The sequence below is a fragment of the Paraburkholderia sp. AV2 genome (genome assembly GCF_054968425.1).
In genome coordinates this window covers 17,508-64,802 of the sequence record NZ_JBANLK010000036.1, presented here as the reverse complement: position 1 = coordinate 64,802, position 47,295 = coordinate 17,508, and the positions used below count along the sequence as shown (strand labels likewise).

38 protein-coding genes are annotated in these 47,295 nt (G+C 63.9%); 6 read left to right on the top strand and 32 right to left on the bottom strand.

Annotated elements, in window-relative coordinates; translation table 11 throughout:
• Window positions 1-37: 37 nt before the first annotated feature.
• From V8683_RS22460 to V8683_RS22435, 6 genes are all read right to left on the bottom strand, one after another.
• Window positions 38-2,209 carry an AAA family ATPase gene (locus V8683_RS22460; protein ID WP_411189701.1) on the bottom strand — a complete coding sequence of 724 codons (2,172 nt, stop codon included), beginning with the start codon at window positions 2,207-2,209 and terminating at the stop codon, window positions 38-40.
• Window positions 2,210-2,324: 115 nt separating this feature from the next.
• The gene (locus V8683_RS22455; protein WP_411189702.1) at window positions 2,325-5,468 is read right to left on the bottom strand and encodes a sacsin N-terminal ATP-binding-like domain-containing protein; all 3,144 of its coding nucleotides are present in this window, start codon (window positions 5,466-5,468) and stop codon (window positions 2,325-2,327) included.
• Between the two features lie 12 nt (window positions 5,469-5,480).
• Window positions 5,481-8,204, bottom strand: coding sequence for a DEAD/DEAH box helicase (locus V8683_RS22450; protein ID WP_411189703.1), 2,724 nt, complete (start codon window positions 8,202-8,204; stop codon window positions 5,481-5,483).
• Window positions 8,201-9,886 (bottom strand): site-specific DNA-methyltransferase, encoded by a 1,686-nt coding sequence (locus tag V8683_RS22445; RefSeq protein WP_411189704.1) that lies wholly within the window; start codon window positions 9,884-9,886, stop codon window positions 8,201-8,203. The genes V8683_RS22450 and V8683_RS22445 overlap by 4 nt, the downstream gene beginning before the upstream one ends.
• Window positions 9,883-10,722 carry an abortive infection family protein gene (locus V8683_RS22440; protein ID WP_411189705.1) on the bottom strand — a complete coding sequence of 280 codons (840 nt, stop codon included), beginning with the start codon at window positions 10,720-10,722 and terminating at the stop codon, window positions 9,883-9,885. Before V8683_RS22440 ends, V8683_RS22445 begins: the two co-directional genes overlap by 4 nt.
• Window positions 10,719-13,793 carry an SNF2-related protein gene (locus V8683_RS22435; RefSeq protein WP_411189706.1) on the bottom strand — a complete coding sequence of 1,025 codons (3,075 nt, stop codon included), beginning with the start codon at window positions 13,791-13,793 and terminating at the stop codon, window positions 10,719-10,721. The genes V8683_RS22440 and V8683_RS22435 overlap by 4 nt, the downstream gene beginning before the upstream one ends.
• Window positions 13,794-13,989: 196 nt before the next feature.
• On the opposite strand from V8683_RS22435, the gene V8683_RS22430 reads away from it, so the two are divergent.
• Window positions 13,990-14,358, top strand: coding sequence for a helix-turn-helix transcriptional regulator (locus V8683_RS22430; protein WP_411190554.1), 369 nt, complete (start codon window positions 13,990-13,992; stop codon window positions 14,356-14,358).
• Window positions 14,359-14,374: 16 nt separating this feature from the next.
• Here the strand turns inward: V8683_RS22430 and V8683_RS22425 are convergent, their stop codons facing one another.
• From V8683_RS22425 to guaB, 6 genes are all read right to left on the bottom strand, one after another.
• The gene (locus V8683_RS22425) at window positions 14,375-14,899 is read right to left on the bottom strand and encodes a helix-turn-helix transcriptional regulator (protein ID WP_411189707.1); all 525 of its coding nucleotides are present in this window, start codon (window positions 14,897-14,899) and stop codon (window positions 14,375-14,377) included.
• 4 nt (window positions 14,900-14,903) lie between these two features.
• Complete coding sequence (locus V8683_RS22420) at window positions 14,904-15,215, bottom strand: hypothetical protein (RefSeq protein ID WP_411189708.1); 312 nt, start codon at window positions 15,213-15,215, stop codon at window positions 14,904-14,906.
• A gap of 21 nt (window positions 15,216-15,236) precedes the next feature.
• Entirely contained in the window at window positions 15,237-16,493 is a 1,257-nt protein-coding gene (locus tag V8683_RS22415) for a tyrosine-type recombinase/integrase (RefSeq protein ID WP_411189709.1), read from the bottom strand.
• Window positions 16,494-16,803: 310 nt separating this feature from the next.
• The gene (guaA, locus tag V8683_RS22410; RefSeq protein WP_411189710.1) at window positions 16,804-18,387 is read right to left on the bottom strand and encodes a glutamine-hydrolyzing GMP synthase; all 1,584 of its coding nucleotides are present in this window, start codon (window positions 18,385-18,387) and stop codon (window positions 16,804-16,806) included.
• Between the two features lie 121 nt (window positions 18,388-18,508).
• A complete protein-coding gene (locus V8683_RS22405) occupies window positions 18,509-19,180 on the bottom strand; it encodes a hypothetical protein (protein ID WP_411189711.1) in 672 nt (223 codons plus the stop codon).
• 6 nt (window positions 19,181-19,186) lie between these two features.
• Entirely contained in the window at window positions 19,187-20,647 is a 1,461-nt protein-coding gene (guaB, locus tag V8683_RS22400) for an IMP dehydrogenase (RefSeq protein WP_411189712.1), read from the bottom strand.
• Between the two features lie 286 nt (window positions 20,648-20,933).
• Here guaB and V8683_RS22395 point away from each other — a divergent pair, with 286 nt between their 5' ends.
• Window positions 20,934-21,971: a DMT family transporter gene (locus V8683_RS22395; RefSeq protein ID WP_411189713.1), complete on the top strand. Its 1,038-nt coding sequence runs from the start codon at window positions 20,934-20,936 to the stop codon at window positions 21,969-21,971.
• Window positions 21,972-21,986: 15 nt separating this feature from the next.
• On the opposite strand, the gene V8683_RS22390 is transcribed toward V8683_RS22395, so the two are convergent.
• A complete protein-coding gene (locus tag V8683_RS22390; protein WP_411190555.1) occupies window positions 21,987-22,319 on the bottom strand; it encodes an RnfH family protein in 333 nt (110 codons plus the stop codon).
• Window positions 22,319-22,756 carry a type II toxin-antitoxin system RatA family toxin gene (locus V8683_RS22385; protein WP_411189714.1) on the bottom strand — a complete coding sequence of 146 codons (438 nt, stop codon included), beginning with the start codon at window positions 22,754-22,756 and terminating at the stop codon, window positions 22,319-22,321. Before V8683_RS22385 ends, V8683_RS22390 begins: the two co-directional genes overlap by 1 nt.
• A 116-nt stretch (window positions 22,757-22,872) precedes the next feature.
• On the opposite strand from V8683_RS22385, the gene smpB reads away from it, so the two are divergent.
• Window positions 22,873-23,319 carry an SsrA-binding protein SmpB gene (gene smpB, locus V8683_RS22380; protein ID WP_411189715.1) on the top strand — a complete coding sequence of 149 codons (447 nt, stop codon included), beginning with the start codon at window positions 22,873-22,875 and terminating at the stop codon, window positions 23,317-23,319.
• Window position 23,320: 1 nt separating this feature from the next.
• Here the strand turns inward: smpB and V8683_RS22375 are convergent, their stop codons facing one another.
• The 3 genes from V8683_RS22375 to ppsA form a co-directional block, all read right to left on the bottom strand.
• Window positions 23,321-24,262 carry an SPFH domain-containing protein gene (locus V8683_RS22375; RefSeq protein ID WP_411189716.1) on the bottom strand — a complete coding sequence of 314 codons (942 nt, stop codon included), beginning with the start codon at window positions 24,260-24,262 and terminating at the stop codon, window positions 23,321-23,323.
• A gap of 84 nt (window positions 24,263-24,346) precedes the next feature.
• Complete coding sequence (locus V8683_RS22370) at window positions 24,347-24,808, bottom strand: NfeD family protein (RefSeq protein ID WP_411189717.1); 462 nt, start codon at window positions 24,806-24,808, stop codon at window positions 24,347-24,349.
• Between the two features lie 141 nt (window positions 24,809-24,949).
• The gene (gene ppsA / locus V8683_RS22365; protein ID WP_411189718.1) at window positions 24,950-27,349 is read right to left on the bottom strand and encodes a phosphoenolpyruvate synthase; all 2,400 of its coding nucleotides are present in this window, start codon (window positions 27,347-27,349) and stop codon (window positions 24,950-24,952) included.
• A gap of 423 nt (window positions 27,350-27,772) precedes the next feature.
• Between ppsA and ppsR the strand changes: the two genes are divergently transcribed.
• A complete protein-coding gene (gene ppsR / locus V8683_RS22360) occupies window positions 27,773-28,588 on the top strand; it encodes a posphoenolpyruvate synthetase regulatory kinase/phosphorylase PpsR (RefSeq protein ID WP_411189719.1) in 816 nt (271 codons plus the stop codon).
• Window positions 28,589-28,677: 89 nt separating this feature from the next.
• On the opposite strand, the gene V8683_RS22355 is transcribed toward ppsR, so the two are convergent.
• The 15 genes from V8683_RS22355 to rpsB all read right to left on the bottom strand — a co-directional run bounded on the left by V8683_RS22355 (window position 28,678) and on the right by rpsB (window position 42,552).
• Complete coding sequence (locus tag V8683_RS22355; RefSeq protein ID WP_411189720.1) at window positions 28,678-29,463, bottom strand: TrmH family RNA methyltransferase; 786 nt, start codon at window positions 29,461-29,463, stop codon at window positions 28,678-28,680.
• Between the two features lie 2 nt (window positions 29,464-29,465).
• Entirely contained in the window at window positions 29,466-30,218 is a 753-nt protein-coding gene (gene rnhB, locus V8683_RS22350) for a ribonuclease HII (RefSeq protein ID WP_411189721.1), read from the bottom strand.
• Window positions 30,215-31,384: a lipid-A-disaccharide synthase gene (gene lpxB, locus V8683_RS22345; RefSeq protein ID WP_411189722.1), complete on the bottom strand. Its 1,170-nt coding sequence runs from the start codon at window positions 31,382-31,384 to the stop codon at window positions 30,215-30,217. Before lpxB ends, rnhB begins: the two co-directional genes overlap by 4 nt.
• 3 nt (window positions 31,385-31,387) lie before the next feature.
• Complete coding sequence (lpxA, locus tag V8683_RS22340) at window positions 31,388-32,176, bottom strand: acyl-ACP--UDP-N-acetylglucosamine O-acyltransferase (RefSeq protein ID WP_411189723.1); 789 nt, start codon at window positions 32,174-32,176, stop codon at window positions 31,388-31,390.
• Window positions 32,177-32,247: 71 nt separating this feature from the next.
• Complete coding sequence (gene fabZ / locus V8683_RS22335; protein ID WP_027793623.1) at window positions 32,248-32,712, bottom strand: 3-hydroxyacyl-ACP dehydratase FabZ; 465 nt, start codon at window positions 32,710-32,712, stop codon at window positions 32,248-32,250.
• 175 nt (window positions 32,713-32,887) lie between these two features.
• Window positions 32,888-33,976 carry a UDP-3-O-(3-hydroxymyristoyl)glucosamine N-acyltransferase gene (gene lpxD, locus V8683_RS22330; protein ID WP_411189724.1) on the bottom strand — a complete coding sequence of 363 codons (1,089 nt, stop codon included), beginning with the start codon at window positions 33,974-33,976 and terminating at the stop codon, window positions 32,888-32,890.
• A 32-nt stretch (window positions 33,977-34,008) separates the two neighbouring features.
• On the bottom strand, window positions 34,009-34,590 hold the full coding sequence (locus tag V8683_RS22325) for an OmpH/Skp family outer membrane protein (RefSeq protein WP_411189725.1): 582 nt from the start codon (window positions 34,588-34,590) through the stop codon (window positions 34,009-34,011).
• Window positions 34,591-34,809: 219 nt separating this feature from the next.
• Window positions 34,810-36,198 (bottom strand): RIP metalloprotease RseP, encoded by a 1,389-nt coding sequence (gene rseP, locus V8683_RS22320; protein ID WP_411189726.1) that lies wholly within the window; start codon window positions 36,196-36,198, stop codon window positions 34,810-34,812.
• Window positions 36,199-36,250: 52 nt separating this feature from the next.
• Entirely contained in the window at window positions 36,251-37,432 is a 1,182-nt protein-coding gene (locus V8683_RS22315) for a 1-deoxy-D-xylulose-5-phosphate reductoisomerase (RefSeq protein ID WP_411189727.1), read from the bottom strand.
• A 10-nt stretch (window positions 37,433-37,442) separates the two neighbouring features.
• Window positions 37,443-38,252: a phosphatidate cytidylyltransferase gene (locus V8683_RS22310; protein ID WP_411189728.1), complete on the bottom strand. Its 810-nt coding sequence runs from the start codon at window positions 38,250-38,252 to the stop codon at window positions 37,443-37,445.
• Complete coding sequence (gene uppS, locus V8683_RS22305) at window positions 38,246-39,034, bottom strand: polyprenyl diphosphate synthase (protein WP_411189729.1); 789 nt, start codon at window positions 39,032-39,034, stop codon at window positions 38,246-38,248. The genes V8683_RS22310 and uppS overlap by 7 nt, the downstream gene beginning before the upstream one ends.
• 64 nt (window positions 39,035-39,098) lie before the next feature.
• Window positions 39,099-39,659 carry a ribosome recycling factor gene (gene frr, locus V8683_RS22300; protein WP_027793616.1) on the bottom strand — a complete coding sequence of 187 codons (561 nt, stop codon included), beginning with the start codon at window positions 39,657-39,659 and terminating at the stop codon, window positions 39,099-39,101.
• Window positions 39,660-39,755: 96 nt separating this feature from the next.
• Complete coding sequence (pyrH, locus tag V8683_RS22295; protein ID WP_233863188.1) at window positions 39,756-40,472, bottom strand: UMP kinase; 717 nt, start codon at window positions 40,470-40,472, stop codon at window positions 39,756-39,758.
• A gap of 231 nt (window positions 40,473-40,703) precedes the next feature.
• Entirely contained in the window at window positions 40,704-41,585 is an 882-nt protein-coding gene (gene tsf, locus V8683_RS22290) for a translation elongation factor Ts (protein WP_411189730.1), read from the bottom strand.
• 211 nt (window positions 41,586-41,796) lie between these two features.
• A complete protein-coding gene (rpsB, locus tag V8683_RS22285; protein WP_411189731.1) occupies window positions 41,797-42,552 on the bottom strand; it encodes a 30S ribosomal protein S2 in 756 nt (251 codons plus the stop codon).
• 405 nt (window positions 42,553-42,957) lie between these two features.
• Here rpsB and map point away from each other — a divergent pair, with 405 nt between their 5' ends.
• Together map and V8683_RS22275 are read left to right on the top strand one after the other, a co-directional pair.
• Entirely contained in the window at window positions 42,958-43,779 is an 822-nt protein-coding gene (map, locus tag V8683_RS22280) for a type I methionyl aminopeptidase (RefSeq protein WP_411189732.1), read from the top strand.
• Between the two features lie 132 nt (window positions 43,780-43,911).
• Entirely contained in the window at window positions 43,912-46,491 is a 2,580-nt protein-coding gene (locus V8683_RS22275) for a [protein-PII] uridylyltransferase (protein ID WP_411189733.1), read from the top strand.
• The last annotated feature ends 804 nt before the right edge of the window (window positions 46,492-47,295 follow it).

Below are 47,295 nucleotides of genomic sequence, written 5' to 3'. Positions count from 1 at the left end.
GTCTCAACGCCAAATATCTCGCACTACAGAATACCGTTTAGATCGCGACGGAACACTTGAGGAACCCAATCTTGTCCTTCACGCGCATCGCAAGCCAAGGCAATTCCTCGCGGCACACGCCTGCGCCGTTGACCTGTCTGCGGACGTGCTGGTCGAGAGGCTGAACGTCCGTCTGCGCGGCAAATTGCTTGAGTGCCAGCAGGAAGACGACATCGTGCGTAAAGACGATGACCTGTCTTCGCTTTGATTCCTCCACCAGCCGTCGCGCGACGGCGCTCCGCCACTGGAAGTCGAGCGAAGACACGGGGTCGTCGAACACGATGCCGGAGGGGTCGTCGGCGGTGCTAAGTTCGGCGAAGAAAGCCGCTATGGAAATGCACCGCTGTTCCCCCTCGCTCACGACCTTGGGAACGTCGATGGTCGGGTTTCTGGTGAGGACGAGCTTGTGATAGAATACGCCTTCCACGCCGCCTTGCTCTTTTAGCTCGACTTCGACGTGGTTGAATTCCAATGCCTTCAACTCGTCCTTGAAGCTCTTCTTGAGGCTTTCTGAGACGACCGCCTTCGTCACGGCGGAGCTTTTCTGCGTGATGGCGTTCGGCTTGGTCTCGTCGATGCATTGGGCGTAGGCGGCGATTTTCTTCTTGTTCTCAATTTCATCAAGAAGCGTCTTCTCGTGCTTGCCGAGCAAGACCCGCGCGCGCAATTCCTGCGCCTCGTCGGTCATCTTTTTCTTGGCGTCGGCGGCTCCGGCCTCGCGCAGCGACTTGAGGCGAGCGTCGATTTCATCGCCGATGGATTTGGCTTGGGTCGAAGATGCCGCGAGCGCTTGAAAGTCTTCGCCGAGGTCTTTGTTCTCGGCGAGCGCCGCAACGATAGCGGCGCGGCGCTTCTCGCTCTGGGATATGGCGGCGCTGATGGCTTCGGCCTTGGCCTCATGCTCCAGGCGCAGTTCCTTGAGGGTTTCTTCGACCGCATCCGTGGACGTCTTGAGATTGGCAAAAGCGTTGCGCCTGCGCGTGAATTCGTCGCGTATCTGCCGAAGCTCCTTCTCCGTCGTCGAGACCACGAATTCCTCGAAGTGCTTGAGCCGGTGGGCGGCGGCATGGTCGAGGTCTTGCTGGCAAAGGACGCATTTCGCGCCACCCTCCGTGACGGGAAAGCCTTGACCCTGATACGCCTGTTGCTCCGAGAACAGCCGCGCCGCCTCCCACATGGCCTTCCACTGCTCGCCGCCGGTTCCGGCAAGCAAACCTTGCGGAAACGTCGCTTCGCGCAACCGCTTCGCTTCCTCGCTTTTGCGGCGTCCTTCCTTCCGCGTGTCGAACACTGCGGTCACTTCCGCGTCCGCCAGCGCCGTTTCCACCCCGCGCAGATGGTCGGCAAGCGCGCGGACGCGGTTCGCGCGGAGGGTCAGTTGCGCGACGAGCTTCTGCGGATCGTTGGCTTGCAGGTCTTGGAGGGCCTTTTCCAGAAAGGCAAGCCGCTCCTGTTCCTCGGGCTTGAGGCGCGCAATGGTCTGCACGTCCTCCGGCTTGGTAAACAGGGTGATGCCGTTCACCAGCTTCGCCGCCGCCGTTCCCTGCGGAATCTGCGCGATGGCGCCCGCCAGGGCATTGGTGTTCAACGCGCGTTGCTCGGTTTCCAGTTTTGCGCGAACGGCCTTGCAGGCGCGGACGAGCTTATCGAAAAGGTCGAGGCCGAAGGGCAGAAAGGCCACGTCCGTCCGCTCATTCAAATAAACGGCGGCGCATTGCGTGTCGAAGATGCTCACGCGGGAGACGAACTCATCCGCGTCGCCGCCCGTCCACTCGCGGGCGGCGATATCGGTTCCGACCTTGTATTTGATGGCGACAGTCGGTTTGGGCGGAGCCGCGCCGGTTATCACGACGTTGCCGAGAATCGTCTCCTGCCCGCGCGCGCGGCAGGCTTGCTTGAGGATGCGAATGTATCCGGTCTTTCCCGCACCATTATCGCCGTAGACGATGGTGAGGCCGGAGGCGAACTTGAGGGTCTGGTTCTCGGCAAGGGCGTTGACGCCCTTGTGATGGAAGATGGAGTCCAGCGAAACCGCCTGCGCCGCTCCCCCGCGCTCCGGCACGTGTTCCTTGGCAAGCGGTTGCGCCGCAACCTTCTCCGTCAACCCATGTTCGCCCTTGCAAATCGCCGTCAGGGCGTCGATGTCCTCTGCGCCCAGATCGCCGTTCATGACAAGACGGCGGAGCGCGTCGCGTTGCCATGTCGGACGGTCTGCCGACCATGTTTGAATCTCTTGAAGGACGTTTGCCATTGTTCTTCTGTAGCTCCCGGAGTCTTGCCGTCCGCTATCGGACGCCCTGCGCCAGCGCGCCGTTTACGGCCCCTTCGGGTGCGGGCGGAAGACTTTCTTCCGCTTCCAGCACGGCCTTGAGGTCTACGATGTGCGTCTTGCTGAAATACACAGTCACGTCCTTCTCTGCCAGAACCACGGGCAACTCGTTCCCCTCGATGGCCTGAAATTCGTCTCGCGTCGTCTCTTTCGAGCCGTTCACGAACCGATACATGGCGGAATGGTTCGGGCAGAGCGCCAGATAGTTCTGGGGGTGACGTTTGCGTAGCTCCGGCAGGAATTCCACGACCTCGAAGTATTCGCGCCCGTCGTCGAGCTTGAAAGGCAAAGGCCCTTTGCATATCTGGCAGGTCATTTCGCCGTCGGCATTGCGGTAGTGCTCGCGCAGATACGTGTCGGCCTGTTCCTTGACTTCCTCCTTGTCGATGGAAACCGAACGCTCGCGGACTTCGGATTCCTTGTCGGGGGCCTTCAATGCCTGTTCGCGCACGTTCTTCGAGCGCCGCTCGGGATTGGCGAGCGGGCGGTCGGGGATGGGAGCCTTATTGCTGGCGTCGAGCGCGGCAAGAATCCTCTCCTGCTCGGACTCGGGCAATTCATTGAAGCGCTTGGCGCGTTCGGCAGCGGCGGCGTCGCTGAATCCGAGGCTCTTTGCGGCGGCTTCCTTTTGAAGCGCCTGGGCCGACGCCCGTATCGCCGTTTCGCCGAACTGGACGGCCTTGAGCCACGCATAGCCGGAATCGAAGGGGAAGCCCTTCGGAAGCAATTCGCGCGAGGCGTCGGCTGGGCGAACAAAAACGCCGTCGCCCTGCGGAATCCAGCTTGCCGCGCGAAGCGCATGGACGAGACGAGATGCGGCGGCGCGGGCACCGTTCGACTTGTTCATCTGATAGGTCGCTTGCAGATAGCTGGGATAGGACGGGAAGTTCGTCAGCGTCCGCCAGACGAGGCGCGAAAGACCGAGCGACGGCGTCTTCAACAATTCCACGAGGTGCGGAATGAAGTAATCCCGATTGATGTAGGTCGAGGCGCGGCTTCCGGCGACCATCAAGAGGTAATTCCATTCGGGATTCTTCTCGCAGGTGGTCTCGTTCACCCGCAGTACGCCCCTGGCACCTGCGGCGCGCGCGAATTTTCCAAGCCGCTCCACTTCCACACCGCAGTTGCGGTAGCTGCCGTGGAGGGCTTCCAGGCGCACCTCCGGCGAAAGCGCCCCGTAGTACGAGGACAGGTTGGTATCCGCATACGGCTGGTCGAGGTAGATGTCCTCAGGCCGATACCACTTCTCGTCCTCGCCTTGGAAGATGTAGAACGCGCCGAACAGCTTTGCCTTATCAGGTTGCTTCTCGACAAGCGCCACGAAGCGCTTGAGGTCTTCCGCGTAGGTGGCATCGTCCGGCAGTTCCGCTTCCTTGGTGTAACGGCTCTTGAGGATGATTTCGACTTCCTCGGCCTCGCCGATTTCACGAACGCCGACGAGCGTCAGAAGATTCTTCGCGTTCTCCTGCTGGTTCTTGCTGGTGCCCGACGTGTAGACGGCCTTATCGGCAACAGCGACACTCTTGCCGGCGCCGTCGCCGGAGAAGAAGGCACGGTTGCCCTTGCTAAGCGTCCCGTCGGCAAGGCGCACGATGCGAAGAGACTTGAGCCGATGGGCTTCGTCTTTCGCCTCGGCGTGAAGCAAGGCGTAAAACTCCTGCATCCAGAGAGGCGGCTTTTCCTGCAACCACGACAAGAATCCCTCGTCCGGCTCGGTACGGAAGAAGGCATCTTCGTTCACCTTGTCGCAAAGGGCTTCAACGAATTCTTCGAGGCCCCACTCGCGGATGCCCAGCCCCGAGAGGAAATTGTCGATGCGGCTGCTTCTCTGCGTCGCGCCGACCGCCCAAAGCGGCGGATCGTCGTCGTAGTCCACAAGGAATTCGATGTCCTCTTCCGAGAGCAAGGACTTGAGGGAAGCTCTTGCCTGAATGAGACGGTTCGCGGGCGCGTGTCCGCGCGCGTGGGTCGGTGTCAGCGGATGCGCCTTCATTTCGTCCACGATGGCGGCGCGGATGCCCTGATAGCGCGGTGGAATCTGGTCTTGCGGATTCGGGAGCACCGAAAGGAAGTCCGGCGTCAGGAGGCCAAGCTCCTTGATACGGTGCAGGGATTGACCGGCAAGCGCGGCAAGTTGCTCGAAGAGCGGAAGATTGGCCTTCGTCTCCTTGATGCTGGCACGGCTCAACTCGGGCACGAAAGGCCCATGCAGATGAAAGCGCAAGCCGGATGATTCCTTCACAGCCGGAAAGAACACGGCGACGCTCCCCGGCTCGGCGGGAATAATCTTCACTTGTCCGGCAAGCGGCCTTCCCTGCTGGAAGCGTGGAACGCCAGGAAGGAAGTCCAAAGGAAAAGCGACGGCGACGCGCTGCTTCTCAAGGCCGAGAACGGCCTCGTCGAACTTGAGGAAGTGTGAACTGGCGGCGGTCTTGCCGCCAAGCTCTTTCAGGACTTCAAAGTGAAAGTCCGAATGCTTGTAACGGCGCACCGCGCCCGTCGTCTCCGCGTCGATGCGCCAGTTGACCGATTGGAGGCTGGACAGGAAGAGAAGAGTCTTCTCGTCCAGTTCCTTCAAACCGGCGGCGATTTCCGCATGGGCGTCAGCCTTCGGCTTCTTGGCATTGTCGAAAGGAAACTCGAACCGCGTCCGTTGAGCAAGCGACGCGGCGGGAGCAATCGGCTCGGGAAGAATCAACTGGACGATGCGGAAGGCGAAGTCGCCGGAGTAAATCGACGGGGCTGCCGTATAGACGAAGACGGACTTGAAGCCGACGCCGAACTTGCCGATTTTGTCCTGGGCCTGCGCCTTCGTGCTGTCGTGGAGGCCGGTAATCGACTTCACGTCCTCAAGCGTGAACACGCGCCCGTCATGCTCGCAGACGAGGCGGTCGGGCGTAAGCGTGAAGGACACTTCCGTAGCGCCCGCGTCCTCGGCGTTTTGCAGAAGCTCGTAGACGAAGTGCGCGCGGTCGGGATAGAAGTCCTCGAAGATATCGAGGTTGATTTCCCCGCGATTGGCGTCGAGGCCGTCGATGAACTTGCGGCGGCGCTCAATCAGTCGCTGAAAGTCTGCGCTGTGCTTTTGTCCACCCGTCATCGTGGGCCTCCCTCATGAAGTGGCGTACTTGGCCACGAGTCCGTCGAGCGTGGAATTGGCGCGTATCTGGTCGTCGGGAATGAGGAGGTAGACCCAAGGCTTCGTGCCGCCGCCAGGCGCGTGTTCCGTCGCGGTCTTGCACCACTTGGTCGCGGCGGCGGCTTTGGCCTTGACGGTCGCGTCGTCGAGTTCGTTCTGCGCCTTCACTTCGCAGATGAGCATGTTCGTCTTGGTCTCGACGACGAAGTCCGGCTCGTAGGCTTCGCCCGAGCGATAGTCGATGCGGAACTGGTTACGCCCCGGCTTTATCCACTTCTCCGTGCTCGGGTCGGCCTCGACGACGACGGCAAGGCGGCGTTCGGGGTCGGTATCGAACTTTTGAAGCGTGTAACAACACTTCGAGAAGCCGCCGAAGACGTGCTTGCGGGTGTCGGAGAGCGGTGCTACGGCCTGCTTGAAGTCGCGGACGCGCTGTCCGGCGGGCACGTTCATCGGCTGGGCTTGGAGAAGCATGAAACCCCGCGTGACGGTGACTTCGTAGTCGTCCTCGCCAAGCGGCGTCTCGCGATAGTGGTTCATCATTTGCGCAAAGATGAAATCCGCAAGGTGGCGTCCGTGCCGGAGCAGGACGTTTTCCACCTCGGCGTCGTTCGCGAGATAGGACTTCACGCGCGCGACGACTTGCCCCGCCAGCTTGTAGAGCAAGCCAGCGTGGGCGTCGTAGTCAATCTCGTTGCGCTCGATGAGGTAGCGCAAGAGATAGTCTTCCGCGCGGCCCTCGCGCGGATCGTCGATGGCGCGGGCGAGATAGACCCGCGCCTGGGTGCGCAGGTCTTCGATGACAATGCCGTCCTCAATCGGGCGCAGATTGACGGACGCGAGGTTGTCGAGGTCAAAGTCCTCGAAGGTGAACGTCACCTGCTTCTTGGGCAGGACGACGATTTGCGGGATGGAAATGGTGCGGTCGGCAACAGTGACGGCGACGGTCTGCACGATTTGGTCGATGCGCGGCGCTTCGATGATGCCTTCGAGCGTGCCCTGAACGGGTCGAACCAACTCGCGCACTTCGTCGGCAATCTGCTTCTGCACCTCCGCGCCGCGCAACGCCTCGGCGCTTCCGAGTTTGCGCTCGTAGCGTTTGATGACTTCGAGCGTGATTTCGGCGGCCTTCGCCTCCGTCGGCGACTTGAATACGAAGGCGTCGCACTCTTCCTTGGCAAAGCCGGGGATTTCCGGTTGCACACCCGTCACAATCATTTCGACGACGGAAGGCGCTGTCACAAGGGTCGCGCCCGTTACGGAAATATCCCCGCCTTCCCCGATTTCGACAGTCTTCATGACGATGGAGCCGGGCTCGCGGGCCTTGGCGATGATGTCGTCGAAACGCTCGTGGGCGATGACGGTGAGCCGGTCAACGGCGGCAAACTCCTCGTTGCCGCCCTTGGACACGCGCTTTCCGAAGGGCAGACGGAGGCCGCGCCCCAGGGTCTGCTCGGTCAGGATTTCGGACGCGGAGGCGCGGAGCGGAACGATGGTATAGAGGTTCGTCACGTCCCAGCCTTCCTTGAGCTTGTTGACGTGGATGACGACGTCCGTACGTGCGTCCTTTTCGAGCGCCACCAGACGCGCGGTCGCGTCTTCGCTCTCTTCGCCGCGGAGGGCGGAATGCACTTCCGCCACCTTGTCCTTGAAGCGGCCCTTGAAGAAGTCCTCGGATTCGATGAAGTCGCGCAAGCGCTTGGCTTCGGTCGTATCCGCCGCAACGACGAGGATGAATGGATGCACCTTGGGCGCTCCGGTCGTGCGGTGATAGCGGTCGAGTTCCACGGCGACGTGGTCGTGGTGGTGGACGGCGTCTTCGAGCTTGATGCGCTCAAGTTCCTTGTCGCCCACGGATTTCGGGTCGAAGTCCTTGCGGGTAGCGACGGCGGGTTCCTTGACGAAGCCGTCCGCCATAGCCTGCCCGAGCGTGTAGCTGTAGATGACGTTCTTGAACGGCACGGGCCGCGCGCCCACGGTCTTCGGCGTCGCCGTCAGTTCCAGACCGAGAATGGGCTTGAGGCCGTCGATGGCGGCGGCACCCGCGCTCGCGCGGTAGCGGTGCGCTTCATCCATCAGCAAGACGAGGTCGTCGAGCTTGGAGAGGTAGGCGTAATAGCTCTCGCCGATCGTCTCTTGAAGCCGCTTCATCTTCGGCTTGCCGCGCGGGCTTTCTTCCTTGTTGATTTTATCGACGTTGAAGATGTTGATATGAACGTCGGAGCCGAAGATGTCGGTCGAGCGTCCGGTCTCGTACCGCACGCCGACGCCGCTTTCATAGTTGTCGCCGGTGATGATGAGCGGCAGATTCGCCGCGAATTCGGCAATGCCCTTGAAGACGTACTTCGGGCTGTCGGGCGAGAAGTCGGCAATCAGCTTTTCGTAGATGGTCGTGTTCGGCGCGAGCACGAAGAAATGGCGGCTCTTGCCCGTGAGGTACAGATAGGAAATGAACGCGCCCATGAGGCGGGTCTTGCCCACGCCCGTCGCAAGGGCGAAGCAGAGCGACGGAAACTCGTGCTCGAAGTCCGTGACGGAGGGATAGAGGTCGCGGATGGCGGCGAGCGCGGCGGCGGGGTCGCCACCCTTTTCGAGCGCAATCCTGCTGGCAACGTCGGCGAGGATTTCCAGCGAGTCCACCTGCGGCTTGCGAAGCGAAAGCCGCTGGCTGATGGTGCGGACGGTACGGTCAGTCACTTCCCGCCCTCCTGGCTGAACAGGTCATCCTGCGAAGTGCCATTGCGCTTCTTGCGCGTCTTGGGAGGTTGGGCGGGGTCGTCGGCTCCCTGCGCTTCGCGCGGGGCTTCGGGCAGGTTAGCCACGTTGAGGCTGTAATCGTCGTGACCCCACTCGCACTTGCGAAGCACGGCTTGGGGGATTTTCCTGATAGTGAGATTTGGAAAGGAGTCCGCATTGGCGCGGAATGCCTTACAGCACACCAGCAAGGTGCGCTCGTCGCCGACGGCCTCGGAAATCGCTGAAAGCTGGTCGTGCGTTAGGCTCTGCGTGGTGACGTAGATAAAGTCCGTCTCCGAAGACCGGCCCTGCATCCAATAGTGCGTCTCGTCGGGCTGATAGACAAAGCCCATCAGCTTGCACACGGCCTGCGAGAGCTTCGCCGCGTCGAACTCCTTGGAGATTACCCAATTCCCCCACGAGTCTTTCTCAAGGAGCGAGGGTGCCAGGCGGTAGTAACGGAACCCACCGCCGCCTTTCCATTCGACGGCCTCTGTGACGCCGCCGGCGTCCGTGCCGTCGATGACCTTTTTCAAACGGGGAGCAATGTGCGTTCCGCAGTGCTCTCCGAGTTCCACCATGACCCACCGCCGCCCCATCTTGTGCGCAACGGCTCCTGTTGTGCCGGAACCGGCAAAGGAGTCGAGAACGAGGTCGCCAGGGTCGGTTGCAATGTGAATGATTCGACGAAGCAACCGTTCGGGCTTCGGCGTAGGGAAAGGATCATCCTTCCCGAAGAGGTAGTGCATTTCCTTCTTGGCTTCGTCCGTATGACCGACTTCATCATGAGGCCACCATGTCCACGGCACGAACCCTTCGACCTCATCGAGATAACGGATGACATTGGGCTGGCTGTTGTTGTCTTTGCCGAAATAGATACGGCCTTCGGCTCGGAGCTTAAGAAATTCCGGCTCAATCATTGACCAGCATCGGCCTTCAGGCGGCTCGTGAACCGCGCCGCCAGGGGCGACAATCTTGTACATCTGATTCGGCCGATACCCCTGCGCGGTCATCGGAATGGGCCGCCAACGACCGCGCTTGTCATCATTTACGTTCTTGTAGACCTTTGCCTGCTCTTCGGTGATTGGCACAAGATTGCGGACGGCCTTGAACAGATTGGGATTTTTGGCATACACGAGGACGTAGTCATGGGCGTCGCCAATCGCCTCGCGATTCTCCCTTGAGTAGCGTTTCTGCCAAACATTGGATGCGATGAAAGAGCCGCGGCCTAGAATCTCATCTAGCAGCACCTTGAGGTAATGCGCTTCATTGTCGTCAATGGTTATCCAGAGCGAGCCGTCTTCGGTGAGAAGCTTGGCGAGAATTTCGAGTCGGTCACGCATGAGCGACAGCCAGATCGAATGTTCGACGCCGTCGTCGTAGTGCTGGAAGGCGCTTCCGGTGTTATACGGCGGGTCGATGAATACGCACTTCACCTTCCCCGTGTACTCCTGCTCAAGCGCCTTGAGCGCGAGCAGGTTGTCGCCTTGGATGAGGACGTTGTCGAAGATGTCGTGGTCAGTGAAGAGCACCTTGGCGTGATGAGACTTCTCCGCGTCTTCCAGAAGGATGCGCGGCTCAAGGCGCAGACGCTCGTCCTTGCCAATCCATGTCAGTTCCAGACGTTGCTTTCGGTTGCTCATGATGCGGGTCGCTGATTCTTCTTCTGTTGATATTCAAACGATTCCAAAAGGAATTCGCAGAGGGTGAAAGCCGCATTGACCGCGAGCTTCGCGTGGTGGGGGGCCGGGTTGTAGCGGCGAGCGTGGCGGTCGCTGGCCTTGTTGGCAACCTCGAACAATCCGGCAACTTGCCGTTGGAGACCCTCCAGAATTGTCTTGATGTAGTTCTCAAGGGAGTCGCCCTTGGGGTCGAGGTGCAAGGGCGCAGCGACGGCTTTGTAGAGGGCGCGGATATCGCCCTCGCTTTCGTTGAAGGCGATGGCGGTCTTGCGCAAAAGCTGTTTCAGGAACTCTTCGACGAGCGTATAGGCGTTGGCGATCGCGCCCGCCGCGTCGCCGTTGGCGATTTTGTGTCGCGCCTTCTCGACGTGCTCCTGTATGGATTCTTCCGTGAGGCGAACAAGCGTCGGGGCATGGACGATTGCGGCGGTGAGCGAGTCGGACGTGAAGTGCCCGTTCTCGTAGCGGAAGCCGTCGCGCTCCATGCGGCGCAACAGGCTGTTGACGGTCGCTCGCAGCTTGTCGTTCGGCGCGGCATCCTGGGCGCGTCGTAAGTCCTCGATAATTTCTTCGTAGGTGACGAGGAGCTTGCGCGTGTCGGCGGGCGACGAGAAGTCGATGTTGGCGTAATAGGTCTCGACCGAGCTTCGGCGCTGGCCCCCGACCGACGGTTCGTAGCCGGCCTTAGGTGACAGGCCGCCCGCCTCGAAGAACATATCTATCTCGCGCAAGGTGGAGCCGACGAGCACTTCGCGGAACTCATTGCGCGTCGCCTTACTGATGAACTCCCTGCTCATGTCACCTCCCACCGGATGGTGAACAGCGGCGCGAGAGACGGGTCGAGCAGCAGGCTCGCCTGAATCTTGTCGAGCATGGCTTCGACTTCCTCGCGGATTTTCTCGCGGCGGTCGAAGAACTCGCGTTTCAGCTTGTCGCGCTTGGCTTCAAGCCCGTTGATGCGCTTCTTCTCGGCGAGCTTTTCCGCCATAGGCAGGATCGAGCCGCGCATGGCCTTCTTGGCTTCCTTGACTTCCGCTTCGACGGTCTTGATTTCCGTCTCGAAGGCGCGTTCCAAGTCTTCGGCGTAGTGGTCGAGGTTTTCGCTTTCCACGTCGAGCCATTCGGCGTTCTGCTTTTCCGCCTCGTCCAGAAGCTCCTTGCGGCGTACGGCTTCACAGCCCTGCAAGGCGTCCTCGGGCGGGGTGCCGACGGGCGGCTCGTTCTGCGCGGGTACGCGGAACAGGCGCTCGAAGGTTTCGGGGTGGACGGCCTCGCCGTCGTCGGTGACGGCAGCCATGACCAGATGCTCGCGCGTGATGGCCTTGGTCACGATGCTGAACTTGCCGATGCGCGCCCATCCGGCCTTGCCGCGCAGAGGCTCCACATCGGTCAGGCGACCGCCGCGATAGCTTGAAAGGTCGAAACGCAGGCACGAGGCCGCGTCGAAGCGGCGCTCCTTCGCCTTCTTCACCACGTCGGTCGCCAAGGTGCCTTCCATCAGGCGGAAGAACCGCCAGCCCTTTTCGTCGGCGAGTGGCCATTCGGTCGTATAGGTTTCGCCGCGATAGTCGAAGCGGCGCTCGTCGTTCGCGTGGAAGCGCGCCTCGGGAATCTCCGCCCGCGCGACGTAGAGAAGCTGCTTCTCGAAGTCGGAAAGCTGGTTGCGGATTTCGTCCTTGCGGGTCTTGAGACGGTCGATGACCCTCTCGTCCACGGATTCCAAAAGCCGCTTGCGCGCGTCGAGTATCTGCTCGTCGATTTGCGCTTTCAGGTCGTCTTGCAACTTGTCGAAGGCGGCGTCGATTTCGGTTTCGGTGCGCGCGCTCTGCACGATTTGGAAGATGCGGCGCTCGATGTCCACGCCGCGCTCGATGACGCCCAGCACTTCGTCGCTCGCGCCGAAGACGCCCTTGAACAAATTGAACTTCTGGTCGAGAAGCTGGTGGATGCGCTGTTCGGCGTGGTTCTTGAGGTTGAGGAAGTTGACAACGGTGACGTCAATCTTCTGCCCGTAGCGGTGACAGCGCCCGATGCGCTGTTCCACCCGTTGCGGATTCCAAGGCAGGTCGAAGTTGACCAGGAGAGAGCAAAATTGAAGGTTGATACCCTCCGCGCCGGATTCCGTGGCAATCAGGATGGTCTTGCAGTCGCGGAAGGCTTCGACGATGGCGGCCTTCATGTCTGCCGTCTTGGAGCCGGAGACGGCGTCGGTGCCTTTGTTCTGCGCGAGCCAGTTCTGATAGATGGACTTGCTCTGCGGGTCGGCGTTCGAGCCGTTCAGAAGCACGATGTCGTCGGCATAGCCCTTCTCGGCGAGAAGCGCCACAAGATAGGTCTGCGTCCGCACGGATTCGGTGAAGATGACGGCCTTGCGCTGTCCGCCTTTCTTCACGATTTCGGCGAGGACTTGCGGGAGCGCCTTGATGAGCGCATTGCCCTTCTCGTTCTGCCCGATGGAGAGCGCCAGCTTGCGGTAGCTCTCAAGCTCGGCGATTTCCGCTTTCAGCTTCTCGGGGTCAATCGGGGGCGCTTCCTGTGCCTCGCCGTTGCCGTTGTCGTCGAACTCTTCGGCCTCTTCGTCGATGACATCGTAGTCCGCGACGGTCTCGACGGTCGGCGTCTCCATCTGCTTGAGACGGTCGATGATTTTCTTGAGCGTGTCGGCAATGGCGAAGGTGGACGAACCCAAAATCTTGCGCACGACCATCGTGACAAGCTGGTTCGGCTTGTTGCCGAAGGCAATGGTGTCCTTCCGTTGCAGATAGGCCGACACGTCAGCGTAGAGCTTCAATTCGTCTTGCGAGGGCGCGTATTCCATCGTGAGCGGACTGCGCTCGGTGTAGCGGATGAGGCCCGCCTGTTGCACCTGACGGCGGAGGGTGCGCTTGCAAATCGGTTCCAACCGCTTGCGCAGGAAGATGTGCCCGTTGCGCGCCCCCGCGCCCACGACGTACTGGCTGCGGAACGAGTCCTCGTCGCCGAAGTGGTGCTCGTCGAGCACGGAGACGAGGCCGTAGAGTTCCATCAGCGAGTTCTGCAACGGCGTCGCCGTCAGCAGAATCTTGAAGAACGGGCGCGTGGCGTCGCGGAGTTTCTTGGCGCGCGCGGCCCCATCCTTCCGGTAGACATTGCGCAGGCGGTGGGCCTCGTCGAACACGACGAGATCCCACTGACCGGAGCGAATCTCGTTGTCCTTGAGTGCCGCGAATTCGTAGGACGTGATGACGACGTGGTCGGGATGTGCGAAGGGTTTGGCGATGCCCTTCTTGCGCAGGTCGTTGTAGCTCTTGCGCTCGACGATGACGGAGGGGAGAGAGAACTTGTCGTAAAGCTCCTGGCTCCACTGCTTGCGCAAGGAGGCGGGCACGACAAGCAGGATGCGGCGCTTGCGCTCGGCCCAGCGCTGGGCAATGACAAGGCTCGCCTCGATGGTCTTGCCGAGGCCGACTTCGTCGGCGAGCAAGACGCCCTTGGACAGAGGCGACGCCAGCGCGAAGAGCGCGGCGTCCACCTGATGCGGGTTCATGTCCACGCGGGCGGTCGAGAGGGATTGCGCCAGCGCATCCTCCCCCGTGCCTTCCAGCGTGATGCGGTGGGCGAAGAACGTGCCCTGTTGTGGGGAGTAGTGCGCGTTGGGGAGCGTGGTCTCGGCGGACGGCTCCGGCGCTACGTCCGCGCCGTCATTGGCGGCGATGTCGGTGGCGCTCTGGTTCTTGAGCCAGAGCGTAATCGTGGCGCGGTCGAACCGCCACGAGCCGCCGACCTTCATGCCGGGAATCTTCGCGGCGGCGACGAGCTTGTACACCGTCTTTTCGTTGATTTTCAGGAGGTCAGCCACCTCCCGAATCGTGAGAATATTTTCCGACATGGTTGGGACTATACCCTATCCCGAGCCATGCATGGAGAAAATCAGAGAAAATTAGAGAACTTGGCGGGAAGACGATTCGAGTCAATAACTTAGCTCATGTTTCGCCCCCCCGCGCCCTGTCATTCGCTGCTCTACGCCACAGCGAGTTGTCCCGATAGGTGCCGAACCTCACCATGCCTCCATGCACAAGGTACTCATGGAGCCCGTCGTGGAAACCCTGCCCCCGCCTGCCCTCGATGCCAGCCGCCCCCTGCCACTGCCAGGGACGGAAGCCTACGAGGCGCTGCCACAGTTTCCGAAGAGCCCCCTTCCTTTCCGGCGCACCATCCGCCGGCAAGAACTGCGGCTGATCGTCCCCCTGGCTGAAACGACGATCTATGAAATGGAGCGCCGCGGCGAGTTCCCGCGTCGCTTCAACCTGACGCCGCGCTGCGTCGTGTGGGACTTGGCCGAAGTGGAAACGTGGATCGAGCAGCGCAAGCAAGCGCCTCGCGGCCGTGTCTCCAAGCCGGATGTCTATCAACGAAAAACCCGCCCTGTTCGGGCGGGTTCGAGTGAGGAATGACGCCGGGCAACGGCGCTCATCCAACCAAGGCTTGCAGTTCCTTGGACGCCGAGCGCGGCAATCGCTGGCCTTCCTTCGCCACGTTGACCTGCAAAGCCACCCGCGCCACGTCCAGCACGTCCTTGGCCAGCGCGTAGCTGCCCTTGGCCTGCAACCAGGTCAGCACGTCCGCCAAGTGCCAGATCGAGGCGCTGCCCTCATGCAACGGCGCTGGGAAGCTGCCTGGATGGGCCAGCATCAGCTTGCGCATGTTCTGCCGCGACACGCCCACGATCTCGGCCACGTCGGTCAGGCCAACCAAATCCGGCGCCACCTCGATGAGCTTGGCCGACGGCGCCGCACGGCGCACGTCCGCCAATGCGCTGCGCACGGCGGCGCCGGCGTCGGCCGCTTCGCGGGTGAACTCCAGCGCCAAGCGCCCCGGCTGCCCGATGCCGACCAAGGCATCGTCGCAGCCGGCTTCGCCCAGGCGCCCGACCAGCGCATCCGCGTCGCGGTCGTCGTCGGCGAGCTGGTACTTCAGGGTGAAGGTGTATTCCATCGCGCTACTCCTTGGCATCGCCGTCAGCCTCGCGCTGCTTGCGGTGCGTCGTGCAGTTGTCCACGACGCGCCGCAAGGCACGTGCGTGGTTGCCGGGGTTCTTCGGCGTGCTCCATACGCTGGTGATGCAGAACTCGCCGCAGCGGCATTCCTCGTCGTTGTACGGGCAATAAATCCGCCCCCAGGCGTGGCTGCCGCCGACTTCGACATGCCAGCCCTGCCCTTCGGCGTGCCTGAGAGCTTCCTCGACGACCTCTTTTTTCGGATGAGGGGAACGAGCGGTCTCCAGTATGAGGATGATCGGCAAGGTTGTCAAGTGACAACCTTGCCGCCGTTTTTAGGCTACCGCGCTCAATGCCGGCACCACCACGTTCTTCGGCAACAGCGTTGGCACGTAGGTCTGCCCGCCGCCCCAGGCATCGACGAGGTTGGCCCACTCTTGCAGCATGTGACGCCGCTGCTCGGCGTACTCAGCCTTGTTGTAGACCGAGCGCGAGGAACGGCCGTCCTCGTGCGCCAGGCACTTCTCGATCCAGTCGCGGTTGAAGCCGATTTCGTTCAACAGCGTCGAGCCGGTACGGCGCAGGTCGTGGACGGTGAACGGTTGCAGCGGCAGCCCCTTGGTCTTTGCCGCCTCCGCGATGAGTTGCGTGACCCGATTCAAGGTCGCATTGGACATGAACCGCTCGGCGTCGTAACGAGAGGGAAAAACGAACCTTGAGCCGGCCGCGCAGGTGTGCAGCGTCACGAAGATGTCGAGCGCCTGGCGCGACAGATAGACCACGTGCGGGTTGCGCCCCTTCATCCGCTGCTTCGGGATCGTCCAGGTCTTGCTCTCGAAATCGACCTCATCCCAAGTGGCTTGGATCAGTTCGCTCTTTCGCACCAGCGTCAGCAGGATCAGGCGCAGCGCGAGCTTGATGGTTGGATAAGTTGCCACCGACTCCATCTGTTGCACGAACAGTCGGATTTCCAGCGGCGACAAGGCGCGGTCCTTCGGGACGAAGGTGGCGATCGACGCCGCGCCCACGCTGTTGGCGGGGTTGTCCACCTTTTCGCCGTGGGCGATGGCGTAGACATAGACCTGCTTCACGATGTCCCGAATCTGGACCGCGGTGGCGGGCGCCCCGCGTTCCTTGACCTTGTTGCACAAGGCTCGCAGGTCTTCGGCCTGGATCTCGGTCAGCAGGCGATTCTGGAAGACCGGCAGGATGTCCCGGTCGATGATGTGCTTGCGCATGGCGCGCGTGCTATCGGCCAACCTTGCGTTGGCCAGCCAGGTGTCCATCGCCGTGCCGAAGGTCTTGATGGCGACTACCCGGCGCTTCTCGCGCTGCTTTTCGAGCGCAGGCGAGGTGCCCTTGAGCACGGCTTTGCGCGCGTCCAAGAGCAGTTCGCGCGCCATCGCCAGCGAGATGCCGCCGGGGCCGTAGCGCCCGAGCGTCAGCGTCTCGCGGCGGCCGTTGAGGCGATAGTCGTAGCGGAAGGTGACAGTGCCGCCAGGCGATACCGTCACGTACATTCCGTCCCGGTCAGAAGCCTTATAAATCTTGGACTTAGGCTTCAGATTTCGTAGTGCAGCGTCAGTAAGCATCGAGGTTTCCTCCGGCTTGTGACGGCTTTACCGTCAGGTTTTACCGTCAAGGACCTGGAGACCCGCTGATGCCCGGAAAGCCGCATAAAACAAGCATTCCCGAGAAGGCTTTTACCGTCAAAGACGGTAAAAGTCTGAATAGTGAACGAGAGCGTCTTAATCCGGCCTCGATTTTTACCGTCAGCTCTACCGCCAACTTTTTCTGCTGGCCGGCGATAGCCACCGATAGCTGCTGTGACGTATTTATTTCTAAATCAATACGTTACGTCAGTTTTTCGATAGCTGGCGATAGTCCTCGAAGGACGTAAATTCACTCCCACTCAATCGTCGCCGGCGGCTTCCCCGAAATGTCGTACACCACCCGATTGATCCCGCGCACCTCATTGATGATGCGGTTCGACACATGCCCCAGCAGTTCATGCGGCAGATGCGCCCAGTGCGCGGTCATGAAGTCCAGCGTCTGCACGGCGCGCAACGCAACAACGTACTCGTAAGTACGTCCATCGCCCATCACGCCCACGCTCTTCACCGGCAGAAACACCGCGAACGCCTGGCTCGTCAGTTCGTACCACGACTTGCCCGTTTCCTTATCGACGGTATTGCGCAGCGTCTCGATGAAGATCGCATCGGCGCGGCGCAGCAGATCGGCGAACTCGCGCTTCACTTCGCCAAGAATCCGCACGCCGAGGCCCGGGCCCGGGAACGGGTGGCGATACACCATCTCGTGCGGCAAGCCGAGCTTCACACCCAGTTCGCGGACTTCGTCCTTGAACAGCTCGCGCAGCGGCTCGAGCAGCTTGAGGTTCAACGTCTCCGGCAGGCCGCCCACGTTGTGGTGGCTCTTGATCGTGTGCGCCGCGTTCTTGCCCTTGCCCGCCGATTCGATCACGTCCGGATAGATCGTGCCCTGAGCGAGCCACCTGGCGTCGGTGAGCTTGCCCGCTTCGGCCTGGAAAACCTCCACAAATTCCGCACCGATGATCTTGCGCTTCGCTTCCGGATCGGTCACGCCCGCGAGCTTCGAAAGGAATGCTTCGCTTGCATCGACGTGGATCACCTTGACGCCCAGATTGCCCGCGAACATCGACATCACCTGCTCGGCCTCATTCAGGCGCAGCAAGCCGTGATCGACGAACACGCAGGTCAACTGGTCGCCGATCGCACGGTGCAGCAGCGCCGCCGCCACCGATGAATCGACACCGCCCGAGAGACCCAGGATGACGTGTTCGTTGCCAACCTGCTTGCGGATCGTCTCGACGGCTTCGTCGATGTAGTGGCCCATCTCCCAATCGGCCTTCGCGCCGCAGATGCCAAGCACGAAGCGCTCGAGCATGGCGCGGCCCTGCACCGTGTGCGTGACTTCGGGGTGCCATTGCAGGCCGTAGAAATGACGCGCCTCGTCGGCCATCGCCGCGATCGGGCACGATTCGGTCGAGGCCATCAGCTTGAAGCCTTCCGGCATTTCGGTGACCTTGTCGCCGTGGCTCATCCAGACCTTGAGCATGCCGTGGCCTTCCGGCGTCTGAAAGTCCTGGATGCCTTCCAGCAGGCTCGTGTGATTGCGGGCACGCACTTCGGCATAGCCGAATTCGCGCAGGTGGCCGTTGTCGACCTTGCCGCCCAGTTGCTCGGCCATCGTCTGCATGCCGTAGCAAATGCCGAGCACCGGTACGCCCAGTTCGAACACGGCTTGCGGCGCGCGCGGCGTGTCCGAGGTGGTGACCGAGTTCGGGCCACCCGAGAGAATGACGCCCTTTGGCGCGAATTCGCGAATGAAGGCGGCGTCGACGTCGTACGGATGCACTTCCGAATAGACGTGGGCTTCGCGCACGCGGCGCGCGATGAGCTGGGTGACTTGCGAACCGAAGTCGAGGATCAGGATTTTGTCGTGCATGGCAGCGGACGAGACCTAAAAAGAACGGATACGAAAAGCCACGCGTTTTTCACGCGCGGCATGAATTGATTTCAAACGCAAGGCGGCTGGGACGACCGGCTGGTTGAACGCCTCGCGCCGTTCAACCATGGAGCGGCGGCCTCGGCGCGGCGGCAGCTTCGTCGCGGGCGGCGAGACGCGCCTGGTCGGGATCGGCCGCGGCAGGCGGCTCAGCGTAGTGCGCCTGCGCCGCCGGTTCGCGCGGTACCCGCTCGGCGGCGGTGGGGACCGCCGCCGACGTCGCGCCCGCGGCGAACACCGGCTCCGCGTAGGTTGCCGGCTCCGGATGCGGCTCGCGTTTCGCCGCATTGCGCGCTTCGCGCTGCGCCACGGCAGCCTCGGTCGCCAGCGCCCTGTCGCGCCGCCGGACCGCGCCGGCAAGCCGCGCGACACTGAAACCGATCAGGATCAGCCAGACACCCACGCCACCGGCCACCAGTTGACCGAAGCCCGTGAGCCGCGGCGTATGCAGCCCGATCAGCCAGACCAGCATCAGCACGCCGGCGATCCAGTTGACGTGGCCCGCCGCCCGGCCGACCGGCGCGGTCATTGCGCCGTCGAACGCCGCGCGCGCCACGAGCCACGCGAAACCCAGCAGCACCACGCCGAACACCTGCCCGACGAGCGCCGGCTGCGGCTGCACCAGTTGCAGCGCGTCGTACAGCGAGGCCCACGGAGTCAGCAGGAACAGCACTCCAAAGCCCAGCAGCATCAACGCATCGACAATCAGGACAACACGCAGCAATGGCTTCATCGGCGATCAGTCCACGTGGTAGTTGGGGGCTTCCTTGGTGATCTGCACGTCATGCACGTGAGATTCGTGCAGGCCGGCGCCGGTGATCTGCACGAATTCCGCCTTCGTATGCAGTTCGTCGATCGTGCGGCAGCCGCAGTAGCCCATCGAAGCGCGCACGCCACCGATCAACTGGAACAGGATGGCGTTGATAGGACCCTTGTAGGCGACGCGGCCTTCGATGCCTTCCGGCACCAGCTTGTCGATATTCGCCGAGTTGTCCTGGAAGTAGCGGTCCGCAGCGCCGTCCTTCATCGCGCCGACCGAGCCCATGCCGCGGTACGACTTGTACTGGCGGCCCTGGAAGAGGAACACGTCGCCCGGCGACTCTTCGGTGCCCGCGAACATGCTGCCCATCATCACGGCGTTCGCGCCGGCTGCCAGCGCCTTCGAGACGTCGCCCGAGTAGCGCACGCCGCCGTCGGCGATGCACGGCACGCCAGTGCCCTTGAGCGCCTCCGAGACGTTGGAAATCGCGCTGATCTGCGGCACGCCCACGCCCGCCACGATACGCGTCGTGCAGATCGAGCCGGGACCGATGCCGACCTTCACGCCGTCCGCGCCGTACTCGACGAGCGCGCGCGCCGCATCGGCCGTGGCGATGTTGCCGCCGATCACCTCGACGTGCGGGAAGTTCTTCTTGACCCAGCGAACGCGCTCGAGCACGCCCTTGCTGTGGCCGTGCGCGGTATCGACGACGATCACATCCACGCCGGCCTGCACCAGCAGTTCGACGCGCTCTTCGTTGTCCGGACCGACGCCGACGGCCGCGCCCGCGCGCAGCTTGCCGTGCTCGTCCTTGCAGGCGGCCGGGTGCTCGGTCTGCTTGGTAATGTCCTTCACGGTCATCAGGCCGCGCAGTTCGAACGCGTCGTTGACGACGAGCACGCGCTCGAGGCGGTGGCTGTGCATGAGCGCCTTGGCCTCGGTGAGCGGGGTGCCTTCCTTGACGGTGACGAGGCGCTCGCGCGGCGTCATGATCGAGCGCACCGGCTCGTCCAGACGCGTTTCGAAACGCAGGTCGCGGTTCGTGACGATGCCGATCAGTTGCGCGCCTTCCACCACGGGGAAGCCGGAGATGCCATGCTGCTGCGACAGCGCGATCACGTCGCGCACCTTCATCTGCGGCGGAATCGTGATCGGATCGCGCACCACGCCCGACTCGAAACGCTTCACCTTCGCCACTTCGCGCGCCTGCTCGGCCGGCGTGAGATTTTTGTGGATGATGCCGACGCCGCCCTGCTGCGCCATCGCGATCGCGAGACGACCTTCCGTGACCGTATCCATGGCGGCCGAAACGAGCGGAATGTTCAGGGAGATATTGCGGGTCAGCCGGGTCTTCAGGCTGGTATCGCGCGGGAGAACGTCGGAAAAGGCGGGGACGAGGAGCACGTCATCGAACGTGAGTGCTTTCTGGATCAGACGCATGGCAAATCCTATAGGCGCAAAAGCAGATTATACGGGATAGCGCCCTGGAAATCATCAGTATCAACAGTAGGTTAGCGCCGATTTCAGCAAAATCGACCGGGCTCGCAGGACGGGATTCCGGCGTCGATCGATCCGCCCCTTTAACCTTCTGCGCGACCCGGCCGACTCGCGTCGGCATCCGCATTCCGCCGATGGCGAACGGGTCCTGCTGCAGGATTGAACAAGACATCGGGGCGCCGTACCGGTTAAGCTCGCGGCCAGTCAGATCGAAGCGGAGCTTTTGAACATGCAGCGTGGTGTGTTGTACGGCGTGCTCGCCGGTGCGTTATGGGGAACCGTCTTCGTGGTGCCCCGCCAACTGCCGGAATTCTCGCCGCTGCTCCTGAGCGCGGGGCGCTACGTGATGTATGGCCTCGTCTCGCTGGCCGCGCTGCTGCCGATGCTGCGCCGCGTGTGGCCGCGCATCACGCGCGCCGACCTCGTCGCGCTCGTGAAGCTCGCGCTGATGGGCAACCTGCTCTACTACCTCTTTCTCGCCACGGCGATCCATCTCGTCGGCATCGCGCCCGCCTCGCTGATCGTCGGCGTGCTGCCCGTGACGGTCACGCTGCTTGGCCGGCGCGATCACGGCGCCGTACCGCTCGCGCGCCTCGTCTGGCCGCTCGCGATGATCGCGGCCGGCATCGTCTGCATCAACGTTGACGTTTTCACGGCCGCGAGCAGCGGCAGCGCCGGCACGCTCACGAAAATCGCGGGCATTGGCTGCGCCGTGGGCGCACTCGTCTGCTGGACGTGGTTCGCCGTCGAAAATGCCCGCTACCTGCATCGCAACGCGCATTTCAGCGGCAACGAATGGTCGGTCCTGTGGGGCGTCGTGACGGGCGCGCTCGGCGGCGTACTGTGGCTCGCGATCCTCGCGCTGCCGGCCGGCATGGTCCAGGAGAGCGTCACGGCAACGCGCTGGACGACGTTCTGGCAACTGAACCTCGTGCTCGCGATCGGCGCGTCGTGGCTCGGCAACGGGCTCTGGAACGCGGCGGCGAAACGCCTGCCGCTCACGCTCTCGGGCCAGATGATCGTGTTCGAGACGCTGTTCGCCCTGCTCTATGGCTTCATCTACGATCACCGGCTGCCGCGCGTGCTCGAAATCGCGGCCATCGTGCTGCTCGTGGCCGGCGTCAGTTGGTCGGTACGCCAGCATTCGGGCGACCCGGAAGACACGGCGCACGGTGACGGCATCGTGCCGGAAGGCGACCTGCCGGGCATCGGCAGCGAGGGACCAAGCCATGGCCGCAACGAGCGTCGCAAGACCGCGGCGCAATAAAGGGGTAGCGAAGGGTCAGCGCGAGTCCTTGGGCAGCCACTTGCGCCCTTCGATCGACCCCGACTTGCGGGTCTTGTCCACGCGCCGCTGGCGCGCGGCCTTCGGATCCACGATCAGCGGCCGATAAATCTCCACGCGGTCGTGATCGGCCAGCACCGCGTCGAGCGGCTTGATCTTGCCGTAAATGCCGACCTTGAGCTTCGAGAAGTCGATTTCCGGGTGCCGTTCGAGGATCCCGCTGGCGTCGATGGCCTGCTGGACCGTCGCGCCCGGCGCCAGTTCGACGGAAACGAGCGTCTGTGCGTCGGGCAGCGCGTAGCAGACGTCGATAGAGAGCTTCGCGGCCATCATGCCTTGCCGTAGCGCTGGTCCGCGCGCTTCACGAACGAATCGACGAAAGTGTTCGCGATATGGTGGAACACCGGCCCGATGAGCTTTTCCAGAATAATGTTTGTGAACTCGTAGTGCAACGCGAACTCGATCTTGCAGGCATCCGCGCGCAGCGGCGTGAAGCGCCAGTAGCCCGTGAACTTGCGAAACGGCCCGTCGGCGAACTCCATGTCGATGCGCTCCGGGCGCTTTTGCGTGTTACGCGTGGCGAAGTGCTGCTTGATGCCCTTGAAGTGGATGTCGATCTTCGCCTCCATGCCGTTTTCGTCCTGGCGGCGGACCTCGACGCCACCGCACCACGGCAGGAAGTTGGGGTAGTCGGCCACGTCCGTGACGAGGTCGAACATCTGCTCCGCCGAATGGCGAATCAACACGGTTTTCTGGACATCCGCCATAGGGTGGCAACGCGTGGCAAAGGTGGGAATAGCGTTCGCTGGCCGGCTTTGCTGATTCGCGGGCCCGCTTTGCTAAAATTGCAATTTTAAACGAGTTGGGCCTTTTCCATTTTCCTATGAGCATCATCGACAACAGAAAAGCGTTCTTCGACTACTTCATCGAAGAGCGCCACGAGGCAGGGCTCGTGCTCGAGGGATGGGAGGTCAAGGCCCTGCGCGCGGGACGCGGCCAGATCAAGGAAGGCTACGTCGTGATCAAGGAAGGCGAGCTGTTCCTGATCGGCACGCACATCAGCCCGCTGCCCGAGGCATCGACGCACATCCATCCCGACCCGGTCCGCACGCGCAAGCTGCTCCTGCACCGCGACCAGATCGACAAGCTGATCGGCAAGGTCGAGCAGCGCGGCTATACGCTCGTGCCGCTGAACTTCCATTACAAGGACGGCCGGGTGAAGTGCGAAATCGGCCTCGCGAAGGGCAAGAAGCAGCACGACAAGCGCGAGACCGAAAAGAAACGCGACTGGGAGCGCGAAAAGGCGCGGCTGATGCGCACGCCCACCTGAGTCAGCCACCCTTCACCTGCTGCTCGCGCATGCCGCTGCGATTCACGATGGTCAGCGCCGAAGCGATCATCGTGGAGAGGTCGCCCATGTCGCCCGGCACGATCAGCGTATTGCCCTGCTTCGCGAGATTCGCGAACGCGTTGACGTACTGTTCCGCGACCTTCAGGTTGACGGCGTCCATGCCGCCCTGGGTCTGGATCGACGAACCGATCTTCTGGATCGCCTGAGCGTTGGCCTCGGCCACCGCGAGAATCGCCGCTGCCTGACCCTGCGCCTGATTGATCGCGGCCTGCTTCTCGCCCTCCGACTTCTGGATCGCCGCCTCGCGCGCGCCCGAGGCGAGATTGATCTGCTCCTGCTTGCGGCCTTCCGAAGCGGCAATCAGCGCGCGCTTCTCGCGCTCCGCGGTGATCTGCGCCTGCATGGCGTGGAGGATTTCCTTGGGCGGCGTAAGATCCTTGATCTCGTAGCGCAGCACCTTGACGCCCCAGTTCGAGGCAGCTTCGTCGAGCGACGAGACGATGCTGTGATTGATGAAATCGCGCTCCTCGAAAGTCTTGTCGAGTTCGAGCTTGCCGATCACCGAGCGCAGCGTAGTCTGCGAAAGCTGCGTGATGGCGAAGACGTAATTGCTCGACCCGTACGACGCCTTCATCGGATCGGTGACCTGGAAATACAGCACGCCGTCCACCTGTAGCTGCGTGTTGTCGCGCGTGATGCAGACCTGGCTCGGCACGTCGAGCGGAATCTCCTTGAGCACGTGCCTGTACGCCACGCGGTCCACGAACGGCAGGACGATCGAGAGCCCCGGCGTCAGCGTGGCGTGATAGCGGCCGAGCCGCTCGAGAACCCACGCGTGCTGTTGCGGCACGATCTTGATCGTCTGGGCGATCAGCACGACAGCGATCACAAACAGAATCACGCCCACGACTGGAACTTGCATGGATGGCCTCCTTTCTCTCGGGTGTATTCGATGCAGAACTCGCGCGTAGAGGCCACGGCAACGTGCCTCGTTGCGCGGAAGAACTCAGGCATGACGCGCCCCGTCGGGCGCCGCGTCGCGGTGCGCGCCGCCGATGAGGCAACTGCCGCGAACAGCCTTGATTTCGTAGAGCCGCGCATCCTCGGGCTCGCCGGGCGCCAGTTCGACGTCCCATTCGGCCCCGCGGTACATCGCGCGTGCGCGGCGGTCATGCCAGGAGGCGACGCTGAGCGATTCGCCGATGTCGAGATTCACGCCGGGATCGCGCGAGGGATCGGTGCCGCGCCGGCGGCGCCCGAAACGCGAGCGCCGCAGCGCGATCACGGCAACCAGCCCGACAACGGCGGCAATGGCCAGCTGGAAGTCGAGCGGCACGCCGAACTCCCAGGCGAGCGCCCCCGCAAGAAAGCCGAGCGCGATCATCAGCAGGTAGAACGTGCCCGTCATCAGTTCGGCGACGATCAGCACGCCCGCGCCGACCCACCAGAACAAACCATGTGGACCCACGTCAGTCTCCCAAAACAAAACACCCCGGCTTGACCGGGGTGTTATAGCACGAAGCTGACACTCTTTTCCGTGCGGCGCCTCAAGGTTGCAGGCGGCCGCGGGTGCTGCCTCCCATTCCGTCGAGGCAGCGATGCACCATGCTTATTTCGCCTGCGACTGCGCCAGCGCCTGCCACGTTTCGATGACCGTGTCCGGGTTCAGCGAGATCGAGGCGATGCCCTCTTCTGCAAGCCACTGGGCGAAGTCCGGATGATCGGACGGGCCCTGGCCGCAGATGCCGACGTACTTGTTCAGGCGGCGGCAGGTGTCGATCGCGCGCTTGAGCATGAACTTCACGGCCGGATCGCGCTCGTCGAAATCGACGGCGAGGAGCTCCATGCCCGAGTCGCGGTCGAGGCCCAGCGTGAGCTGCGTCAGGTCGTTCGAGCCGATCGAGAAGCCGTCGAAGAACTGCAGGAACTCTTCGGCGAGGATCGCGTTCGACGGCACTTCGCACATCATGATGAGGCGCAGATCGTTCACGCCGCGCTTCAGGCCGAACTTCTCCAGCAGGCCCACCACGCGTTCGGCCTGCTTCAGCGTGCGCACGAACGGCACCATGATCTCCACGTTCGCGAGACCCATGTCCTCGCGCACGCGCTTGAGCGCGAGACACTCCATCTCGAAGGCCTGCGCGAAGTCCTCGGCGATGTAACGCGATGCACCGCGGAAGCCGAGCATCGGGTTTTCTTCATCCGGCTCGTAACGCGAACCGCCGATCAGCTTCTTGTACTCGTTCGACTTGAAGTCCGAGAGACGCACAATGACAGGCTTCGGATAGAACGCCGCCGCGATTGTGGCGATACCTTCGGTCAGCTTGTCGACATAGAACGCGCGCGGCGAAGCATGCCCGCGCGCGACGCTCTCGACGGCCTTCTTCAGGTCGGCGTCGACGTTCGGGTACTCGAGAATCGCCTTCGGGTGCACGCCGATGTTGTTGTTGATGATGAACTCGAGACGCGCAAGGCCCACGCCGGCGTTCGGCAACTGCGAGAAGTCGAACGCGAGCTGCGGATTGCCGACGTTCATCATGATCTTGACCGGCACCGGCGGCAACTCGCCACGCTGGACTTCGCTGACTTCGGTTTCGAGCAGACCGTCATAGATGCGCCCTTCGTCGCCTTCCGCGCACGACACGGTCACGAGCGCGCCGTCCTTCAGCACGTCGGTCGCGTCGCCGCAGCCCACCACGGCCGGCACGCCCAGTTCGCGCGCGATGATCGCCGCGTGGCAGGTACGGCCGCCACGGTTCGTGACGATGGCCGAGGCGCGCTTCATCACCGGCTCCCAGTTCGGGTCGGTCATGTCGGCCACCAGCACGTCGCCCGGCTGCACGCGCTCCATTTCGGACGGATCGTGAATCACCTTCACGCGGCCCGCGCCGATCTTCTGGCCGATCGCACGACCGGTGGCGAGCACCTGCGACTGGCCCTTGAGCTTGAACCGCTGCTCGACCTTGCCGTGCGCCTGGCTCTTCACCGTCTCCGGACGCGCCTGGAGAATGAAGATCTTGCCGTCGCGGCCGTCCTTGCCCCACTCGATGTCCATCGGACGCTGGTAGTGCTTTTCGATGATGACCGCGTACTTCGCGAGCTCGATCACGTCTTCGTCGGTAATCGAGAAGCGGTTGCGCTGCTCATGCGTCACGTCGACCGTTTTCACGCGGCCCGGCTCGCCCGGCTGCGTGAATTCCATCTTGATGAGCTTCGAGCCGATCGAGCGGCGGATGATCGGGGCCTTGCCCTGGGCGAGCGTGGTCTTGAAAACGTAGAACTCGTCCGGATTCACCGCGCCCTGCACCACGGTCTCGCCGAGACCATAGCTCGACGTGATGAACACGGCGTCCTTGAAACCCGATTCGGTATCCAGCGTGAACATCACGCCCGCGGCGCCGCAGTCCGAACGGACCATGCGCTGCACACCGGCCGACAGCGCGACTTCGGCGTGCGTGAAGCCCTTGTGGACCCGATACGAGATGGCGCGGTCGTTGTAGAGCGACGCGAACACGTGCTTGAGGCGGTCGAGCACATCCTCGACGCCCACCACGTTCAGGTAGCTTTCCTGCTGGCCGGCGAACGAGGCGTCGGGCAGGTCTTCCGCCGTGGCCGACGAACGCACGGCGAACGAGAGCTCAGCCGGCGAACCGTTCTGGAGCGTTTCGAAGCCCTTGCGGATATCCGCTTCCAGTTGCGGCTGCAGCGGCGCGTCGACGATCCATTGACGGATCTCCTTGCCCGCTTCGGCCAGCGCCTTGACGTCGTCGACGTCGAGCGTTTCCAGACGGGCGGCGATCCGCTCGGTCAGGTTGTTGTGTTTCAGGAAGTCGCGGAAAGCGAGCGCGGTCGTGGCGAAGCCCGTGGGCACTCGCACGCCTGCCTCAGCCAGTTGGCTGATCATTTCGCCGAGCGAGGCGTTCTTGCCGCCCACGATCTCGACATCGGTCATCCGCAACTGCTCGAAAGGCACTACATACGCCTGATCCTTGGCAACGGTGTTAGTCATACAAGCCCCTAAGTGTGAAAAAAATTCACGATTGCGCAAGTGGGCTCGAACGCGGACCGTTCATTGGAAACGGCCTCGCGTCTTGCGCAACCTGTTGGAGAAGCAATCGCCAAGGGCTTCGAAGCTTGCATCCGTTGAAAGGAAAAGCACGAAGATGCGCGCGATTACGTGAAATTAGACGGAATCGCTGCAGGTTGACGCCAGAACGAGCCACGATAGGCTGCGGTTTGACGCGGTTGCACTGCAATTGCTTATCCAACAGGTTGCCGCTATTCTACCGTGCCGACTCCGGAAAATGTGCCAGCCCGCGTTAGTCGGCAGGAATCGCGTTCCCGCCTGGTTTGCCCGAGCCCCACACGGAGGCGCCGGGCGCCCGGCCTGTCTTCAAGCGCCTGTAGCAGCGCACGTACCCAGCTTCAATCGATGCCGCCCACCGTATTCATCGTCTCCGACGGTACCGGGATCACTGCCGAAACCTTCGCGCATTCGATCCTCTCCCAGTTCGACCAGAAATTCCGCCTCGTGCGCGTGCCGTTCATCGATTCGACGGACAAGGCCTATGCCACGGCCGAAAAGATCAACGAAGCCGCCGTGCACGAAGGCCGCCGCCCGATTGTCTTCACGACGCTCGTGGACAGCAACTCGAACGAGATCGTCAAGCGGGCGAATGCGCTCGTGCTGGACATGTTCCAGACCTTCGTCGAACCGCTCGAACAGGAGCTGGAGCTCAAGTCGAGCCACGCGATGGGCCGCGGCCACCAGAACGCCGACACCGACGAATACAAGAACCGCATCGAAGCGATCAACTTCTCGCTTGCGCACGACGACGGCCAGTCGGACCGCAATCTCGCCGACGCCGACGTGATCCTCGTGGGCGTCTCGCGCAGCGGCAAGACGCCCACCAGCCTGTATCTCGCGATGCAGTACGGCGTGAAGGCAGCGAACTATCCGCTGATCCCCGACGATTTCGAGCGCAGCAAGCTGCCCAATTCGCTGCTGCCGCACCGCTCGAAGATCTTCGGCCTCTCGATCGATCCGCAGCGTCTCACAGAAATCCGCAACGAGCGGCGCCCCGGCAGCAAGTACGCGGCGCTGGAAAACTGCCGCTACGAGGTCAACGAGGCGGAAGCGATGATGCGCCGCGAAGGCATCAAGTGGCTGTCGTCGACGCACAAGTCGATCGAGGAAATTGCCACGACGATCCTGCAGGAAATCCGCATCGACAAGCCCTCCTATTGAGGCAGGACTGGAGGCACGGCCGCAAAGCAAAAACGCCTGCATCGAGCAGGCGTTTTTCGTTATGCGAAGGGGAATGAGTCAATGCGCGGTCAATGCGCGCGGCGCTGCTGGCGACACTGTTCGAACAGGCACACTGCCGCCGCTGCGGCGACATTGAGCGATTCCATGCCGCCCGGCTGCGGAATCGTCACACGATGCGCGGCGCTATCGCGCCAGACCTGCGACACCCCTGCCCCTTCATTGCCGAAGATCCACGCGACCGGTCCGGTCAAGTCGCATTCGTCGATCGCCTGTGCGCCGTGCGAATCGGTGATGACGACCGGCACGGCGAGCAGCTCCGCCAACGTGTCCGGCTCGACGTTCTCGAACACCTCCAGCAGGAAATGCGCGCCCATCGCCGAGCGCAGCACCTTCGACGACCAGACATAAGCCGTGCCCGGCGTGCAGAACACCTTGTCGATGCCCGCGGCGGCCGCGCTGCGCAGAATCGAGCCCACATTGCCCGCGTCCTGAACGCCGTCGAGCACGAGGCAGGTGGATTGCACACGGCGCGGCAGCGCGGCCTCCGGCGTCGCGACGAGCAGCAGCATGCCCACCCCGTGCACGACGTTCGAGAGCTGGCCGAAGAGCGCGTCGGGCAAGCTCAGAACGCGGCGTTCTTCGACGCGGGCGACGATCGCCTGCGCCTCCTCGTGCGCGAGCGCGCCGTCGGTGACGATGCAGTATTCGGGCTGGCCGCCGCCGTCGAGCCAGGCACTCGCGAGATGGAAGCCTTCGAGCAGCGCCTGGCCGCTCTTGCGCTGTTGATGCGTCGAGCCGGCCAGCGCCTTCAGGCGCTTGTAGAGCGGATTGTCGCGCGAGGTAATGGCTTTCATGGTCACACCTCGCGATTGAGGTCCGCGAGAACGATGCCATGCAGCGCGTACGCCTCGCGCACCGGCGCGAACGAACGCCGATGATGCTCGCAGGGACCATGCTCGCGCAGTGCGCTCAGGTGCTGCGGCGTGCCGTAGCCGGCGTGCGCATCGAAACCATACGCCGGAAAAGCGTCGTGCAGTTCCAGCAGCATGCGGTCGCGCGTGACCTTCGCGATGATGGAGGCAGCCGAAATACTCGGCACCAGCGCATCGCCGCCAATCACGGCCTCGCTGCGCACCGACAGAACCGGGCAGCGGTTGCCGTCGATCTTCGCAAGTGTCGGCGTCACGGCGAGACCTTCGACGGCGCGCCGCATCGCCAGCATCGTGGCATGCAGGATATTGAGCGTGTCGATCTCCTCGACCGACGCCGCCGCCACACTCCACGCCAGCGAACGTTCGACGATGAGATCGTAGAGCGCGTCGCGCGCCTTCGCCGTGAGCACCTTCGAATCGTCGAGCCCCGCGATGGGGCGCGCCGGATCGAGGATCACGGCGGCCGCCACGACAGGCCCGGCCAGCGGGCCGCGTCCGGCCTCGTCCACGCCGCAAACGACATCCTCGGGCGACTCGAACAGCAAGCCAGCTTGTTGCGCGAGCGCATAGCGCGCCGCACGCTTCTCGGCCGCTTTCGACGGCGCCCCGGCGGCAGCCTTGCCCGCCCCTCCGGTCTTCGGCACTGCCGCTCGGCGCTTGATCGACGCTCCGGTCATGCCCGCCCTCTGCGGCTTTCCACGACACCCGCCACCACCTCCGCCGCACGCTGCGACGTGTTCTGGCGCAGCGCCACATGCATCTCGGTGAAGACTTCCTTCAGCGTGCGCCGGTTCGCCTCGTCGCGCAACTGCGTGAGCGTGGCATCGGCGAGCGCCGACGGCGTCGCGAAGTGCTGCAGGATCTCGGGAACGACGAAGCGGCCCGCGAGAATGTTCGGCAGCCCCACGTACGGCAGATAACCCTGGCGCCGCATGATCTGGCCCGTGAGCCAGGGCACCTTGTACGAGATGACCATCGGCTTCTTGAGCAGCGCCGCTTCGAGCGTCACGGTGCCGCTCTTCACGAGAATGGCGTCGGCGGCCGTCATCGCCCGTTGCGACTGGCCGTCGATGATGGTCAGTGCGAGCCCTTGATGCGCGTTCGCCAGCTCCTGCAATTGCGCATGGATCGCGGGCGTCGCCGCCGGCATCACGAAGCGCACGCCCGGCTCGCGCTGCTGCATGAGTTGCATCGCGTCGAAGAACGTCGGCCCGATCAGGTTGATCTCGGAGCGGCGGCTGCCGGGCAGCACCGCAATGACCGGCCCGCTCTCGGGCAGGCCCAGTGCGCGGCGCGCGCCCGGTACATCGGGTTCGAGCGGAATCTCGTCGGCAAGCGGATGGCCGACATACGACGACGCCACGCCGGCCTTCTCGAGGATCGCAGTCTCGAACGGGAAGACGCAGAGCATGTGATCCACCGACTTCTGGATCTTCTTGATGCGCCCGCCGCGCCAAGCCCAGATCGACGGGCAGACGAAATGGATCGTCGGGATACCGGCCGTGCGCAACGAATGTTCGAGGCCGAAATTGAAGTCCGGCGCATCGACGCCGATGAACGCGTCGGGCGGATCCGCGAGCAGTTGATGCTTGAGTTCGCCGCGAATGCGCAGGATCTCGGGAATGTGCCTCAATGCCTCGACATAGCCGCGCACCGTGAGCTTGTCCATCGGCCAGTGCGCGTCGAAACCGGCTGCCGCCATGCGCGGGCCGCCGATTCCATAGTACTGCGTAGTATCGGGCAGGCGGCCCGTGAGGCCGTTGAGCAGCGAGGCCGCCAGCAGATCGCCGGATGGCTCGCCGGCCACCATCGCCAGCCGCAAGGGACGGGTCGAGATCGCCATCGGTTAGCGGATGATGCCGCGTTGCGACTGCTCGACGAAGTCGATCAGCGCCTGCACGTGGACGTCACCGTCGCCGCCCGCACCCGCCAGTTCCGCGAGCTGGACCTTCGCCTCTTCGAGCGAGAGCCCGTTCTTGTAGAGCGTGCGGTAGGCCGCGCGCAGCGCCGAAATGGCGTCGGCCGAAAAGCCGCGGCGGCGCAAGCCTTCGACGTTGATACCGTGCGGCACGGCCTTGTTGCCGGCCGCGATCACGAACGGCGGCACGTCCTGAACGAGCGCCGAGGCGCCGCCCACCATCGCATGCGCGCCGATGCGCACGTACTGGTGTACGCCCGTCATGCCGCCGACGATCGCGTAGTCCTCGACGATCACATGGCCCGCAAGCTGCGCATTGCTCGACATGATCACGTTGTTGCCAAGACGGCAGTCGTGGCCGACGTGCACATAAGCCATGATCCAGTTGTCGTCGCCGATGATCGTGACACCGGTGTCCTGCACCGTGCCCGTATGCAGCGTCGTGAACTCGCGGATCATGTTGCGATCGCCGATCACGAGCCGCGTGGGCTCGTCCTTGTACTTCATGTCCTGCGGACGGCCGCCGACCGACGCGTAATGGCCGATACGATTGTCAACGCCAATCGTCGTGTGCCCTTCGAGCACGCTGTGCGAGCCGACGACGGTGCGCGCGCCGACGCTCACATGCGCGCCGACGATGGCATACGGCCCGATCTCGGCCGTCTCGTCGATTTGCGCGCCCGGCTCGACGATCGCAGTGGGATGAATCCTGCTCATTCGCCCTCGCTTCGAATTCAGTTGTGTGCGCTCGCGCCGCGTGGCGCGCCCGCACTACGCGCCGCGCGTGATTACGCGGCCGAGTCGTTCTTCTTCACGGTGCACATCAGCTCTGCTTCGCAGGCGACGACGCCGTCCACTTCCGCATGCGCCTTGAACTTCCAGATGCCGCGCATGTAGCGCTCGAACGTGGCGTTCAGGATCAGCTGGTCGCCCGGCTCCACCACGCGCTTGAAGCGCGCCCCGTCGATGCCGACGAAGTAGTAGAGCGTATTCGTGAAGTCCTGCTGCTCTTCCGAGAACGTGAGAAGCGCGGCGGTCTGTGCGAGCGCCTCGAGGATCATCACGCCAGGCATCACCGGGCGCGTGGGGAAATGGCCCGTGAAAAAGGGCTCGTTGACGGTCACGTTCTTCAACGCCTTGATGCTCTTGTGCGGCTCCAGTTCGAGGACCCGGTCGACCATCAGGAACGGGTAGCGATGCGGCAGCAACGTGAGGATCTTGTGGATGTCGAAGTTGAGTTTTTCGATGTTCATGGTGTTTCTGCTCACGCAGGAATAGCGCGAAGATGACTGCAAGTACCGACGCCGACGGCGCGCATTGACGCGCAGTATGCGCCACGCACACGAAATCGGGCATGCGGATCTGCCCGGGGCGCGCGGCTGCCAGTGCGCACCGACGCCCCGGAGGGGTCCTGTTGTCCCTGTTCTTTTACGTGCCTTGCGGCTTTTCGGCGAGCGCGGCCTCGAGCGCCCGGATGCGGTCGCGCAGCTTGTCGATATTGCGCAGGAGCGCAGCGCTCTTGTTCCAGTCGGCATGATCGACGGCCGGGAACGCGCTCGTGTAGATGCCTGCCTTCGTCAGCGACTTCGAGACGCCCGATTTCGCCGTGACGATCACATAGTCGGCGAGCGTCACGTGGCCGGCAATGCCCACGGCGCCGCCAATCATGCAATGCTTGCCGATCGTGGTGCTGCCCGCGATACCGGCGCAACCGGCGATCACGGTGTACGCGCCGATCCGGCAGTTATGCCCGATCTGCACGAGATTATCGATCTTCACGCACGTTTCGATGACCGTATCGGCCATCGCGCCGCGGTCGATGGTCGTGTTCGCGCCAATCTCCACGTCGTCGCCAATCTCGACACCGCCAACCTGCGGAATCTTGACCCAGCTACCCGTGCGCGCCTCGCCGTCGCCCTGGAAATCGGGGGCAAACCCGAACCCGTCGGAACCGATCACGGCGCCCGCGTGCACGATCGCCCGCTCGCCGATACGGCAGCCATGATAGACGGCCACACCCGGATAGAGATGCGAGCCCGCGCCGATCTGCGTGCCACGTCCGACGAATACATTCGCGTCGAGCCGCACGTTCTCGCCGATCGTGGCGCCAGCCTCGACGGTCGCATTCGGACCGATCACGGCAGTCGCGGCCACTTTCGCCGTGGGGTCGACACTCGCACGGGCATGCACGCCGGGCTGAAGCTTCGGCGCGGCGAGGTCGATGAACGCCTGCGCTACGCGCGCGAAATAAGCATACGGGTTGGGTGTGACGATGAAGTTGCGTTCGCCATGCCCAGGGACGTCGCGCGAAGCGAGCTTGCCGAGATCGTCGGGGCTGATGAGCACGGCCCCGGCACGCGTCGTCTCGACCTGCGCGAGATATTTGGGATTAGCGAGGAACGCCAGTTGCTGCGGACCGGCCTGGTCGAGCGGCGCGAGCGAGCCGACGCGCTGCGCCGGATCGCCCATCACTTCACCGCCGAAACGCCCGGCGAGTTCCTCAAGCGTAAAAGCCATGCTTGTGCTGCTCCTGCCTTGTTTTTCTTGCGTCAGTTCGCGCTTGCACCCGACGCCGCTGCGGCCGGCGTCGCCGTAAGAGGGGTCGCCGACGCGAGCGCCTTCAGCACCTGGTCGGTGATGTCGATGCGCGGACTGACATAGACCGCTTCCTGCACGATCAGGTCGTAGTGCTGCTGTTCGGCGATCTGCTTGATCACCTTGTTCGCCTTGTCCAGCACCGCCGCAAGTTCCTCGTTGCGGCGCTGGTTCAGATCTTCGCGGAATTCGCGCTGCTTGCGCTGGAAGTCGCTATCGAGCTGCGACAGATCGCGCTGCTTCTGTGCGCGGTCGTTCGGCGACATTGTCGGACCGTTCTTGTCGAGCGCGTCGGACATCGCCTTCAGGCGTTGCGCCATGTCTTGCAGATCCTTGTCGCGCTTGGCGAATTCGGCTTCGAGCTTGGTCTGCGCGGCCTTCGCCGGGGCAGATTCGCGCAGGATGCGGTCGGAGTTGACCGCCGCGATTCTCGCTTCCTGCGCCTGGGCCGCGCCCGCGCCAAAAGCGAACACCGCCAGCGACAGCGCCATGGCCCCGATCACCCGTCTTGAAAACATACCCGTTAGCAAAGTCATCCTCTCGTTTCTATGGAAACCCGTTTCTGTACAACCCACTACCTGCTGTTCACCGCACCTGCTGTTCTACACCGCTGTTCAACACCGCCGCTCAACACAACTCGCGCGTCTGCGCGGTATCTCCCGAGCCGCGAATGGCATGGTCGCTGCGTGAGCAACCAGTCTTCAGACATCGCTGCATCGGGCCGGGCAACTCGCCCCCGGACGCCGCCCGACACTTTAAAAATGGATTAACCGAGCCAGATCGTTGAACAACGCAATCGCCGACAGCGCGACGATGCAGGCAAGCCCTGCACGCTGCAGCACGAGCTGCCAGCGGTCCGATACGGCTTTGCCCGTTACGGCTTCAACCAGATAATATAACAGATGCCCCCCATCCAATACCGGAATTGGGAGCAGGTTGAGTACGCCCAGGCTAATGCTGACAAGGGCGAGGAAGGACAGAAAGGCCGACGGTCCGAGACGCGCGCTCTTGCCCGCATAGTCGGCAATCGTTACCGGACCCGACAGATTCTTGAGCGAGGCTTCGCCCGTAATCATGCGGCCGAACATGCGCAGCGAGTACGTCGCGATGTCCCACGTGCGCCAGGCGCCCAATTGCAAGCTCTCGAGCGGCCCGTAACGCACGTCCACCGAAGGCGCCTGCACTTCGAGCGCCGCGCCGATACGTCCCACCTCGTCGCCCGTCTCGTCGTCGCGCTGGGGCTGCGGCACCACCGTCAGCGTGACCGCCTGCCCCAGACCCTGGTTCGCCTCGCCGCGCTGCACTTCGAGCCGCAACGGCTTGCCCGCGTGCGACTTCACGTACGTGATGAACGTATTCGCGCTGTCCACCGGGCGGCCGTCGATGGCGAGCAGCCGATCGCCCTTCAGGAGCCCGGCCTGCTCCGCCGCGCTGCCCGGCTCGACACCGCCGACCTGCAATGCGCCGCCACCCGGCTCGAGGCCGAGGCGCGACATGAAGTCGTCGTCGAGATCCTTGCCGGAAAGCTGCGAAAGATCGAGCGGGAAATCGTAAGTGCTGTTGCCGTCGTGCGCGGCCAGCACGACGCGGCCATGATCGAATGCCGCGCTCAGCAGCTTCCAGCGCAGATCCGACCAGGAACGCACGGGCTCGGTGTCGTTGCCGTTTGCATCGCTGACCGAAACGATCTTCTCGCCGCCCTGGAAGCCGGCTTTGGCGGCCGCCGATTGCGCAGGCGGCGCGGCGACGATCGCCGTCGGCTCGTTCACGCCGGTCGCAAAGACCAGCGACAGGAGCGCCACGGCCAGCACGAAATTCGCAATGGGCCCGGCGGCCACGATCGCAATGCGCTTGCCGACCGACTGCCGGTTGAAGGCGTGCGGGAGGTCGCTTGCGGCTACGCTGTCGGGCGATTCGCGCTCGTCGAGCATCTTGACGTAGCCGCCGAGCGGCAATGCCGCGATCGTCCACTCGGTGCCGCTCTTCTTGCTGACCCACTGCAGGAGTGGTCTGCCGAAGCCGATCGAAAAGCGCAGAACCTTCACGCCGCACAAACGCGCGACGCTGTAATGCCCGTACTCATGCGCGACGACCAGCACGCCGATCGCGACGATGAAAGCCACCAGTTCGGTGAGCAGGTTCATATGCGCCTCCTGCGTGGTCCAGTGCGAGTGCGGGCGCGGCCTTGAAGCAACCTCAGGCCGGCACCGGCAGGCTGTCTATGACGGCGTGCGCCGCGCGGCGCGCCGCAGCGTCGGCTGCCATCACGACCTCGAGGTTCGACGCACCCGTGTTGTCGAGCGCGCTCAGCACCGCGTCCACCGTTTGCGCGATCGCCGTGAAACCGATGCGGCGGTTCAGGAACGCTTCCACCGCGACTTCATTCGCTGCGTTGAGCGTCGCACTCGCAACGCCGCCTTCCGCGAGCGCCTTCATGGCGAGCGCGAGGCACGGGAAGCGCTGGTAATCGGGCTTCTCGAACGTGAGCGTCGCGACCTGCGTGAGGTCGAGCTGTGCGACGCCCGAGCCGACGCGATCCGGGAACGCCAACGCGTGCGCGATCGGCGTGCGCATGTCGGGATTGCCCAGTTGCGCGAGCACCGAACCATCGGCGTACGAAACCATCGAATGGATCACGCTCTGCGGATGGATCAGCACGTCGATGCGCTCGCCCGGCAGATCGAACAGATAGTGTGCCTCGATCACTTCGAGGCCCTTGTTCATCATCGTGGCCGAATCGACGGAGATCTTGCGCCCCATCGACCAGTTCGGATGCTTGCAGGCTTCCTCCGGCGTCACGTCGACGAGCGTAGCCGGCTCGCGCGTGCGAAACGGTCCGCCCGAGGCCGTGAGGATGATCTTCGAGACGCCGCCGTGCGGCGACGCTTCGCGCGGCAGGCACTGGAAAATGGCATTGTGCTCACTGTCCACCGGCAGCAGGATCGCGCCGTTGTCGTGCACCGCGTTCATGAAGATGTCGCCCGACATCACGAGCGCTTCCTTGTTCGCGAGCAGGATGCGCTTGCCGGCCTGCGCCGCCGCAAGCGTGGGCGCGAGGCCCGCCGCGCCGACGATCGCCGCCACCACGGTGTCGCAGCCGTCGCTCTTCGAGACGTCGACGAGCGCCTGCGGCCCATACGCGACAACGGTACGGCAGCCGGCTTCACGCAGCTTCCTTTCGACGCGCGCGGCGCTGTCGGCGTCGCCGACCACGGCCACCTCAGGCTCGAAGCGCAGGCATTGTTCGACGAGTTTGTCGCCGTTGCGGTGCGCGGTGAGCGCGTACACCGAGAAGCGTTCCGGATGACGCGCGACGACGTCGAGCGTGCTGTCTCCGATCGAGCCCGTCGACCCGAGTAATGTCAGTCTTTTTTGCATATTCAATTCTCTAGGCGAGCAGCAGCATCGCCAGCGGCAGCACCGGCAGCAGCGCGTCGATGCGGTCGAGCACTCCGCCGTGGCCCGGCAACAGGCCGCTCGAATCCTTCACGCCGGCCTGGCGTTTCAGCATCGACTCGAACAGGTCGCCGACCACGCTGAACGCAACCAGCACGGTAAGCATGAAGAGCGCGCGGCCCGTGCCAGCTTCGAGCGCCAGCGCGGAATACAGCGTCGGCTCGAACGCGTGCAGGGCGATCGCCGCCGCCGACACCACCATCACGGCCGCCCAGCCGCCCACCGCCCCCTCCCAGGTCTTGCCCGGGCTGATGGCGCTGGCGAGCTTGTGGCGCCCAAATGCCTTTCCCGCAAAGTATGCGCCGATATCGGCAAGCCAGACGACGAGCAGGAGCGAGAGCACGAAGGCCACGCCCGCCGCGCGCGCCGCCACGAGCGCATGCCAGCATGCGGCGAAGGTCACGAGGCCCGCGGCGAGCAGGAACACGCGCCAGGCGCCCGCGGCGAGCACCGGCTTGCGCAGCAGCACGTACGGCCCGACAACGATCCAGAACACGCCGGCCGCCTGAAAGAGCGGGCGCGGCGCGTCGAGCCGGGTGCTCGCCGCCACGGCGAATGCGGCGATGACCGCATAGACGATCGATCCCGCGGTGCCGGCCTTGAGCAGCCTCGCCCATTCCCAGGCGCCGAAAACGACCACGACGCCGATCAGCGCGCCGAACGCCGCCACCGGCGCGAACAGCGTGACCGGCAGGAAGACGGCCAGCAGGACGATCGCCGTGATGACACGGGTCTTTAGCATGAAAGCGAGTCGGCGTTCTGGTTCTGGGTTCGAGGCTCGAGCTGCGCGCTCGTACGGCCAAAACGGCGTTCGCGCTCGGCATACGAATCGATCGCTCGGCCGAGAGCGGCGGCATCGAAGTCGGGCCACCAGGTGTCGGTGAAATAGAATTCGGCGTAGGCGAGCTGCCACAGGAGGAAATTGCTGACGCGCTGCTCGCCGCCGGTGCGAATGAAGAGATCGGGCTCCGGCGCGTAGGCCATGGCGAGGTGCTGGCCGAGCGTGTCCTCGGTCACCGACACGGGCTCGCCGCTACGGGCGCTCTCCTCCACCAGCTTGCGCGTGGCCTGCAGGATGTCCCAGCGGCCGCCGTAATTCGCGGCAATCGTCAGGGTAAGGCGCGTGTTGCGCGCCGTTTTGGTCTCGGCGCGGCGGATCAGGTCCTGAATGCGCTCGTTGAACATCGACACGTCACCGACGACACGCAGGCGAATGCCGTTTGCATGCAGACGCCCTACCTCGCGCTCGAGCGCGGTGACGAAAAGCCGCATCAGGAACGACACTTCGTCGGTCGGGCGGCGCCAGTTTTCGGAACTGAACGCGAACAGCGTCAGGTACTCGACGCCCCGCTCGACGCACGCCTCGACGCACGAACGCACGGCGTCGACGCCGCGCGTATGCCCCGCGACGCGCGGCAAGCGGCGCTGGGTCGCCCAACGGCCATTGCCGTCCATGATGATCGCGATGTGGCGCGGCACGGCCGCCACGTCAGGCACGCGAACGGTTGAGCTGGTATAGGTCATGGCCGTCGGACTCAAACTACGATTAGGAAGGAGAAACCCTGGCGGGACTGAAGGCCTCGCGGCCTCAGACCGTCATGATTTCGGCTTCCTTGGTCTGGACGAGCTTGTCGATCTCGGCCACGAAGCGGTCGGTCAGCTTCTGGACGTCGTCGCCGCCGCGGCGCTCGTCGTCTTCCGAGATTTCCTTGTCCTTCACGAGCTTCTTGAGCTGCTCGTTGGCGTCGCGGCGCAGGTTGCGCACCGCGACTTTCGCCGTCTCGCCTTCGTTCTTGACGACCTTCGTGAGCTCCTTGCGGCGCTCTTCGGTCAGCGCAGGCATCGGCACGCGGATGAGGTCGCCGTGCGTGGCCGGGTTCAGGCCCAGATCCGACTCGCGGATCGCCTTTTCGATGATCTGGACCATCTTCTTTTCCCACGGCTGGACGCCGATGGTGCGTGCATCGACGAGCGTCAGGTTGGCCACCTGCGAGATGGGCACGGGCGAGCCGTAGTAGTCGACCTGGATGTGATCGAGCAGACCGGTGTGCGCCCGGCCCGTGCGGATCTTCGCCAGATCACTCTTGAACGCTTCGATCGAGCGCTGCATCTTCTGCTCGGCGCCCTTCTTGATGTCAGCCACAGCCATTTTGAAACCTCCGAAACTTCCTGACGGTACGGGTCCGCTCAAGCCCCGGCATACTCCGGGAGCGGCCCGCAATCGAGCCTCTCGTAGAACGAGAGTTTACACGTGGACGAGCGTACCCTCGTCTTCGCCCTGAACGATGCGCTTGAGCGCGCCCGGCTTGTTGATCGAAAACACGCGGATCGGCAGCTTCTGGTCGCGGCACAATGCGAATGCCGTCGCGTCCATCACCTGCAGATTGCGGCCAATCGCCTCATCGAAGCTGATCGTCGAGTAGCGCGTGGCCGTCGGGTCCTTCTTCGGGTCCGCCGAGTAGACGCCGTCGACCTTGGTCGCCTTCAGCACGACCTCCGCGCCCACTTCCGAGCCGCGCAGCGCAGCGGCCGTATCGGTCGTGAAGAACGGGTTGCCCGTGCCGGCCGCGAAGATCACGACCTTGCCCTCTTCGAGCTGACGGATCGCGCGGGGGCGGATGTACGGCTCGACCACCTGGTCCATGCGCAGCGCCGACTGCACGCGCGCCTCGATGCCCGCATGGCGCATGGCGTCCTGCAGGGCGAGCGCGTTCATCATCGTGGCGAGCATACCCATGTAGTCGGCGGTCGCGCGGTCCATGCCGGCCGCGCCGCCCGCGACGCCGCGGAAGATATTGCCGCCACCGATCACCACCGCGAGCTGCGTGCCGAGCCTCACCACCTCGGCCACATCCGCGACCATTCGTTCGATCGTGGCGCGATTGATGCCAAAGGCATCGTCGCCCATCAGGGCTTCACCGGAGAGTTTGAGCAGGACACGTTTATAGGCGGGTGTGGGCATGGGGTATCCAGATCGCGCGGAAAGGCAATAACTTGAAACTGTAGGGGTGAAATACGGCTTCGGGCAAGCGCCACCAGAAATGGCGGCGACAGAGCGCCACCTCGCGCGGGGCGGGCTGGCTCGCGCTCAGGCGTCGCTGCGCTGCCCGCCGCGGCGGAAAAGCTCCGCCGCGGCTACTGCAATGCTGCTGATACTACGGTGCTGCTGTCCTTACTGTGCTGCGCGCGGACCTTATTGCTGCTTTGCAGCAGCGACTTGCGCGGCCACTTCGGCGGCGAAGTCGTCCTGGCGCTTCTCGATGCCTTCGCCGACCACGAACAGGGTGAACTTCTGGACCGATGAACCGGCGGCCTTCAGCATCTGCTCGATCGTCTGCTTGTCGTTCTTCACGAACGTCTGGTTCAGCAGCGAGACTTCCTTCAGGTACTTCTGGACCGAGCCTTCGACCATCTTCGCGACGATCTCGGCCGGCTTGCCCGATTCGGCAGCCTTCTGCTCGGCAATGCTGCGCTCCTTGGCAATCAGGTCGGCCGGCACGTCGTCCGACGACAGCGAGACCGGCTTCATGGCGGCGATGTGCATCGCCACGTCCTTGCCGACCTGCTCTTCGGCGCCCGTGTACTCGACGAGCACGCCGATGCGCGTGCCGTGCAGGTACGCAGCCAGCTTGTTCGAGGTTTCGAAACGCGAGAAGCGGCGAATGGACAGGTTTTCACCGATCTTGCCGACGAGCGCGAGGCGCACGGCGTCGACGGTCGAACCGTCCAGCGGCAGCGCCGACAGGGCCGCGACGTCAGCCGGGTTCTGCGTGGCAATCAGCTCGGCGACCGTCTTCGCGAAGGCGAGGAAATCGTCGTTCTTCGCGACGAAGTCGGTTTCGCAGTTCAGCTCGACCACGGCGCCCGCGTTGCCGGCGATGAACGAAGCGATCACGCCTTCGGCCGTGACGCGCGATGCCGCCTTGCTCGCCTTGTTGCCGAGCTTCACGCGCAGGAGCTCTTCGGCGCGCGCCATGTCGCCGTCGGCTTCCGTCAGCGCCTTCTTGCATTCCATCATCGGCGCGTCGGTCTTCGCGCGCAGTTCTGCCACCATGCTTGCGGTAATTGCCGCCATCATTCGCTCCTTGAGTCTGTCTGGTACACGCCGACCGCCTTTCGATGCGGCCAGCAGGAATTCGTTTCCGCGAGACATGCTTTTTTACAGTCTCGCCATGCTGCCCGTATGACGCGAATGCCACGAATCGTACGGCGCAGCAGCGAAAGCCGCAGCTTAAAAAAAAGGGGCCTATGGAAAGCCCCCTTTTGTTGCCGCGACACGGGGCAGCTTACGCCTCCGAATTGACCTCGACGAACTCGTCGTCGCCGTCGTTGCCGCGTGCGGCCACGACCACTTCGTTGACCGCGTTCGCACGGCCTTCGAGGATCGCGTCAGCCACGCCTTGCGTGTACAGCGCGACGGCCTTGCTGGCGTCGTCGTTACCCGGGATGACGTAGTCGATGCCTTCCGGCGAGTGGTTCGTATCGACCACGGCGATGACGGGGATGCCCAGCTTGTTGGCTTCCGTCACGGCGATCTTGTGGTAGCCGACGTCGACCACGAAGATCGCGTCCGGAATGCCGCCCATGTCCTTCACGCCGCCGATCGACTTTTGCAGCTTGGCGATTTCGCGTTCGAACAGGAGCGCTTCCTTCTTGCTCATCTTTTCGAGCTCGCCCGCTTCAACGGCCGCTTCCATGTCCTTCAGGCGCTTGATCGAAACCTTCAGCGTCTTGAAGTTGGTCAGCATGCCGCCGAGCCAGCGCGCGTTGACGAACGGCATGCCGGCGCGTTGCGCCTCTTCGGCGATCGTGTCGCGCGATTGACGCTTCGTGCCGACGAACAGGATCGTGCCGCGGTTCGCTGCCAGTTGACGCACGTACTTCAGCGCGTCGTTGTACATCGGCAGCGTCTTTTCGAGATTGATAATGTGAATCTTGTTGCGATGACCGAAGATGAAGGGGGCCATCTTGGGGTTCCAGAAGCGCGTTTGGTGACCGAAGTGGACACCGGCTTCCAGCATTTGACGCATGGTGACTGCCATGTAATTCTCCATGAGGGTTTGGGTCTGAAGCCGGCTGCCGTATCGATTGCGCCCTCTTTCGTCCTTTCTGGCGAAAGGACTCTGGCGCGAACGACACCCTGGATGCACCGGCTCGCGGATTTGCTACGTTTGCTGCCTTCGTTTGCTACCTTCCTGCCACCAACCAAGCCCGCGACAGCGACGAACTGGTGAGCCAACGCCCGATTCCTCCACGTTTTGAAAGAATACAGGGATCGACTTAGCCGATGAGTATAGCATGCGGGCGGCAGCTTGCTCAAGCCAGCTATTACCCTTGGGAATGACTGCCTGGGTAAGACTAACAGTGCCTCGCCCCTTTCAAAAGCCAGCGACGGCCTGGATTAGGTGCGATAATTTCGTATTCGACTGCATTTTCAGGCGCACACCATGGCCATCTCGATCAAGAACGAAGAAGACGTCGCGCAAATGCGCGTCGCCTGCCGGCTGGCGAGCGAAGTGCTCGACTACATCACGCCGTTTGTCGCCGCCGGCGTGACGACCGGCGAGCTCGACCGCCTGTGCCACGAATACATGACGAACGTGCAGGGCACGGTTCCCGCCCCGTTGAACTACCAGCCGCCCGGCTACCCGCCGTACCCGAAGGCCACCTGCATCTCGGTCAACGACGTGATCTGCCACGGCATTCCCGGCGAAAAGACGCTCAAGAACGGCGACGCGCTCAATATCGACATCACCGTCATCAAGAACGGCTATTTCGGCGACACGAGCCGCATGTTCGTGGTCGGCGAAGGCTCGATCCTCGTGAAGCGCCTCGTCCAGACGACCTACGAGTGCATGTGGCTCGGCATCGACCAGGTGCGCCCGGGCGCGCATCTAGGCGACATCGGCCACGCGATCCAGCGCTATGCCGAGGCGCAGGGCTACAGCGTCGTGCGCGAATACTGCGGCCACGGTATCGGCACCGTGTTCCACGAAGACCCGCAGGTGCTGCACTACGGCCGCCCCGGCACGGGCATCGAGCTCGTGCCCGGCATGATCTTCACGGTCGAGCCGATGATCAACGCCGGCCGCCGCGAGATCCGCACGATGCCGGATCAGTGGACCGTCAAGACCAAGGACCGCAGCCTTTCGGCGCAATGGGAGCATACGGTGCTCGTCACCGAAACCGGCTATGACGTGCTGACCGTCTCCGCGGGTACGCCGGCCAGGCCCGCCATCGTTGCTCAAGCGGCAGGCACGGCGGCTTAACCGGCGCCCGCCGGGGGCTCCGCGGGGGCACGCGGCAGTGCCGACGCCCGCAAGGGGCGCCTCGCCCCAGATCCGGCCCGGATGCCGTCCCGGCCGGCCAGTTTCCAACCCGCGCACGGATAACCCGAGCCCATGAGCGTGACCGCCGTTGCCGTTCCCGATACGTCGTCGCTGAAGTCCGACTACAAGGCCGCCAAAGTCCAGCTGCTCGAGCGCTTTCGCAGCGCCGCCAACGTCGATACGCTGATGCGGGCGCTGGCCCGCATCACCGACGACACGCTGCGCCGCGCCTGGCACGCCTGCGAGCTGCCGGCCTCGCTCGCGCTCGTCGCCGTGGGCGGCTTCGGCCGCGGCGAGCTCGCACCATACTCCGACGTCGACATCCTCGTGCTGCTCCCCGACGACGAGCCGCTCGCGCCGCTCGAAGCGCGCATCGAGCGTTTCATCGGGCTTGCGTGGGACCTTGGGCTCGAGATCGGCAGCAGCGTGCGCAGCGTCTCGCAGTGCCTGGAGGAGTCGGCGAACGACGTCACCGTGTGCACGTCGCTGCTCGAAGCACGCCGCATCACGGGCAGCACGACGCTCTTCGGCGACTTCACGCAGCGCTATCGCGACGCCATGGATCCGCGCGCCTTCTTCCAGGCGAAGGTGCTGGAAATGCGCCAGCGCCACGCGAAGTTCCAGGACACGCCGTACTCGCTCGAACCGAACGTGAAGGAAAGCCCGGGCGGCCTGCGCGATCTGCAGTTGATCCTCTGGATTACCGAAGCCGCCGCATTCGGCAGCAGTTGGCGCGAGCTCGAGCAGCGCGGGCTGATCACGGGCCGCGAAGCGCGCGAGCTGCGCCGCAACGAAGCGTTCCTCAAGGCGCTGCGTGCCCGCCTGCACGTGATTGCGGGACGGCGCCAGGACATTCTCGTGTTCGATCTGCAAACGGCCGTAGCCGAGAGCTTCGGCTACGCGGCGAGCGCCGCGCGCCGGGCGAGCGAGCAGCTCATGCGCCGCTACTACTGGGCGGCGAAGGCGGTCACGCAGCTCGCGACGATCCTGATCCAGAACATCGAAGCCCAACTGTTCCCGAGTACAAGCGGTGTGACGCGCGTGCTCTCCGATCATTTCGTCGAGAAACAGGGCATGATCGAGATTGCGAGCGACGACGTGTTCGAGCGCGAACCGCACGCGATTCTGGAAGCCTTCCTGCTCTATGAGCAGGTCCAGGGCGTGAAAGGTCTCTCGGCACGCACGCTGCGCGCGCTCTACAACGTCCGCGAAAAAATGGATCTGCACTGGCGGCGCGATCCCGAGAACCGGCGTCTCTTCATGGAAATCCTGAAGCAGCCGGCCGGCATCACGCATGCGCTGCGTCTCATGAACCAGACCAGCGTGCTCGGGCGCTACCTGCTGAACTTCCGGCGCATCGTCGGGCAGATGCAGCACGACCTCTATCACGTCTACACGGTCGACCAGCACATCCTGATGGTGCTGCGCAACCTGCGCCGCTTCGCCGTCGCCGAGCACGCGCACGAGTACCCGTTCTGCAGCCAACTGATCGCCAACTTCGAGCGCCCGTGGGTGCTCTACGTCGCGGCGCTGTTCCACGACATCGCCAAGGGCCGCGGCGGCGATCACTCGGAACTCGGCATGGCCGACGCGCGGCGCTTTTGCCGCGAGCACGGCATTGAAGGCGACGATGCGGCGCTGGTCGTCTGGCTCGTGCAACACCATCTGACAATGAGTCAGGTCGCCCAGAAACAGGACACGAGCGACCCCGAAGTCATCAAGCGCTTTGCCGACCTGGTCGGCTCCGAGCGGCGCCTGACCGCGCTTTATCTGCTGACGGTCGCCGATATCCGCGGCACGAGCCCGAAGGTCTGGAACAACTGGAAGGGCAAGCTGCTGGAGGACCTCTATCGCTCGACGCTGGCCGTACTAGGCGGTGCGCGGCCCGACACGCATTCCGAACTGAAGACGCGCCAGGAAGAAGCGCTCGCGCTGCTGCGTCTCGAAACGGTGCCCGAGCACGTGCACGGCCCGCTCTGGGAGCAGCTCGACGTCGGCTATTTCCTGCGTCACGACGCCGCCGACATCGCCTGGCAGACACGCGTGCTCTACCGGCACGTGCAAACCCCGACACCCGTCGTGCGCGCACGCCCCTCGCCGATCGGCGAGGCGCTGCAGGTGCTCGTCTACGCGAAGGACCGCCCCGATCTTTTCGCGACGATGTGCGCCTACTTCGACCGCAGCGGCCTTTCGGTGCTCGACGCGCGCGTGAGCACGACGCGCCACGGCTACGCGCTCGACAACTTCATCGTCGCCCACACCGAGGGCGACGTGCATTACCGCGACATCGCGAACCTCGTCGAACAGGAGCTCGCGGCACGCCTCACCGCCACCGACAGCCCGTTGCCCGAACCGGCAAAGGGCCGTCTGTCGCGCCTTTCGCGCACCTTCCCCGTGACGCCGCGCGTCGACCTGCGGGCCGACGAGCGCGGGCAATACTACATCCTGTCCGTGTCGGCCAACGACCGGCCAGGCCTTCTTTATTCCATCGCGCGCGTGCTGGCCGAGCACCGGGTCGGCGTCCACGCGGCGCGGATCAATACGCTCGGCGAGCGCGTCGAGGACGTCTTCCTGCTCGACGGCACCGGTTTGTCCGATAACCGGCTGCAGATCCGCGTCGAGACCGAATTGCTGCGCGCAATAGCAGTGTGAAATAACCATGTCTACCCGAGCCAAACTCACAGCCAAGCATCCGCGAACGGCCACGCCCGAGCGCGCCCCGGTCCGACGCGGCAGCACGACCGCGCGCAAGCCCGCCAAGCCGGCCGCGCCCCCCGCTGCGGCGAAAACGGGCAAGCCCGCCGGCGCGCAGGGCGCAACGCGCCCGCCTCGCAGCACGGGCGCGAAGGCCGCGGCGCCTCGGGAACGCGGCGCGTCGGACCGCCCGCCGCGGGCCGCGCAAGGTGAGCGTCCGGCGCGATCCTCCGCGCCGGCCTACGGCGAGCGCCGTAGCAGCGTGTCGGGCAAGCCGGCAGGCGCCCGGGCGCCGCGCGCCGAGATGGACCGCCAGACGGGCGAGCGCCGCCGGCCCGCTCCGGCACGCGACGGCGACGCGCCGCGACAGACGCGTGCGTGGGCGCGCGATGACGACCGGCCTGCCCGCGCGCGTCGCGAAGGTTACGACGCGGAGCGCCGCCCGGCTCGTGCTCGCAGCGCGGGCGCTGAAGACGAGCGACGCCCGGTGCGCTCGCGCGGCGCAAGCGGCGGCCGTACGGAAGACCGTCCGGCCCGCGCGCGCAGCGAAGGCTACGGGGATGAGCGCCGCCCGCCGCGCGAGCGCTCCGCAAGCCCCGACGGCGAACGCCGCCCGGCACGGACTCGTGCGGAAGGTTATGGCGATGAACGCCGACCCGCCCGAGCCCGCGCAGAGGGTTACAGCGATGAACGCCGACCCGCACGGGCCCGCGCAGAGGGTTACAGCGATGAACGCCGACCCGCACGGGCCCGCGCAGAGGG

Coding starts and splice junctions, on each gene's coding strand:
- frr (WP_027793616.1), bottom strand. CDS start 39,659: ATGGCTGTGGCTGACATCAAGAAGGGCGCCGAGCAGAAGATGCAGCGC.
- V8683_RS22385 (WP_411189714.1), bottom strand. CDS start 22,756: ATGGCGGATGTCCAGAAAACCGTGTTGATTCGCCATTCGGCGGAGCAG.
- V8683_RS22440 (WP_411189705.1), bottom strand. CDS start 10,722: ATGAGCAGGGAGTTCATCAGTAAGGCGACGCGCAATGAGTTCCGCGAA.
- fabZ (WP_027793623.1), bottom strand. CDS start 32,712: ATGAACATCGAAAAACTCAACTTCGACATCCACAAGATCCTCACGTTG.
- rnhB (WP_411189721.1), bottom strand. CDS start 30,218: ATGACCGGAGCGTCGATCAAGCGCCGAGCGGCAGTGCCGAAGACCGGA.
- V8683_RS22435 (WP_411189706.1), bottom strand. CDS start 13,793: ATGTCGGAAAATATTCTCACGATTCGGGAGGTGGCTGACCTCCTGAAA.
- tsf (WP_411189730.1), bottom strand. CDS start 41,585: ATGGCGGCAATTACCGCAAGCATGGTGGCAGAACTGCGCGCGAAGACC.
- uppS (WP_411189729.1), bottom strand. CDS start 39,034: ATGACCTATACCAGCTCAACCGTTCGCGTGCCTGACGTGGCGGCCGTG.
- V8683_RS22425 (WP_411189707.1), bottom strand. CDS start 14,899: ATGGAATACACCTTCACCCTGAAGTACCAGCTCGCCGACGACGACCGC.
- V8683_RS22445 (WP_411189704.1), bottom strand. CDS start 9,886: ATGAGCAACCGAAAGCAACGTCTGGAACTGACATGGATTGGCAAGGAC.
- guaA (WP_411189710.1), bottom strand. CDS start 18,387: ATGCACGACAAAATCCTGATCCTCGACTTCGGTTCGCAAGTCACCCAG.
- V8683_RS22415 (WP_411189709.1), bottom strand. CDS start 16,493: ATGCTTACTGACGCTGCACTACGAAATCTGAAGCCTAAGTCCAAGATT.
- lpxA (WP_411189723.1), bottom strand. CDS start 32,176: ATGAGCAGGATTCATCCCACTGCGATCGTCGAGCCGGGCGCGCAAATC.
- lpxB (WP_411189722.1), bottom strand. CDS start 31,384: ATGGCGATCTCGACCCGTCCCTTGCGGCTGGCGATGGTGGCCGGCGAG.
- rseP (WP_411189726.1), bottom strand. CDS start 36,198: ATGAACCTGCTCACCGAACTGGTGGCTTTCATCGTCGCGATCGGCGTG.
- V8683_RS22390 (WP_411190555.1), bottom strand. CDS start 22,319: ATGGCCGCGAAGCTCTCTATCGACGTCTGCTACGCGCTGCCCGACGCA.
- V8683_RS22375 (WP_411189716.1), bottom strand. CDS start 24,262: ATGCAAGTTCCAGTCGTGGGCGTGATTCTGTTTGTGATCGCTGTCGTG.
- guaB (WP_411189712.1), bottom strand. CDS start 20,647: ATGCGTCTGATCCAGAAAGCACTCACGTTCGATGACGTGCTCCTCGTC.
- ppsA (WP_411189718.1), bottom strand. CDS start 27,349: ATGACTAACACCGTTGCCAAGGATCAGGCGTATGTAGTGCCTTTCGAG.
- V8683_RS22395 (WP_411189713.1), top strand. CDS start 20,934: ATGCAGCGTGGTGTGTTGTACGGCGTGCTCGCCGGTGCGTTATGGGGA.
- lpxD (WP_411189724.1), bottom strand. CDS start 33,976: ATGGCTTTTACGCTTGAGGAACTCGCCGGGCGTTTCGGCGGTGAAGTG.
- rpsB (WP_411189731.1), bottom strand. CDS start 42,552: ATGGCAGTCACCATGCGTCAAATGCTGGAAGCCGGTGTCCACTTCGGT.
- V8683_RS22355 (WP_411189720.1), bottom strand. CDS start 29,463: ATGAAAGCCATTACCTCGCGCGACAATCCGCTCTACAAGCGCCTGAAG.
- V8683_RS22460 (WP_411189701.1), bottom strand. CDS start 2,209: ATGAACGGCGATCTGGGCGCAGAGGACATCGACGCCCTGACGGCGATT.
- V8683_RS22325 (WP_411189725.1), bottom strand. CDS start 34,590: ATGACTTTGCTAACGGGTATGTTTTCAAGACGGGTGATCGGGGCCATG.
- V8683_RS22310 (WP_411189728.1), bottom strand. CDS start 38,252: ATGCTAAAGACCCGTGTCATCACGGCGATCGTCCTGCTGGCCGTCTTC.
- pyrH (WP_233863188.1), bottom strand. CDS start 40,472: ATGCCCACACCCGCCTATAAACGTGTCCTGCTCAAACTCTCCGGTGAA.
- V8683_RS22455 (WP_411189702.1), bottom strand. CDS start 5,468: ATGACGGGTGGACAAAAGCACAGCGCAGACTTTCAGCGACTGATTGAG.
- map (WP_411189732.1), top strand. CDS start 42,958: ATGGCCATCTCGATCAAGAACGAAGAAGACGTCGCGCAAATGCGCGTC.
- V8683_RS22315 (WP_411189727.1), bottom strand. CDS start 37,432: ATGCAAAAAAGACTGACATTACTCGGGTCGACGGGCTCGATCGGAGAC.
- V8683_RS22430 (WP_411190554.1), top strand. CDS start 13,990: ATGGAGCCCGTCGTGGAAACCCTGCCCCCGCCTGCCCTCGATGCCAGC.
- smpB (WP_411189715.1), top strand. CDS start 22,873: ATGAGCATCATCGACAACAGAAAAGCGTTCTTCGACTACTTCATCGAA.
- V8683_RS22405 (WP_411189711.1), bottom strand. CDS start 19,180: ATGAAGCCATTGCTGCGTGTTGTCCTGATTGTCGATGCGTTGATGCTG.
- V8683_RS22275 (WP_411189733.1), top strand. CDS start 43,912: ATGAGCGTGACCGCCGTTGCCGTTCCCGATACGTCGTCGCTGAAGTCC.
- ppsR (WP_411189719.1), top strand. CDS start 27,773: ATGCCGCCCACCGTATTCATCGTCTCCGACGGTACCGGGATCACTGCC.